The organism is Streptomyces sp. NPDC020379, from assembly GCF_044387105.1.
Lineage (GTDB): Bacteria > Actinomycetota > Actinomycetes > Streptomycetales > Streptomycetaceae > Streptomyces.
Genome location: NZ_JBIRVR010000005.1, coordinates 288091 through 344647 on the forward strand (window position 1 = coordinate 288091; position 56557 = coordinate 344647).

General features: G+C 73.3%; 48 protein-coding genes, 1 pseudogene and 2 riboswitches (2 of these 51 running past the window's edge). Of the genes and pseudogenes, 27 read left to right on the forward strand and 22 right to left on the reverse strand.

What is annotated here, in order from left to right; genetic code table 11:
• The 4 genes and pseudogenes from ACH427_RS09390 to ACH427_RS09405 all read right to left on the reverse strand — a co-directional run.
• Positions 1–1257 (reverse strand): annotated as a pseudogene (locus ACH427_RS09390) (substrate-binding domain-containing protein); it reaches 638 nt to the left of the window's first position.
• Entirely contained in the window at positions 1247–2830 is a 1584-nt protein-coding gene (locus ACH427_RS09395; RefSeq protein WP_398868831.1) for a sugar ABC transporter ATP-binding protein, read from the reverse strand. The pseudogene ACH427_RS09390 and the gene ACH427_RS09395 overlap by 11 nt, the downstream one beginning before the upstream one ends.
• Before the next feature lie 12 nt (positions 2831–2842).
• A complete protein-coding gene (locus tag ACH427_RS09400; RefSeq protein WP_398868832.1) occupies positions 2843–3850 on the reverse strand; it encodes a LacI family DNA-binding transcriptional regulator in 1008 nt (335 codons plus the stop codon).
• Between the two features lie 172 nt (positions 3851–4022).
• Positions 4023–6431, reverse strand: a complete 2409-nt coding sequence (locus tag ACH427_RS09405; protein WP_398868833.1) for a phosphoketolase — start codon at positions 6429–6431, stop codon at positions 4023–4025.
• A 257-nt stretch (positions 6432–6688) separates the two neighbouring features.
• On the opposite strand from ACH427_RS09405, the gene ACH427_RS09410 reads away from it, so the two are divergent.
• Positions 6689–7507, forward strand: coding sequence for a SigB/SigF/SigG family RNA polymerase sigma factor (locus ACH427_RS09410; RefSeq protein WP_398868834.1), 819 nt, complete (start codon positions 6689–6691; stop codon positions 7505–7507).
• A gap of 92 nt (positions 7508–7599) precedes the next feature.
• Positions 7600–7791, forward strand: a complete 192-nt coding sequence (locus tag ACH427_RS09415; RefSeq protein WP_398868835.1) for a hypothetical protein — start codon at positions 7600–7602, stop codon at positions 7789–7791.
• A 67-nt stretch (positions 7792–7858) separates the two neighbouring features.
• Here ACH427_RS09415 and ACH427_RS09420 read toward each other — a convergent pair whose 3' ends face one another.
• Complete coding sequence (locus ACH427_RS09420) at positions 7859–8161, reverse strand: chaplin (RefSeq protein ID WP_398868836.1); 303 nt, start codon at positions 8159–8161, stop codon at positions 7859–7861.
• Positions 8162–8609: 448 nt separating this feature from the next.
• Between ACH427_RS09420 and ACH427_RS09425 the strand changes: the two genes are divergently transcribed.
• Entirely contained in the window at positions 8610–10082 is a 1473-nt protein-coding gene (locus ACH427_RS09425; RefSeq protein ID WP_398868837.1) for an SDR family NAD(P)-dependent oxidoreductase, read from the forward strand.
• A gap of 65 nt (positions 10083–10147) precedes the next feature.
• On the opposite strand, the gene tsaD is transcribed toward ACH427_RS09425, so the two are convergent.
• Complete coding sequence (tsaD, locus tag ACH427_RS09430; protein WP_398868906.1) at positions 10148–11212, reverse strand: tRNA (adenosine(37)-N6)-threonylcarbamoyltransferase complex transferase subunit TsaD; 1065 nt, start codon at positions 11210–11212, stop codon at positions 10148–10150.
• Positions 11213–11343: 131 nt separating this feature from the next.
• Here tsaD and cbiE point away from each other — a divergent pair, with 131 nt between their 5' ends.
• From cbiE to ACH427_RS09445, 3 genes are all read left to right on the forward strand, one after another.
• Positions 11344–12597: a precorrin-6y C5,15-methyltransferase (decarboxylating) subunit CbiE gene (gene cbiE / locus ACH427_RS09435; RefSeq protein WP_398868838.1), complete on the forward strand. Its 1254-nt coding sequence runs from the start codon at positions 11344–11346 to the stop codon at positions 12595–12597.
• A 54-nt stretch (positions 12598–12651) separates the two neighbouring features.
• Positions 12652–13392 carry a precorrin-4 C(11)-methyltransferase gene (gene cobM / locus ACH427_RS09440; RefSeq protein ID WP_398868839.1) on the forward strand — a complete coding sequence of 247 codons (741 nt, stop codon included), beginning with the start codon at positions 12652–12654 and terminating at the stop codon, positions 13390–13392.
• Positions 13393–13484: 92 nt separating this feature from the next.
• Positions 13485–14183 (forward strand): ester cyclase, encoded by a 699-nt coding sequence (locus ACH427_RS09445; RefSeq protein ID WP_398868840.1) that lies wholly within the window; start codon positions 13485–13487, stop codon positions 14181–14183.
• Positions 14184–14200: 17 nt separating this feature from the next.
• On the opposite strand, the gene ACH427_RS09450 is transcribed toward ACH427_RS09445, so the two are convergent.
• The gene (locus ACH427_RS09450) at positions 14201–15346 is read right to left on the reverse strand and encodes a cobalt-precorrin-5B (C(1))-methyltransferase (protein WP_398868841.1); all 1146 of its coding nucleotides are present in this window, start codon (positions 15344–15346) and stop codon (positions 14201–14203) included.
• A gap of 80 nt (positions 15347–15426) precedes the next feature.
• Between ACH427_RS09450 and ACH427_RS09455 the strand changes: the two genes are divergently transcribed.
• From ACH427_RS09455 to ACH427_RS09465, 3 genes are all read left to right on the forward strand, one after another.
• Positions 15427–16179, forward strand: coding sequence for a cobalt-precorrin-6A reductase (locus tag ACH427_RS09455; protein ID WP_398868842.1), 753 nt, complete (start codon positions 15427–15429; stop codon positions 16177–16179).
• Between the two features lie 78 nt (positions 16180–16257).
• Positions 16258–16617, forward strand: coding sequence for a hypothetical protein (locus ACH427_RS09460; RefSeq protein ID WP_398868843.1), 360 nt, complete (start codon positions 16258–16260; stop codon positions 16615–16617).
• Complete coding sequence (locus tag ACH427_RS09465; protein ID WP_398868844.1) at positions 16610–16879, forward strand: hypothetical protein; 270 nt, start codon at positions 16610–16612, stop codon at positions 16877–16879. Before ACH427_RS09460 ends, ACH427_RS09465 begins: the two co-directional genes overlap by 8 nt.
• Before the next feature lie 6 nt (positions 16880–16885).
• Here ACH427_RS09465 and ACH427_RS09470 read toward each other — a convergent pair whose 3' ends face one another.
• The 3 genes from ACH427_RS09470 to cobG form a co-directional block, all read right to left on the reverse strand.
• The gene (locus ACH427_RS09470) at positions 16886–18394 is read right to left on the reverse strand and encodes a precorrin-2 C(20)-methyltransferase (protein ID WP_398868845.1); all 1509 of its coding nucleotides are present in this window, start codon (positions 18392–18394) and stop codon (positions 16886–16888) included.
• On the reverse strand, positions 18391–19017 hold the full coding sequence (locus tag ACH427_RS09475) for a precorrin-8X methylmutase (RefSeq protein ID WP_398868846.1): 627 nt from the start codon (positions 19015–19017) through the stop codon (positions 18391–18393). The genes ACH427_RS09470 and ACH427_RS09475 overlap by 4 nt, the downstream gene beginning before the upstream one ends.
• A 74-nt stretch (positions 19018–19091) precedes the next feature.
• A complete protein-coding gene (gene cobG, locus ACH427_RS09480; RefSeq protein WP_398868847.1) occupies positions 19092–20423 on the reverse strand; it encodes a precorrin-3B synthase in 1332 nt (443 codons plus the stop codon).
• 129 nt (positions 20424–20552) lie between these two features.
• Positions 20553–20627: riboswitch (cobalamin riboswitch) on the forward strand.
• Positions 20628–20738: 111 nt separating this feature from the next.
• Here cobG and cobN point away from each other — a divergent pair.
• The 3 genes from cobN to ACH427_RS09495 all read left to right on the forward strand — a co-directional run bounded on the left by cobN (position 20739) and on the right by ACH427_RS09495 (position 26535).
• Positions 20739–24365 carry a cobaltochelatase subunit CobN gene (gene cobN, locus ACH427_RS09485; RefSeq protein WP_398868848.1) on the forward strand — a complete coding sequence of 1209 codons (3627 nt, stop codon included), beginning with the start codon at positions 20739–20741 and terminating at the stop codon, positions 24363–24365.
• Positions 24366–24517: 152 nt separating this feature from the next.
• Positions 24518–25771 carry a VWA domain-containing protein gene (locus tag ACH427_RS09490; protein ID WP_398868849.1) on the forward strand — a complete coding sequence of 418 codons (1254 nt, stop codon included), beginning with the start codon at positions 24518–24520 and terminating at the stop codon, positions 25769–25771.
• Positions 25771–26535 (forward strand): hypothetical protein, encoded by a 765-nt coding sequence (locus ACH427_RS09495; RefSeq protein WP_398868850.1) that lies wholly within the window; start codon positions 25771–25773, stop codon positions 26533–26535. The genes ACH427_RS09490 and ACH427_RS09495 overlap by 1 nt, the downstream gene beginning before the upstream one ends.
• A 60-nt stretch (positions 26536–26595) precedes the next feature.
• On the opposite strand, the gene ACH427_RS09500 is transcribed toward ACH427_RS09495, so the two are convergent.
• Positions 26596–27543: a trypsin-like serine peptidase gene (locus ACH427_RS09500; protein ID WP_398868851.1), complete on the reverse strand. Its 948-nt coding sequence runs from the start codon at positions 27541–27543 to the stop codon at positions 26596–26598.
• Positions 27544–27928: 385 nt separating this feature from the next.
• Here ACH427_RS09500 and ACH427_RS09505 point away from each other — a divergent pair, with 385 nt between their 5' ends.
• The 4 genes from ACH427_RS09505 (at position 27929) to ACH427_RS09520 (ending at position 31780) form a co-directional block, all read left to right on the forward strand.
• Complete coding sequence (locus tag ACH427_RS09505) at positions 27929–28414, forward strand: helix-turn-helix domain-containing protein (protein WP_398868852.1); 486 nt, start codon at positions 27929–27931, stop codon at positions 28412–28414.
• Positions 28411–29049, forward strand: coding sequence for a hypothetical protein (locus tag ACH427_RS09510; RefSeq protein ID WP_398868853.1), 639 nt, complete (start codon positions 28411–28413; stop codon positions 29047–29049). The genes ACH427_RS09505 and ACH427_RS09510 overlap by 4 nt, the downstream gene beginning before the upstream one ends.
• A complete protein-coding gene (locus ACH427_RS09515) occupies positions 29042–30253 on the forward strand; it encodes an MAB_1171c family putative transporter (protein ID WP_398868854.1) in 1212 nt (403 codons plus the stop codon). Before ACH427_RS09510 ends, ACH427_RS09515 begins: the two co-directional genes overlap by 8 nt.
• 327 nt (positions 30254–30580) lie before the next feature.
• Complete coding sequence (locus ACH427_RS09520) at positions 30581–31780, forward strand: cytochrome P450 (RefSeq protein WP_398868855.1); 1200 nt, start codon at positions 30581–30583, stop codon at positions 31778–31780.
• Positions 31781–31935: 155 nt separating this feature from the next.
• Here ACH427_RS09520 and ACH427_RS09525 read toward each other — a convergent pair whose 3' ends face one another.
• Both ACH427_RS09525 and ACH427_RS09530 read right to left on the reverse strand, forming a co-directional pair.
• The gene (locus ACH427_RS09525) at positions 31936–32541 is read right to left on the reverse strand and encodes a YIP1 family protein (protein WP_398868856.1); all 606 of its coding nucleotides are present in this window, start codon (positions 32539–32541) and stop codon (positions 31936–31938) included.
• A gap of 74 nt (positions 32542–32615) precedes the next feature.
• Positions 32616–34184 (reverse strand): amino acid permease, encoded by a 1569-nt coding sequence (locus ACH427_RS09530; protein ID WP_398868857.1) that lies wholly within the window; start codon positions 34182–34184, stop codon positions 32616–32618.
• 177 nt (positions 34185–34361) lie between these two features.
• Positions 34362–34581: riboswitch (cobalamin riboswitch) on the forward strand.
• A 19-nt stretch (positions 34582–34600) separates the two neighbouring features.
• Here ACH427_RS09530 and ACH427_RS09535 point away from each other — a divergent pair.
• The 3 genes from ACH427_RS09535 (at position 34601) to ACH427_RS09545 (ending at position 37370) form a co-directional block, all read left to right on the forward strand.
• Entirely contained in the window at positions 34601–35743 is a 1143-nt protein-coding gene (locus tag ACH427_RS09535) for a HoxN/HupN/NixA family nickel/cobalt transporter (RefSeq protein ID WP_398868858.1), read from the forward strand.
• Between the two features lie 82 nt (positions 35744–35825).
• Positions 35826–36875, forward strand: a complete 1050-nt coding sequence (locus tag ACH427_RS09540; RefSeq protein WP_398868859.1) for an NAD-dependent epimerase/dehydratase family protein — start codon at positions 35826–35828, stop codon at positions 36873–36875.
• Positions 36876–36947: 72 nt separating this feature from the next.
• Positions 36948–37370, forward strand: coding sequence for a YidB family protein (locus tag ACH427_RS09545; protein WP_398868907.1), 423 nt, complete (start codon positions 36948–36950; stop codon positions 37368–37370).
• Positions 37371–37407: 37 nt separating this feature from the next.
• Here the strand turns inward: ACH427_RS09545 and ACH427_RS09550 are convergent, their stop codons facing one another.
• From ACH427_RS09550 to ACH427_RS09560, 3 genes are all read right to left on the reverse strand, one after another.
• On the reverse strand, positions 37408–38073 hold the full coding sequence (locus ACH427_RS09550; RefSeq protein WP_398868860.1) for a methyltransferase domain-containing protein: 666 nt from the start codon (positions 38071–38073) through the stop codon (positions 37408–37410).
• Positions 38070–38840 carry a DUF2064 domain-containing protein gene (locus ACH427_RS09555; protein ID WP_398868861.1) on the reverse strand — a complete coding sequence of 257 codons (771 nt, stop codon included), beginning with the start codon at positions 38838–38840 and terminating at the stop codon, positions 38070–38072. The genes ACH427_RS09550 and ACH427_RS09555 overlap by 4 nt, the downstream gene beginning before the upstream one ends.
• 562 nt (positions 38841–39402) lie before the next feature.
• On the reverse strand, positions 39403–40107 hold the full coding sequence (locus tag ACH427_RS09560; RefSeq protein ID WP_398868862.1) for a glycosyltransferase family 2 protein: 705 nt from the start codon (positions 40105–40107) through the stop codon (positions 39403–39405).
• A gap of 123 nt (positions 40108–40230) precedes the next feature.
• Here ACH427_RS09560 and ACH427_RS09565 point away from each other — a divergent pair, with 123 nt between their 5' ends.
• Both ACH427_RS09565 and ACH427_RS09570 read left to right on the forward strand, forming a co-directional pair.
• The gene (locus tag ACH427_RS09565) at positions 40231–40959 is read left to right on the forward strand and encodes a response regulator transcription factor (RefSeq protein ID WP_398868863.1); all 729 of its coding nucleotides are present in this window, start codon (positions 40231–40233) and stop codon (positions 40957–40959) included.
• Entirely contained in the window at positions 40952–42061 is a 1110-nt protein-coding gene (locus ACH427_RS09570) for a sensor histidine kinase (protein ID WP_398868864.1), read from the forward strand. The genes ACH427_RS09565 and ACH427_RS09570 overlap by 8 nt, the downstream gene beginning before the upstream one ends.
• Positions 42062–42491: 430 nt before the next feature.
• Here ACH427_RS09570 and ACH427_RS09575 read toward each other — a convergent pair whose 3' ends face one another.
• Positions 42492–43193 carry a hypothetical protein gene (locus ACH427_RS09575; RefSeq protein WP_398868865.1) on the reverse strand — a complete coding sequence of 234 codons (702 nt, stop codon included), beginning with the start codon at positions 43191–43193 and terminating at the stop codon, positions 42492–42494.
• 305 nt (positions 43194–43498) lie between these two features.
• On the opposite strand from ACH427_RS09575, the gene ACH427_RS09580 reads away from it, so the two are divergent.
• Positions 43499–43936 carry a glutaredoxin domain-containing protein gene (locus tag ACH427_RS09580; RefSeq protein ID WP_398868866.1) on the forward strand — a complete coding sequence of 146 codons (438 nt, stop codon included), beginning with the start codon at positions 43499–43501 and terminating at the stop codon, positions 43934–43936.
• Positions 43937–43989: 53 nt separating this feature from the next.
• On the opposite strand, the gene ACH427_RS09585 is transcribed toward ACH427_RS09580, so the two are convergent.
• Positions 43990–44433, reverse strand: coding sequence for a hypothetical protein (locus ACH427_RS09585; protein ID WP_398868867.1), 444 nt, complete (start codon positions 44431–44433; stop codon positions 43990–43992).
• Positions 44430–45554, reverse strand: coding sequence for a molybdopterin-dependent oxidoreductase (locus ACH427_RS09590; RefSeq protein WP_398868868.1), 1125 nt, complete (start codon positions 45552–45554; stop codon positions 44430–44432). Before ACH427_RS09590 ends, ACH427_RS09585 begins: the two co-directional genes overlap by 4 nt.
• 113 nt (positions 45555–45667) lie before the next feature.
• On the opposite strand from ACH427_RS09590, the gene ACH427_RS09595 reads away from it, so the two are divergent.
• The 3 genes from ACH427_RS09595 to ACH427_RS09605 are packed head-to-tail and all read left to right on the forward strand — an operon-like array spanning position 45668 to position 50493.
• Positions 45668–47128 (forward strand): glycosyltransferase 87 family protein, encoded by a 1461-nt coding sequence (locus ACH427_RS09595; protein WP_398868869.1) that lies wholly within the window; start codon positions 45668–45670, stop codon positions 47126–47128.
• Between the two features lie 45 nt (positions 47129–47173).
• Entirely contained in the window at positions 47174–49579 is a 2406-nt protein-coding gene (locus tag ACH427_RS09600) for an ABC transporter (protein WP_398868870.1), read from the forward strand.
• A 50-nt stretch (positions 49580–49629) separates the two neighbouring features.
• The gene (locus ACH427_RS09605) at positions 49630–50493 is read left to right on the forward strand and encodes an Fpg/Nei family DNA glycosylase (RefSeq protein ID WP_398868871.1); all 864 of its coding nucleotides are present in this window, start codon (positions 49630–49632) and stop codon (positions 50491–50493) included.
• A gap of 11 nt (positions 50494–50504) precedes the next feature.
• Here the strand turns inward: ACH427_RS09605 and ACH427_RS09610 are convergent, their stop codons facing one another.
• Together ACH427_RS09610 and ACH427_RS09615 are read right to left on the reverse strand one after the other, a co-directional pair.
• On the reverse strand, positions 50505–51953 hold the full coding sequence (locus tag ACH427_RS09610; protein WP_398868873.1) for an amino acid permease: 1449 nt from the start codon (positions 51951–51953) through the stop codon (positions 50505–50507).
• Between the two features lie 93 nt (positions 51954–52046).
• A complete protein-coding gene (locus tag ACH427_RS09615; RefSeq protein ID WP_398868874.1) occupies positions 52047–54392 on the reverse strand; it encodes a GH92 family glycosyl hydrolase in 2346 nt (781 codons plus the stop codon).
• Between the two features lie 196 nt (positions 54393–54588).
• Here ACH427_RS09615 and ACH427_RS09620 point away from each other — a divergent pair, with 196 nt between their 5' ends.
• Positions 54589–55308 carry a (2Fe-2S)-binding protein gene (locus tag ACH427_RS09620; RefSeq protein WP_398868875.1) on the forward strand — a complete coding sequence of 240 codons (720 nt, stop codon included), beginning with the start codon at positions 54589–54591 and terminating at the stop codon, positions 55306–55308.
• On the opposite strand, the gene ACH427_RS09625 is transcribed toward ACH427_RS09620, so the two are convergent.
• Positions 55239–55934 carry a PAS domain-containing protein gene (locus ACH427_RS09625; protein WP_398868876.1) on the reverse strand — a complete coding sequence of 232 codons (696 nt, stop codon included), beginning with the start codon at positions 55932–55934 and terminating at the stop codon, positions 55239–55241. The genes ACH427_RS09620 and ACH427_RS09625 overlap by 70 nt on opposite strands.
• A gap of 271 nt (positions 55935–56205) precedes the next feature.
• Between ACH427_RS09625 and ACH427_RS09630 the strand changes: the two genes are divergently transcribed.
• Positions 56206–56557 carry the start of a phosphatidylinositol-specific phospholipase C domain-containing protein gene (locus ACH427_RS09630; RefSeq protein WP_398868877.1) on the forward strand. 692 nt of this gene lie beyond the right edge of the window, so 352 of the gene's 1044 nt are visible here — the first part of the coding sequence; its start codon is at positions 56206–56208; its stop codon lies off the right edge, out of view.

Here is a 56557-nt window from a genome sequence, read left to right on the forward strand (position 1 = left end):
AGTCGACGGGGTTGATGACCGCCGCCTTGACGTTCTGGCTGGTGAACGTCTCCATCTGATTGATCTGTTGCGTCGGGTCGTTCTGTGCGTCCGTGATGTTGATCTTCAGGCCGCGGGCCCTCGCCTCCTCCTGGGCGCCCTTCTTGATGCCCACGAAGAACGGGTTGTTCATCGTGGACAGGGCGAGCCCCAGATCCGTATGGCCGCCGCGGTCGCAGCCGCTCAGCGCGAGGGCGCCGGCCAGCACCGCCGCCGCGGCCACTGCTCCCGCACGCCCCCTCACCGCGCGCTCCGGCGGCGCAGCGTGTCCAGCAGCACGGCCAGCGCGATGACCAGGCCCGTCGCGACCTGCTGCCAGAAGGCCGACACCGACAGCAGGTTGAGCCCGTTGCGCAGCACCGCGAGGATCAGCGCGCCGATGAGCGTGCCCGACGCCTTGCCCGAGCCGCCGGACAGGCTCGCCCCGCCGATGACCACGGCGGCGATGGCGTCCAGTTCGTAGCCCACCGCGGCCTGCGGCTGCGCCGAGGTCAGCCGGGAGGCCAGCACGATGCCCGCCACCGCGGCGAACAGCCCGGAGAGCGCGTAGACGACGAGCTTGCGGCGCCGGACGTCGATGCCCGACAGCCGGGCCGCCTCCTCGTTGCCGCCGATCGCGAACATCGTCCGCCCCGTGTACGTCCGCGCCAGCACCAGCGCCGCGATCGCCCCCATCGCGACCATCACGAGCACCGGCACCGGCAGCCAGCCGCCGAGGGTGTCGCCGAGCCGGCCGAGCGAGGAGGGGAAGGCGATCGGGGAGCCGCCCGATATGACGAGCGCGAGGCCGCGGCCGACGGACAGCATCGCCAGCGTGGCGATGAAGGCGGGGAGCCGGCCGTACGCGACGAGCGCGCCGGACACCAGCCCGGCCACCACGCCCACCGCGAGGCCCAGCGGCAGCGCCACCACCACCGGCAGCCCATGGGATGTGGCGGCCCACGCGACCACCGTCGCCGAGAGCGCGGCCACCGAGCCGACGGACAGGTCGATGCCCGCCGACACGATCACGAACGTCACCCCGAACGCGAGGATCGCCGTCACCGACGCCTGGACGCCGACGTTGAGGAGGTTCTGCCCGTTCAGGAAGTCCCGCGACAGCGCCGCCATCACCACGACCAGGGCGATCAGCCCGCCCAGCGGGCCGTTGCGGAGCACCGCCCTGGTGAACCACTGCCCGGGAGTGATCCCGGGCGCCCGAAGCACCTCAGCCGACATCGGAGTCCTCCATCGCGCTCTGCACCGTGTTCCTGTCCGTGTGCGGCACCCGGACCGCGAGTTCCATCACCGCGTCCTGCGTGGCCTCTTCGCCCGCGAGCTCACCGACGATCCGCCCCTGGGCCATCACCAGCACCCGGTCGCTCATCCCGAGCACCTCCGGCAGGTCGCTGGAGATCATCAGGACCGCGCGGCCCGCGGCCGTCAGCTCGTTGACGAGCCGGTAGATCTCGACCTTCGCGCCCACGTCGATGCCGCGCGTCGGCTCGTCGAGGATCAGCAGCCGGGTGCCCGCCAGCAGCCACTTGCCGATGACGACCTTCTGCTGGTTGCCGCCCGACAGCGTGCGCGCCGACTGCTCCAGGCCGCTCATCCGCACCTTCAGCCGCTCGGCCACCGCCGCCGCCTCGCGGCGCTGCGCCCGCCGGTCCACGAACCCGCCGCGGGTGTCGCGGTCGAGCCGGGCCAGCGTGAGGTTGTCGCTCAACGAGGCGTCCAGGAGCAGGCCCTGGCCCTTGCGGTCCTCGGGGACGAGCCCGAGCCCCGCCCGCATCGCGGCCCGTACGTCGCCGCGGGCCAGCGCCCTGCCGTCCACCTCGACCGTGCCCGCGTCGTAGCGGTCCACGCCGAACAGCGCCCGCGCGACCTCGGTGCGGCCCGCGCCCACCAGCCCGGCCACGCCCACGACCTCACCGGCCCGCACCTCGAAGGAGACGTCGGCGAAGCCCGGGGCCGGCCCGCCGCCGCGGGTCAGCCCGCGCACCCTCAGCAGGGGCGCGCCCGGCGCCTCGGGGCGGTGCCGCGGATACTGCTCGGCGATGTCGCGGCCGACCATGAGCCGGATGAGCTCGTCCTCGCCGGCCGCGGCGGGCACCTCCGCCACCGAGCGCCCGTCGCGCAGCACCGTCACCCGGTCCCCGAGCGCGGCGATCTCCTCCAGGTGGTGGGTGATGAAGATGACGCCGACGCCGCTCTCCCGCAGTTCGCGGACGATGCCGAAGAGGGTCGAGACCTCCTCGGAGGTGAGCACGGCGGTCGGCTCGTCCATGATCAGCACGCGGGCTTCCAGGCTGAGGGCCTTGGCTATCTCCACCATCTGGAGCCGGGCGACGCCCAGTTCCGAGACCGGGGTGGCGGGGGAGACATCGAGGCGTACCCGGCGCAGCAGTTCCGCGGCGCGGGCCCGCATGGCGCGTCTGTCCACGAGGCCGAGCGCGGTGCGCGGCTGCCGCCCCAAGAAGATGTTCTCCGCGACGGTGAGCTGGGGGACGAGGTTGAACTCCTGGTGGATGGTGGCGATGCCCAGGCGCTCGGCGTCCTGCGCGGAGCGGATGGCCACCTCCCGCCCGTCGACCAGGATGCGGCCCTCGTCGGGGCGGTGGGCGCCGGCGAGCATCTTGATGAGGGTGCTCTTGCCCGCGCCGTTCTCCCCGAGCAGGACGTGCACCTCACCGGCGCGCAGGCTCAGGTCCACCCCGTCCAGCGCCCGTACGCCGGGGAAGGACTTCGTGACCCCTTCCACCCGCAGCACCTCCCGGCCACCGGCCGGAACGTCGTCTTCGACGCCGGTCATGTGCTGTCCTTTCTAGTGGTCCGACCGCGGCCGTTCGCCGCAGGAGCGGCGGGGCACGAGCTGTGCCGGCAGCAGCACCGACGGGGCCTCGCGGCCCTCGATCCGTTCCAGGAGCGTGTGCACGGCGGCCCGGCCCAGATCCCGTGTCGGCTGGGCGATCGCGGTGAGCGGCGGATCCGTGTGCGCGAACCACGGCACGTCGTCGAAGGCCACCAGCGCCACGTCGCCGGGGATGCGCAGCCCCCGCGCCCGTACCTCGTCGAGCCCGCCCAGCGCCATCAGGTTGTCCGTGGCCAGCACGGCGTCCGGCGGCTCCGGCAGGTCCAGCAGGGCGCGCATCATGCGCTGCCCGCCGGCGGGGGAGAGGTCCGGAGAGGAGACGATCCGCTCGGCGGGCAGGGCGATTTGGTGCCCGGCCAGGGCCGCCCGGAAGAGTTCCAGCCGCTCGTCGCCGATGGGCGTCCCGGCGGGGGCCACGATGACGGCGGGTCTGCGCCGACCCAGCTCGGCGAGGTGCGCGGCGAGGTCGGCGAGCGCCTGGCGGCCCTCGGCCCGTACGCACGGGGCGGTGACGCCGGGCACCGGGCGGTCGAGGAGGACGAGCGGGGTGCCGGAGGCGACGGCCTCGCCGAGCATGGCGGAGCCGGTGCCCGCGGAGCTGACCATCAGGCCGTCGATGCGCCGGTCCAGCAGGGTGCGGATGTGGTCGTCCTGCTGCCGTGGGCTCTCCCCGGCGTTGCCGATGATCAGGCTGTAGCCGAGCCGGCGGGCCTCCTGCTCGACGGCGTCGGCGAGTTCGGTGAAGAAGGGGTTGCGGAGGTCGCTGATGACCAGCCCCAGCGTGCGGGTGCGGGCGGTGCGCAGCGCGCGGGCCACCACGTTGGGCCGGTAGCCGAGCTCCGCCACGGCCGCGAGGACGCGGTCGCGGGTCGCGGCGACGGGCGAGCGGCCGTTGAGCACCCGGGAGACGGTGGCGACGGACACGCCCGCCCGCTCGGCCACGTCCTTGATGTTCGCCATGGCGCTCCGTCGGATGCGGGGGATGTGATCGATTCCGTGCGGGCCTCAGGTAATCGATTACACGTGCGCGCCGTCAAGATGCCGCCGATGTGACGCGCGTCATGCCGACGCGCATCACATTCGTGGTCCTGAGGGTGGCTGGAGGGTGGCTGCGGGGGTTGTCAGGTCCGGTTCACGAGAGGGCGGCCGCGCCGGACCAGGTCCAGTCCCGCACCTCCGGCATGTCCGTGCCGTGCTCGCGGATCCACGTGTGGTGCCGCGTACGGGCGTCCGCCATCGCCTGCCGGACCGGCACCGCGCGCACGCCCAGGCCCGGCACCCGGTCGATGACGTCCATGACCAGGCGGTAGCGGTCCAGGTCGTTGCTGACGACCATGTCGAAGGGCGTGGTCGTCGTGCCCATCTCCTTGTAGCCGCGCACATGCATGCCGACGTGGCCGGTGCGGCGGTAGGTGAGCCGGTGGATGAGCCACGGATAGCCGTGGTAGGCGAAGATGACCGGCCGGTCGGAGGTGAACAGCGCGTCGTACTCCGGGTCGGACATCCCGTGCGGGTGCTCCTCCTTCGGCAGCAGGCGCGTCATGTCGACGACGTTGACGACCCGTACGGCCAGCCCGGGCAGGTGCCTGCGGAGCAGGTCGGCGGCGGCCAGCACCTCCTGGGTGGGGACGTCGCCCGCGCAGCCGAGCACCACGTCCGGCGGCCGCTCGCCGGTCTCCGTGCCCGCCCAGGTCCACACCCCGGCGCCCCGCGCGCAGTGGACGCGGGCCTCGTCCAGCGTGAGCCAGTCGAAGCAGGGCTGCTTGCCCGCGACGACCACATTGACGCGGTCGCGGCTGCGCAGCACGTGATCGGTCACGCACAGGAGCGTGTTGGCGTCCGGCGGGAGGTAGACGCGGACGGCATCGAGCGACTTGTTGAGCACGTGGTCGACGAAGCCGGGGTCCTGGTGGGAGAAGCCGTTGTGGTCCTGGCGCCAGACGTGGGAGGTGAGCAGGTAGTTGAGGGAGGGGACGGGGCGGCGCCAGGTCAGCGCTCGGGAGGTCTTGAGCCACTTGATGTGCTGGTTGACCATCGAGTCCACGATGTGCACGAAGGCTTCGTAGCAGGAGAAGAGGCCGTGCCGGCCGGTGAGGGTGTAGCCCTCCAGCCAGCCCTGGCAGAGGTGTTCGGAGAGCACCTCCATCACCCGGCCGTCGCGGGCGAGGTGTTCGTCGGTGGGCAGGGTCTCCTCCTGCCACGCCTTACCCGTCGCCGCGTAGACGGCGTCCAGCCGGTTGGACGCCGTCTCGTCAGGGCCGACGAGCCGGAAGTCCCTGCGCTCCGCGGTGTCGGCCATCACTTGCGCGAGGAGGCCGCCGAGCACCCGGGTCGGCTCGTGCAGGGCGGTGCCGGGCTTCTCCACGGGCACCGCGTAGTGCTCCAGTGGTGGCAGCGGCAGCGAGCGGGTGAGCAGGCCGCCGTTGGCGTGCGGGGTGGCGCCGAGCCGCCGGGTGCCGCGCGGTACGTACTCCAACACCCGCGGCAGCGGCCGGCCTTGCGCGTCGAAGAGCTCCTCCGGCCGGTACGAGCGCAGCCAGCTCTCCAGCATGCGCAGGTGCTCGGGGTTGTCCCGGACCCCGGAGAGGGGGACCTGGTGGGCGCGCCAGGTGTTCTCCACGGGCAGCCCGTCGACCTCGGCGGGGCCGGTCCAGCCCTTGGGCGTACGGAGCACGATCAGCGGCCAGTGCGGCCGGTCGGGCACGCCCTCCTCGCGGGCCACGCGCTGCGCGGTGGCGATGTGGTCCAGGGCGCGGTCGAGGGCGGCGGCCAGCGCCCGGTGCACGTGGGCGGGGTCGTCACCGGAGACGTACAGCGGTTCGTGGCCGTATCCGCGCAGCAGCCGGTCCAGCTCCTCCTCGGGGAGGCGGGCGAGGACGGAGGGGTTGGCGATCTTGTAGCCGTTGAGGTGGAGCACGGGCAGGACCGCGCCGTCGTGCACGGGGTCGAGGAACTTGTTCGCGTGCCAGGACGTCGCGAGCGGTCCCGTCTCCGCCTCGCCGTCCCCGATGACGCAGGCGACCAGCAGGCCGGGGTTGTCGAGGGCCGCGCCGTACGCGTGGGCGAGGGAGTAGCCGAGCTCGCCGCCCTCGTGGATCGAGCCGGGCGTCTCCGGGGCCACGTGGCTGGGCACCCCGCCGGGGAAGGAGAACTGCCGGAACAGCCGCTCCATGCCCTCCGCGTCCCGGCTCACGTCCGGATACACCTCGCAGTAGCTGCCCTCCAGCCAGGAGTTGGCGAGCACGGCCGGTCCGCCGTGCCCGGGGCCCCAAACGCAGAGCACGTCCAGGTCCCGTGCCGTGATCACGCGGTTGAGGTGGGTGTGGATCAGATTGAGACCGGGGGTGGTGCCCCAGTGCCCCAGCAGCCGCGGCTTGATGTGCTCCGGCTCCAGCGGCACGGTCAGCAGGGGGTTGCTCAGCAGATAGATCTGCCCGGCGGAGAGGTAGTTGGCCGCGCGCCAGTGCGCGTCCAGGGCCGCCACTTCGGCGTCGGTGAGCGCGCCCGTGCCCGGCTCGGTGGTGTGGGGGTGCGTGGTCATGGGGCCTCCAGTGCGGTGGCGGACGCGGCTCGCGGTCGGCGGGTACCCGACGCGCGGGCGAGAAAACGGCGGAACGGCGGTCACCCTGCGTACGTGTGGCACTGCTCCGAGTCGCGTAAACCTCCGGTGCGCGTGATGCTGGGGTGATCGTGGCCGGCGACGGTCGCCCGAGCCTCGGGGAACGGTGGCACCGGCTCCTGACCGGCGCCGCCCGCACACGGCGAAAGTGTGCGCGTGAGCGAGGGAGAAGCGTGATCATGGCCGAGACGACGACCCACCGGCGGCGCACCCGCGACGCCCCCGACACGGCCGACGCCTTCGTGCTCCTGGCGGCCCTGCCCCCCGGCCCGGAGCGCGACCGCCTCCGGCAGGAGGTGATCGCCGCCTGGCTGCCCATGGCCGAGCGCATCAGCCTGCGCTTCCGCAGCAGTGGTGAGAGCCCCGCCGACCTGCGCCAGGTGGCCGCCCTCGGGCTGGTCAACGCCGTCGACCGCTACGACCCCGGGCTCGGCCACGCCTTCGAGACCTTCGCCGTCCCCACCATCAACGGTGAGCTCAAGCGGCACATCCGCGACCACGCCTGGTCCGTGCACATACCCCGCCGCGACCAGGAGCTGCGCACCGCCGTCCGCACCGCGCAGGCGGCCCTGGCGCACCGGGACGCGCGGGCCCGGACCACCCCGGCGGAGCTGGCCGCGGAGACCGGGCTGACCGAGGAGGAGGTGCTCCGCGGCCTCGCCGCCGAGGGCGTGCACAACACGCTGTCGCTGGACCACCCGGTCCTCGGCGCCGACGACCTCCCGCTCGCCGAGACCCTGGGCTGGGCGGACCGCGCGCTGGACCTCGTCGTCGACCGGCAGGCCCTCAAACCGCTGCTGAGCGCGCTGCCCGAGCGGGAGAAATACGTTCTGTACTGGCGTTTCTTCGGAAATCTCACCCAGAAGCAGATAGGGGCCCGCCTCGGCGTCTCGCAGATGCAGATCTCCCGCATCCTCAGCCGCACCTGCGCCCGGCTGCGCCGGGAACTGCTCGGCCAGGCGACCGCCCCGCCGGGCCGCAGTCCCGCCCCGGGATGAGCGCGGGGGGCTCGTCGTACGTACTCCGGTGCGGCGGCAATTCGAACGTCCGCATTCCTCGGCAGTTCCCGCACGGCAGGAGGCGTATCACCATGACGTCCGGCCACACCCACCTGACCCCCGATCTGCCGCCGATCATCGAGATCCCCGACCTGCCCGGTGCCCCGCACTCCAGGGGGAAGCCCGCCGACCCCGGTGGTGAGGAAGCCGCACATGGCGGTGGCGCCCACCATGAAGAACATGATGGGCGCCACGAACGCGCAGGTGAGGACTCCGGCGGCTGACTGTGACCCCTCCCCGGCGCGGGGTGCGCGGATGCGGCCGGCTGGAAGCTCGCTCCGCGCGGGCGGGTTACCAGCGGTCGTGGTCGCCGTGGCCGTGACCGCCGTGGTGGCTGTGGAAGTGCTCTTCCTCGTCGACGTTGGCGCAGGTGTTGCCGAAGGTGGGGTTCAGCAGACCGACGATGTCGATCGTGTTGCCGCAGAGGTTGAGCGGGATCTGGATCGGCACCTGGATGGCGTTGCCCGAGATGATGCCGGGGGAGCCGACGGCCGCGCCCTCTGCTCCGGCGTTTGCGGAAGCGATTCCCGCGGCGCCGGAAACGGCGACGCCGGCGGCGAGGGTCAGGGCGGCGGCCTTGGCGATACGCGACATGGCTAAACCTTTCTCATGGGTGTTGAGCGGCAATTGTTGCCGGAGAATCCAAAGGGATTCGCCCAATATCGGCGCTGAACACCATAATTAACCCGGAAAGCTCAATAAGTCATATGGGATACATTCAGGGTTGGTGCGGGTTTCCGTGAAGGGTGGTGCCGGGGCTTGACGGGTAAGGGAGTTCATCGCGGAAATACTCAACTCCCTTTCCGGAAAAGTGTCTTCCGTCGGAGGTGAGGTGTGTCCGTGCGGGCACCGGCGGCCTCGTGGACGCGCCGCGGCGGGCCGGCGGTCGTGACGTACGGTGAGCGGCTCGTAACCCGTACCGGGATCCGGGCGCACCCGGATCGTGTGATGTTCCGCGCTCGGGTTTGTCGTGGCGGGCTCCGCCTACGTACAGTTCTTCGAAGCTTCAATAGATCAGAAGAACTGGGAAACGACAGCGCCGATGACGGTCACAGAAGAAAGCCGCGACGGTGCGGTCCACCAGTCGGGCATCGACCCGGAGCGCATGGCGGTCTGCCTGAGCGTGCTCGAGGAGCTCGACCGGCTGCCGGTCGACCACCCGCAGGCGATCGAGATCCGCCGCGCCACCGCCGGGATCTACCGCACGGTCAAGCAGCGCCGCCGCCAGGAGCGCCGAGCCGCCAAGACCGCCAACGACAGGGCCGTCACCGAGGCCACCGCCACCGGCGCGGCCGACCGGATCGACGACGAGACGCGCGGCATCCCCCTCGCGGCCACGTCCACCGCCCAGATCGTCGGCATCCTGGAGCGCCCGCGGTCCTGCTACATCTGCAAGACGCGGTATGTCGAGGTCGACGCCTTCTATCACCAGCTCTGCCAGTCCTGCGCCGCCGAGAACCGCGCCCGCCGGGACGCGCGCACGGACCTCACCGGCAAGCGCGCGCTGCTCACCGGCGGCCGCGCCAAGATCGGCATGTACATCGCCCTGCGGCTGCTGCGGGACGGCGCGCACACCACGATCACCACGCGGTTCCCCAACGACGCGATCCGCCGCTTCAAGGCCATGCCGGACAGCGCGGACTGGCTGCACCGGCTGAAGATCGTCGGCATCGACCTGCGCGACCCCGCCCAGGTCGTCGCCCTGGCCGACTCGGTCAGCGCCGAGGGCCCGCTCGACATCCTGATCAACAACGCGGCCCAGACGGTCCGCCGCTCCCCGGCCGCCTACCGCGAGCTCGTCGCCGCCGAGGCGGCCCCGCTGCCCGCCGGTGAGCTGCCCGCCTCGGTCGTCTTCGGCGCCTTCGGCAGCGGCGCCCAGGCCGCGCTGCCCGCGCCGGCCGGGGCCAAGCACGACGAGCTCACCCCGCAGGCGCTCACCGAGCTCGCCCTGACCACCGGCTCCGCCTCGCTCGCGCGGGTCGAGGCCGGCACCGCGATCGACGCGGGCGGCCTCGTGCCCGACCTGGACGCCACGAACACCTGGATCCAGACGGTGGAGGAGGTCGACCCCGTCGAGCTCCTCGAAGTGCAGCTGTGCAATGTGACTGCGCCGTTCGTGCTGGTCAGCCGACTGCGCCCGGCGATGGCCGCCTCCACGGCCCGCCGGAAGTACGTGGTGAACGTCTCCGCCATGGAGGGCGTCTTCAGCCGCGGCTACAAGGGCGCGGGCCACCCGCACACCAACATGGCCAAGGCCGCGCTCAACATGCTCACCCGCACCAGCGCGCAGGAGATGCTGGAGACCGACGGCATCCTCATGACCGCCGTCGACACCGGCTGGATCACCGACGAGCGCCCGCACCCCGACAAGGTGCGCCTCGCGGAGGAGGGCTTCCACGCTCCGCTCGACCTGGTCGACGGCGCGGCGCGGGTCTATGACCCGATCGTCCGCGGCGAGGCGGGCGAGGACCTCTACGGCTGCTTCCTCAAGGACTACGCCCGCGCCAACTGGTAGGCGGAAGGCCGCAGAAGAGCTCGGTGTGCCGCAGGTGGTCTGCCACCTGCGGCACATTCATGTCGTCAGGCGGCGCGCACGGCCGCCCGCGGCGTGAGCGCCGCGTACTCCAGGGGCGCCGAGGGGTCGATCGACAGATCCAGCGGCGCCGGCTCCGCGCCCGCGCGGACCAGCAGGTCGCCGACCGCGGCGACCATCGCGCCGTTGTCCGTGCACAGCCGCAGGGACGGCACGCGCAGCTCGATCCCGGCCGCCGCGCAGCGCGACTGCGCGAGGGCCCGCACGCGCGAGTTCGCCGCCACACCGCCGACCACCACCAGCGTGCCCACGCCGTGCTCGACGCACGCGGCGACCGCCTTGCGCGTCAGGACGTCCGCCACCGCCTCCTGGAGGGAGGCCGCGCCGTCCGCGACGGGCAGCGGCAGCCCCGCCGCGCGGTGCTGCTCCGCCCAGCGCGCGGCGGCCGTCTTCAGGCCGGAGAACGAGAAGGCGTAGCGGTCGTCCCGAGGCCCCGTGAGCGGCCTCGGGAACGGCACCGCCCGCGGATCCCCCGCGCGCGCCGCCCGGTCGACGGCGGGCCCGCCGGGGTAGGGGAGGCCGAAGACCCGGGCGACCTTGTCGAAGCACTCGCCCGCCGCGTCGTCGAGCGTGTCACCGAGGTGCGTGATCGGATCCCGCGCCAGGTCCCGTACGAGCAGCAGCGACGTATGGCCGCCGGAGACGATCAGCACCATGCAGGGGTCGGGCAGCGGGCCGTGCTCCAGGGTGTCCACGGCCACGTGCCCGGCGAGGTGGTGCACCCCGTACAGCGGCACGCCCAGCGCGTACGCGAAGCCCTTCGCGGCCGCGCCCCCGACCTGGAGCGCACCGGACAGCCCGGGGCCGGTGGTCACCGCCACCGCGCCGATGTCGCTCATCGACAGCCCCGCGTCGGCGAGCGCGGCCCGCACCACGGGCGCCGCCGCGTGCACGTGCGCGCGGGCGGCGATCTCCGGCACGACGCCGCCGAAGCGCGCGTGCTCGTCCATGCTGGAGGCCACCGCGTGCCCCAGCAGCCGCCCGTCCCGGACCAGACCGGCGCCGGTCTCGTCGCAGGACGACTCGATCCCCAGCACCACCGGTGAACGCACCACGTCACGCCTCCTGCCATTGATAAGTAAATGCACATCCTATGCAACAAGGTCCCGGCTGTTCCGCCGTCTCCCCAGGTCAGTAGAGTTCCGGTGCCCCTGACCACCGCAGATCCTTGAGGTGCGCCCCCGTGAGCCACACCCCCGTCACCGTCGTAGGCATCGGCGCCGACGGCTGGCCCGGCCTGGCCCCGGCCTCCCAGGAGGCGCTGCGCGACGCCGAGGTGCTGATCGGCGGCCCCCGGCAGCTGGACCTGCTGCCCGCCGAGTGCGCGGGGGAGCGCGTCGCCTGGCCCTCGCCGCTGCGCCCGGCGGTGCCGGGGCTCCTGGCCGGGCACGCCGGGCGCCGGGTCTGTGTGCTCGCCAGCGGCGACCCGATGTTCTTCGGCATCGGCCGCACACTCGTCGACGTCCTCGGCGACGCCGCCGGACTGCGGATCCTGCCGCACCCTTCCTCCGTCTCCTACGCCTGTGCCCGGCTCGGCTGGCCGCTGGACGACACCGAGGTGCTCGGCCTCGTCGGCCGCCCGCTCGCCGCGCTCGCCGCCGCCCTGCACCACGGGCGGCGGCTGCTCCTCCTCGGCTCCGGCGCGGACACCCCCGCCGAGGCCGCCGCGCTGCTGGCCGCCCGGGGCTTCGGCCCGAGCCGGATGACCGTGCTCGAACAGCTCGGCGGCGAGCGCGAGCGCCGCGTCGAGGGCACGGCGGACGGCTGGCGACAGCCCCCCGGCGACGCGCTCAACGTGATCGCCGTCGAGTGCCTGCGCGCCCCCGGCGCGCCCCGCCTGCCGCTCACCCCCGGCCTGCCGGACGAATCCTTCGAGCACGACGGACAGTTGACGAAGCGTCACATACGCGCCGTGACGCTGGCCGCCCTCGCCCCCGCCCCCGGCGAGCTGCTGTGGGACGTCGGCGGCGGCTCCGGCTCCATCGGCATCGAGTGGATGCGCGCCCACCGCTCCTGCCGGGCCGTCACCGTCGAGCGCGACGCCGTACGGGCCGGGCGCATAGCCCGCAACGCCGAGACCCTCGGCGTGCCCGCGCTGCGCGTCGTCACCGGCGCGGCCCCCGCCGCGCTCGCCGGACTGCCCGTGCCCGACGCGGTGTTCATCGGTGGCGGGCTCACCGCGCCCGGCCTGCTCACGGCCTGCTGGGACGCGCTGCCCGAGGGCGGGCGCATCGTCGCCAACACGGTCACCCTGGAGTCCGAGGCCCTGCTCGGCGAGTGGTACCGGCGCCACGGCGGAGAGCTGACGCGCCTCGCCGTCGCCCGCGCCGTCCCCGTCGGCGGCTTCACGGGCTGGCGGCAGGCGATGCCGGTGACGCAGTGGGCGGCGGTCAAGACGGCGACCGGCGCCGACGGCGCCGCACCGGCGCGCCCCTGACCGGCCCGGGTACGGAAGATAAAGCCCCACCATCCCGCTAGGAGACCCCCAGCCATGACCGTGTACTTCATCGGCGCCGGCCCCGGCGCCGCCGACCTGATCACGGTGCGCGGCGCGCGGACGCTCGCCCGCTGCGGCGTCTGCCTCTACGCGGGCAGCCTCGTCCCGCGCGAACTCCTCGCCGAGTGCCCGCCCGGTGCCCGCCTCGTCGACACGGCGCGGCTGAACCTGGACCAGATCACGGACGAGTTCGTGCGCGCGCACGAGGCCGGGCACGACGTGGCCCGGCTGCACTCCGGCGACCCCGCCGTCTTCAGTGCCGTCGCCGAGCAGATGCGCCGCCTGGACGCGGCGGGCATCGCGTACGAGATCGTGCCCGGCGTGCCCTCCTTCGCCGCGGCCGCCGCCGCCCTCGGCCGCGAGCTGACCGTGCCCACCGTGGGGCAGACCGTGATCCTCACACGCGTCGCCCAGCAGGCCACCCCCATGCCCGCGGGCGAGGACCTGGCCACGCTCGGCCGCAGCGGCGCCCTGCTCGTCCTGCACCTCGCGGCCCGCTACGCCGACCGCGTCGTCGCCGAACTCCTCCCGCACTACGGCCCCGACTGCCCCGCGGCCGTCGTCGCCATGGCCAGCCGGCCCGACGAACTCGTCCTGCGCGGCACGCTGGCCGACATCGCCGGACAGGTTCAGGCGGCGGGCGTGGTGCGGACGGCGGTCATCATCGTCGGGCGGGCGCTGGCGGCGGAGCAGTTCCCGGACAGCCACCTCTACTCCACGACCCGCGCCCGCTGAGCCGTGGCTACCCCCGCGTAGCCCCTTCTCGCGTCCCGGGTGGGTGGCTGCCAGGTCTAACCTGGACATATCACCCGGGAGGTGAGGCCGCTATGGCATTTATGCAGATAGTGGACTGCAAGACGCGTAGTTATGACGAGATGAGCCGGCTCATGGACCAGTGGGTCGAGGCGACCGAGGGCAAGCGCACCGCCACCCACGCCGTCGTCGGCCGGGACCGCTCCGACGGCGATCACTATGTGGAGATCATAGAGTTCCCTTCGTACGAAGAGGCGATGAAGAACTCCGGTCTCCCGGAGACCAACCGCATCTTCGAGGAGATGGTCGCCCTCTGCGAGGGGGAGCCCGCCTTCACGGACCTCGAAGTCGTCCGTGACGAGCAGCTCAACAAGGCCACCGCCCGCCGCTTCTTCGAGGACATCGCCGTCGGGGGCGACCTCGGCCTCATGGACGAGCTGTTCGCCGCCGATTACCGCGGCCACGACATCGGCAAGGAGACGGACACCACGATCGGCTCCGACGCCATGAAGGACGACGTCACCAACTGGCGCGCGGCGTTCGACTTCCACTTCGCGCTCCACGGCCAGCTGGCCGAAGGCGACCAGGTGGCCACGTCGTGGACGTGGCGGGGCACGCACACCGGCGCGTTCATGGGCCTGGAACCGACCGGCCGGGACGTCGAGATGACGGGCGTCACCGTCTTCGCCTTCCGCGACGGCCGGATCCAGGAAGGATGGTGGACGTACGACCTGATGCGGCTCGCCCGGCAGTTGGGCCTGGTGCGGCTGTAGCGTACAGGCCGCCGCCGTCAGCCGGTCCTCGGGCCACGGGGTTCCGCGCGCCCGACGATCGTGCCCGCGCGGTCGATGCAGATGACGTCGACCGCGACCGGCGCGCCCCGCAGCACCGCGAGCGCCTCGTCACGCGCCGTCGCCGCGACCAGGTCGCCCAGCGGCACGCCACGCGCGGCGCACCGCTGGAGCGCGTCGAGGCCCGTGTTCGCGGCGGCGACCGCCGCCACGAGACCGGTGTCCGCGCCGCCCCGCCGGGCCAGCTCCGCCAGGAACCCCTTGTCCACCTGTGAACGTGCCGAATGCAGATCCAGATGCCCCGCCGCGAGCTTGGACAGCTTGGCGAAACCGCCCGCCACCGTCAGCCGGTCCACCGGGTGCCTGCGGATGTACTTCAGCACCGCGCCCGCGAAGTCGCCCATGTCCAGCAGGGCGTCCTCCGGCAGCCCGTGCACGGCCACCGCGACCTTCTCCGACGTGGACCCCGTGCACCCCGCCACATGGGTACGGCCCGCCGCCCGTGCCACGTCCACACCGCGCCGGATGCTGTCGATCCAGGCGGAGCAGGAATACGGCACGACGACGCCCGTGGTGCCCAGGATCGACAGCCCGCCCAGGATGCCGAGGCGGGGGTTCCAGGTGGAGCGGGCGATCTCCTCGCCGTGGTCCACCGAGATCTCGATCTCGACGTCACCCGTGCCGCCGTGCCGGGCGGCGGCCTCGGCGACGTGGTCGCGCATCAGCTGCCGGGGCACGGGGTTCACGGCGGGTTCGCCCACGGGCAGGGGCAGCCCGGGGCGGGTCACGGTCCCCACTCCCGGCCCGGCGCGGAAGACCACCCCGGAACCGGGCGGCAGCACCCGCACCGTCGAGCGGATCAGCGCGCCGTGCGTCACGTCCGGGTCGTCCCCGGCGTCCTTGACGACCGCCGCCATGGCCCGGCCCCCGCCCAGCTCCTCGGCGGCCAGCGCGAAGGCGGGCGTCTGTCCCTTGGGGAGCGTGATCGTCACCGGGTCGGGGAAGTCGCCGGTGAGCAGCGCGGTGTAGGCGGCGGTCGTCGCGGCCGTCGCGCAGGCCCCCGTCGTCCAGCCGTGCCGCAGCCCGGTGTGCGCGAGCTGCGCCGTACGCCCGCCCGCCGGCGGCGCGGCCTCGGTCTCAGCCACGGTGGCCTCCGGCCGTAGAGTGGGCCCCGGACCATGAACGCCCGGCGGCAGCACGGGCACAGCGAACGGAAGGGCCCGCGGTGAGCGCCGAGCGCCATGTCCTGATCCTGGGCGGCACGACCGAGGCGCGCCGCCTCGCCGCCGAGCTGGCCGCGGACCCGGCACTGCGCGTCACCAGCTCGCTGGCGGGCCGTGTCGCCGAGCCGCGGCTGCCCGCGGGGGAGGTGCGCATCGGGGGGTTCGGGGGGCCCGGCGGCCTGGCCCGCTGGCTGCGCGAACAGCAGGTGGACGCGCTCATCGACGCCACCCATCCTTTCGCCGGCACGATCAGTTTCCACGCGGCGGAGGCGGCCGCGGATGCCCATGTTCCCCTGCTCGCCCTGCGCCGCCCGGGGTGGGTCGCGGGCCCGGGGGACCGCTGGACTTCCGTCGCGTCGCTGGACGAGGCGGCGCGGGCGCTGCCCGCGCTGGGTGAACGGGTCTTCCTGACCACGGGCCGGATGGGGCTGGCCGCCTTCGCGCACCTTGAGGATATGTGGTTCCTCATGCGCTCCGTGGACGCCCCCGAGCCGCCGGTGCCACCGCGGATGGAAGTGCTGCTGGAGCGGGGGCCGTTCACGCTGGAGGGCGAGCGGGAGCTTGTGCGCAGGCACCGGGTGGAGGTGCTGGTGACGAAGGACTCGGGCGGATCGGCGGTCGCCGCGAAGCTTGTCGCCGCGCGTGAGGCGGGGGTGCCGGTGGTGGTGGTGCGGCGGCCGCCGGTGCCGACGGGTGTACCGGAAGCCGCCGGGCCGGAGGAGGCGGTGGGGTGGGTGAGAAGCGTGCTCGGCTGACGGTGACCGGTTGGTTCCGCTCCGGCGTCAGGATCCGAACCGGTACGGTTCAAACGAGGCCGGAGAGATGGAGCACCCATGACCGCACGGCAGGCCGAAGAGCCCGCGGAGCTCATCCCGCAGCCCGAGATGACGTTTCCCGCACTACGGGCCGCGCTCGCTCGTGTCGCCCCTTCCCGTCTCGCGGAGTTTCAAGCGGACCGTGATTCGGCGTTCACCGCAGCCACTCAGCACGCCTCGTTCAACCCGATCCGGATCTTCCAGATCAAGTGGGCGGCCGAGATCGAGATCGAGCGCCGCCCCGCCCTGGCCGCCCGCTATCGCTCGGCCCTGGACAGGGCGAACACCCTCGACCGTGACGACCCCCGGTGGCGTCAGGCCATGGACGAGTGCTTGGCCGTCCACAACGAGGCCCGTGCCGCGGTGACCGGTGACTGACACATGGGCGTGGGAGTACGACCCGGATCCCGGGTACGTCATCGGCGGCATCGACGACCTTGCCTTCATCGCGAAGGTGGAGCAGCGGGCCGACGAACTGGTCCGCGCCGCTACAGCTCTCTACCTTGACGGGGCGAAGTACACAGGTACTTCGCCCCGCGTGCGGCACGAGACCATCGACGCGGCGGGCATGTTCTTGTACCAGGTCGTGCCACGTCACCAGCGGGTCTGCATCCGGCAGGTCACCTTCCTCGGACAGTGAGGGCGGTTATCCCTCCGGATAACGCCTCGGCGTCCAGACGACCTCCTCGCCGCCGCCCTCACCCCGCCGCACCGCGCGCGTCTGCGTCGAGCCCACGAGGAGGATCGTGCGCATGTCGACCTCCGCCGGATCGAGGTCGCCCAGGCGCACGATCCGTACGCTCTCCTCCGGTCCGCCCACGTCGCGGCCCAGCACCACGGGCGTGTCCGGCGTGCGGTGTTCCAGCAGCAGTTCGCGCGCCTTGCCCACCTGCCACAGGCGGCTGCGGGAGCCGGGGTTGTAGAGGGCGAGGACCAGGTCCGCCGCCGCCGCGGAGCGCAGCCGTTCCGCGATGACCTCCCACGGCTTGAGCCGGTCGGAGAGCGAGATCACCGCGTAGTCGTGGCCGAGCGGCGCGCCCGCCCGGGAGGCCGCGGCGTGGGCGGCGGTCATGCCGGGCAGCACCCGCACCGGCACCTCGCGGTAGGGGTCCTCCGAGGCGACCTCCAGCACGGCCGTCGCCATCGCGAAGACGCCCGGGTCGCCGGAGGAGACGACCGCGACCCTGCGGCCCTGCCGGGCGAGGTCGAGGGCGAACTCGGCGCGCTCGGACTCCACCTTGTTGTCGGAGGGGTGGCGGCGCTGGCCGGGCCGCACGGGCACCCGGTCGATGTAGGTGCTGTAGCCGACGAGGTCGTCCGCGGCCGCCAGTTCGCCGCGGGCCTCCGGCGTCAGCCACAGCGGGCCCGCCGGGCCGAGCCCGACCACGACGACCTCGCCCTGCCCGCCGGCCGCCGCGGGCGCGTCGACGCGGCTCGGCAGCACCGCCACGGAGAAGTACGGCACCGACTCCGGTTCCACGTCCGCCAGCGCCTCCGTGCGCTGCCCGGCCATCGTGGCGCGCTCCACGTAGCGCGCGTCCGCCAGCCGCCCCGCGCGCTCCAGCGCGCCCCGCACCGCGGGGAACGTGCGGCCCAGCTTCATCACCACGGCCGAGTCGGTCGACGCCAGACGGGCCGTCAGCTCCTCCTCGGGCAGCGTGCCCGGCAGGATCGTCAGCACCTCCTCGCCCTCCACCAGCGGGCTGCCGAGCGCGGCGGCGGCCGCGCTGACCGACGTGACGCCGGGCACCACCTCGGTGGGATAGCGGCCGGAGAGCCGCTTGTGCATGTGCATGTAGGAGCTGTAGAAGAGCGGGTCGCCCTCGGCGAGCACCGCGACGCTCCGCCCGGCGTCCAGGTGGGCGGCGAGCCGGGCCGCGGCCTCCTCGTAGAACTCCTCCATCGCGCCGCGGTAGCCGCCGGGATGGTCGGTTCCCTCCACGGTGACGGGGTAGACCAGCCGCTCCTCGATGTGGTCGGGGCGCAGGTGGCGTTCGGCGATGGAGCGCGCGATGGAACGGCCGTGCCGGGCGCTGTGATAGGCGACGACGTCGGCCGAGGCGATGACCTCGACGGCACGCACGGTCATCAGGGACGGGTCGCCGGGGCCGAGCCCGACTCCGTAGAGCCGGCCCGTGGTCTGCTGCTCGCTCACTCTTCCTCGCTCGCTATCGCGTTGATCGCGGCGGCGGCCATCGCGCTGCCGCCCCGCCTGCCCCGCACCACCAGATACTCCAGCCCCAACGGGCTGCCGGCCAGCGCGTCCTTGGACTCGGCGGCGCCGATGAAGCCCACCGGGATGCCGATGACGGCCGCCGGGCGCGGGGCGCCGTCGCGCACCATCTCCAGCAGCCGGAACAGCGCCGTCGGCGCGTTGCCGACGGCCACCACCGCACCGTCGAGCCTGTCCCGCCACAGCTCCAGCGCGGCGGCGCTGCGCGTGGTGCCCATCTCGCGGGCCAGCTCCGGCACGGCCGGGTCGGCGAGGGTGCAGAGCACCTCGTTGTCCGCGGGCAGCCGCTTGCGGGTGACGCCGCTCGCGACCATGTTCGCGTCGCACAGGATCGGCGCACCGGCGCGCAGCGCCTCGCGCGCGCGGGCCACGACCCGCGGGCTGTAGGCGATGTCCCGTACGAGATCGACCATCCCGCAGGCGTGGATCATGCGCACCGCGACCTGACTGACATCCGGCGGCAGCGCGCCGAGGTCGGCCTCGGCGCGGATGGTGGCAAAGGACTGGCGGTAGATGGACGCGCCGTCCTTCTCGTACTCGAACACTTCGCCTCGCTTGCTGGTTTCGCTCTGTGGGTCCGGGGTGTGCGGCATGGCCGTTCAGGTCAGGGTCGTTCGGGTCAAGTCGTCCCGCGTGCCGCCGTCACCGCCGCCGCCGACTCCGCCGCCGTCACCGTGCGCCTCGTGCCGTGGGCGGTGCCGCCCCGTACGGCGACTTCATACCCGTCACCGGTTGCCAGGACATCCACCCAGGCACCCGAGGGATGACCGCACCTTCGTTCGCACCCGGACCAGTACACCGGCAGGCCGCCGGCACGCTGCTCCGCGAGGCAGGCCGCGGCGTCCGCCCGTACGTCCGCGCGGGACTTCGCGCAGCCGGGGCGGCCGGCGCACGCGCCCGCACGGTGCCAGGGGGAGGCGGCGGAGGTGACGAGACCGGCGTCCGCGAGCGCGGCCAGCCGATCGGCGGCCGCACCTGACGGCAGTCCCGGCACGACGACGCCGCGCCAGGGTGTCACACGCAGCTCACCGGCCCCGTCCTCGGCGGCGGTGCGGACGAGCAGCCGCCACTGAGCGGCGGTCAGCCGGCCCAGCGGCGCCGCCACCGAGAGCGCGGTGCGCCCGTACGGGCCGGTGACCAGGCCCGGTTCCACCGGAGCGCCGTGCGGCGGCGCGAGTGTGGCGGGCGCGGAGACGATCCCGGCGGTGGCCAGCCGGTGCGCCAACGTGCCGGCGCGCGGCCGGTGTTCCGCCGCGAGGTCCTTGACGCGCCAGGCGGAGGCGCCGCTTCCGCGTGCCGCGTCCAGGAACACCTCCGCCGCGAGCACGGCCGCCCGCGGCCCGTGCGCGGCGGCCATCCGCAGTCCGGAGGCGGAAGTGCCGTAGCCGAGCAGGGCCTGGCCGTCCTCGGCTGCGATCAATGTCACATCGGGGCCGAGTGCCGCGATGTCACCCCGGCCGTCGTCCAGGCCGAAGAGGAAGCGTCCCGAAAGATCCGTCACATCCGGGTTCGCGCACAGCAGCCGGTCCAGTTCCCGCGCCCAGGACTGGACATCGCCGTGCCCGGCGCCGTCCAGTCCGCACAGCGGTGACGCCACGGTGTTGCGCACCCGCTCGTGCCGGTCGGACGGCAGCATTCCGGCCGCGCGCAGCCGCTCGCCGAGTTCGCCGCCGCAGCCGTCGGCGAGGCCGCGCAGCTGTATGTTGCCGCGCGAGGTGATGTCGAGGTGCCCGTCGCCCAGCTCCTCGGACAGCCCTGCCAGCGCCGCGGCCTGACGGTCCGTCAGGACTCCGGCGGGCAGCCGGACGCGGGCCAGCGCGCCGTCGTCCGCGGAGTGCAGGCGCAGCGCGCCCGGGCAGGCGTCACCGCCCGTGCGGACGGAGCCCTTCGGGGGTACGGCGGCGCCGCCGGAGTTATCCCGGTCCGAGGCGGATGTGGGGGTGACGGACATGGCGGCGAGCATACCGACGGCCGGGCCCCGGGCACCGGCCCCTACGGCGCCCGCCAGCGCTTACTATGCTCACGGAAGGGTCGGCCCAGGTGGTCCGGCCCGGACCGAACGCCAGCGACGGCGCCAGGGGAGGAAGCCGGTGGGACTCCGGCACGGTCCCGCCACTGTGAGCCCGGCAGCGATTGCCGGGCGAGTCAGGAACTCCCGCCGTCCTCCAACCGCCCGGGGCGCGGACCCCGAGGAAGGCTGCCGCCGCATGCGCACATTCCGGTTCAGCACGCCCCGGGCGACCCACGATGCCCTGGGGAGCGCCGCGTGATCCTTCTCCTGTCGACGTCCGACACCGACCTGCTCAGCGCCCGCGCGGCTGCCGCTCAGGGGGGCCCGGTCCCGTACCGGCTCGCCAACCCCGCCCGGCTCGCGCTCGATGAACTCCCCGGCCTGCTGGAGGGCACCGACCTCGTGGTCGTCCGCCTCCTCGGCGGGGTCCGCGCCTGGCAGGAGGGCCTCGACCGGCTCCTCGCCGGGGACCGCCCCGTCGTCGTGCTCACCGGCGAACAGGCGCCCGACGCCCAGCTGATGGAGCACTCCACCGTGCCCATCGGCATCGCCGCCGAGGCCCACGCCTACCTCGCCCACGGCGGCCCCGCCAACCTCGGGCAGCTCGCCCGCTTCCTCTCCGACACCGTGCTGCTCACCGGCCACGGCTTCGAGGCGCCCGCGCCCGCCCCCACCTGGGGCCCGCTGGAGCGCACCCCGCGCGTGGCGGACACCGGCGGTCCGCGCATCGCGGTGCTCTACTACCGCGCCCACCACATGAGCGGCAACACCGGCTTCGTGGACACCCTCTGCGGTGCCGTCGAGGACGCGGGCGGCGTCCCGGTGCCGCTCTACGTCGCTTCCCTGCGCGCCCCCGAGCCCGAGCTCGTCGACGCCCTGCGCACCGCCGACGCCGTCGTCACCACCGTGCTCGCCGCCGGCGGCACCAAGCCCGCCGCCGCCTCCGCGGGCGGCGACGACGAATCCTGGGACGCCGGCGCGCTGGCCGCCCTCGACGTGCCCGTCCTCCAGGCCCTGTGCCTGACCGGGCCGCGCAGCGCCTGGGAGGAGAACGACGAGGGCCTCTCGCCGCTCGACGCCGCGACCCAGGTCGCCGTCCCCGAGTTCGACGGCCGCCTGATCACCGTCCCCTTCTCCTTCAAGGAGGTGGACGAGGACGGCCTGCCGATGTACGTCGCCGACCCCGAGCGGGCCGCGCGCGTCGCGGGCATCGCCGTGCGCCACGCCAGGCTGCGCCACATCCCGGCCGCCGAGAAGCGCCTCGCGCTCGTGCTCTCCGCCTACCCCACCAAGCACTCCCGCATCGGCAACGCCGTCGGCCTCGACACCCCCGCCAGCGCCGTCGCCCTGCTGCGCCGACTGCGCGAGGAGGGCTACGACTTCGGCACCGAGCCGGTCCCCGGTCTCGCGTCCGGTGACGGCGACGAGCTGATCTACGCCCTCATCGAGGCAGGCGGCCACGACCAGGAGTGGCTCACCGAGGAGCAGCTCGCCCGCAATCCCGTCCGCATCCCCGCCGCCGACTACAAGCGCTGGTACGCCCGGCTGCCGCGGGAGCTGCGCGAGTCCGTCGAGGAGCACTGGGGCCCGCCGCCCGGCGAGATGTTCCTCGACCGCAGCCGCACCGCCGAGGGCGACCCGGACGGCGACATCGTGCTCGCGGCCCTGCGCCGCGGCAATCTGCTGATCCTCATTCAGCCGCCGCGCGGCTTCGGCGAGAACCCCATCGCCATCTACCACGACCCCGACCTGCCGCCCTCGCACCACTACCTCGCCGCCTACCGCTGGATCGCGGCCACGCGCGAGGACGGCGGCTTCGGCGCCGACGCCATGGTCCACCTCGGCAAGCACGGCAATCTGGAGTGGCTGCCCGGCAAGAACGCCGGCCTGTCCGCCGCCTGCGGCCCCGACGCCGCCCTCGGCGACCTGCCCCTGGTCTACCCCTTCCTCGTCAACGACCCCGGCGAGGGCACCCAGGCCAAGCGCCGCGCCCACGCCACCCTCGTCGACCACCTCGTGCCGCCGATGGCCCGCGCCGAGTCCTACGGCGACATCGCGCGCCTGGAACAGCTCCTCGACGAATACGCCTCGATCTCCGCGATGGACCCGGCCAAGCTGCCCGCCATCCGCGCCCAGATCTGGACCCTGATCCAGGCCGCCAAGCTCGACCACGACCTCGGCCTGGAGGACCGCCCCGACGACGACGGCTTCGACGACTTCCTGCTGCACGTCGACGGCTGGCTGTGCGAGGTCAAGGACGCCCAGATCCGCGACGGCCTGCACGTCCTCGGCGGCGCGCCCACCGGCCCCGAGCGCGTCAACCTCGTTCTGTCGATCCTGCGCGCCCGGCAGATCTGGGGCGGTACGGCCGCCCTGCCCGGACTGCGCGAGGCACTCGGCCTGGACGAGTCCGCCGCCACCCGCACCACCGCCGACGAGGCGGAGGAGAAGGCGCGCGCCCTCGTCCAGGCGATGGAGGACGCGGAGTGGGACCCGGCCGCCGTCTCCGGCGTCGCCCAGGGGCAGCCCCAAGGCGTCGCGGACATCCTGGACTTCGCCGCCCGCGAGGTCGTCCCGAGGCTGGCCGCCACCACCGACGAGCTCGACCACGCCGTGCACGCCCTCGCCGGCGGGTTCGTGCCCGCCGGGCCGTCCGGCTCGCCACTGCGCGGCCTGGTCAACGTCCTGCCGACAGGCCGCAACTTCTACTCCGTCGACCCCAAGGCCGTGCCCAGCCGCCTGGCCTGGGAGACCGGCCAGGCCCTCGCCGACTCGCTCCTGGAGCGCTACCGCACCGACCACGGCGACTGGCCGACGTCGGTGGGTCTGTCCCTGTGGGGCACCAGCGCGATGCGCACCGCGGGCGACGACGTCGCGGAAGCCCTCGCCCTGCTGGGCGTCCGGCCGCTGTGGGACGACGCCTCCCGCCGCGTCAACGGCCTGGAGCCGATCCCCCTGGAGGAGCTCGGCCGCCCCCGCGTCGACGTCACCCTGCGCATCAGCGGCTTCTTCCGTGACGCCTTCCCGCACGTCATCGGCCTGCTGGACGACGCCGTACGGCTGGCCGCCGCGCTGGAGGAACCGGCGGAGCGCAACTTCGTACGGGCCCACACGCAGGCCGACCTCGCCGCCCACGGCGACGAACGCCGCGCCACCACCCGCATCTTCGGCTCCCGCCCCGGCACGTACGGCGCCGGTCTGCTCCAGCTCATCGACAGCCGTGACTGGCGCACCGACGCCGACCTCGCGGAGGTCTACACCGTCTGGGGCGGCTACGCCTACGGCCGCGAGCTCGAAGGCCGCCCGGCCCGCGAGGAGATGGAGAGTGCCTACAAGCGGATCGCGGTCGCGGCCAAGAACACCGACACTCGCGAACACGACATCGCCGACTCCGACGACTACTTCCAGTACCACGGCGGCATGGTCGCGACCGTGAAGGCTCTCAAGGGCAGGGCCCCGGAGGCGTACATCGGCGACTCCACCCGCCCGGAGACGGTCCGCACCCGCACCCTGGTGGAGGAGACCTCCCGCGTCTTCCGCGCCCGCGTGGTCAACCCCCGCTGGATCGAGGCGATGCGCCGCCACGGCTACAAGGGCGCCTTCGAACTCGCCGCCACGGTGGACTACTTGTTCGGCTACGACGCCACCACCGGCGTCGTGCCCGACTGGATGTACGACAAGCTCACCCAGACATACGTCCTCGACCCGGAGAACCGCGCCTTCCTCCAGGAGGCCAACCCCTGGGCCCTGCACGGCATCGCCGAACGCCTCCTGGAGGCGGAGAGCCGGGGCATGTGGGCCAAGCCGGACGCTTCGACGCTGGACGCGTTGAAGCGTGCCTTCCTGGAAACGGAGGGCGAGCTGGAGGGCGGCGAGCAGTAATCCGTCCGCGGGTCCGTCGCGCCTGCGGCGGGCGGCCTTAAACGCCGGCCGGGCTGAATCCTCGAGCCCGTCCGGCGTTTGCGGTCCGGGGCGGAGCCGCCTGCCGCGCACGCGGTTTGGGGCGGCAGCCCGTCCCTCACTAGGATCTTCGGATGATCATCACAAGACGGCTCGCGGCGGGCGCATGCGCTCTGCTCGCCGCGCTCGCCGCAGGAACCGCCCCGGCGAGCGCCGCCGACGGACCTTCGAAGGACTCCCCGAAGGTCGAGCTCGTACTGGATGTCAGTGGCTCGATGCGGGCCCGGGACGTGGACGGCCAGTCGCGCATGGCGGCCGCTCAGCAGGCGTTCAACGAAGTGATCGACGCCGTCCCCACGGGCGTGCGGCTCGGCATCCGCACGCTCGGCGCCACCTACCCCGGTGACGACAAGGAGATCGGCTGCCGCGACAGCAAGCAGCTCTACCCCGTAGGACCCGTGGACCGCACGGAGGCCAAGGCGGCCGTCGCCACCCTGCGGCCCACCGGCTGGACACCGATCGGCTACGCGCTGCGCGGCGCCGACCAGGACCTCGGCACCGACGGCGGCACCCGCCGGGTCGTCCTCATCACCGACGGCGAGGACTCCTGCGGCCAGCCCGACCCGTGCGACGTGGCCCGCGAACTCGCCGCCAAGGGCACGCACTTGACGGTCGACACGCTCGGCCTCGCCCACGACGACAAGACGCGCGAGCAGCTCACCTGCATCGCCGAGGCCACCGGCGGCACGTTCACCTCGGTCCAGCACACCGACGAACTGTCGGGCAAGATCAAGCAGATCGTCCGCCGCGCCGACACCCCCGTCGTGACCCCGAAGCCCGTGCAGGGCGCGGCCGAGTGCGCCAAGGCGCCCGAGCTCGGCGCCGGGATCTGGACCGACCGGGAGACCTTCGCCGAGCACCGCTGGTACCGCGTGCGGGTGAAGCCCGGTCAGGAGCTGCGCACCTCGGTGAGCGTGGGCGCCGACCGCGCCGTCGACCGCGACTACGGCGTGCTCGTGCGCGCCGTCGGGGAGAACGGCCAGGAACTCGTCCGCGGCTCCGACGCGGGCAGTGGGCGTACGGACGTGATGTCGTCCGGGCTGCGCTACCCCGTCGCGAAGGACAAGAACGACAAGGAGGCCCGGACGGTCTGTCTGGAGGTCTCCAACTCCTTCTCCGCGCCCCCGTCCGTCAAGCGTGACCCGGGCCTGCCGCTGGAGCTGGCCGTCGATCTGGCGAAGGCCCCCGACAACCCCTCCGACCTGGCCGCCTTCGGTCTGGGCCGGGGCTGGGTGCTGCTGGCCGTGCTGGCCGTGACCGGACTGCTCGCCGGGCTGGTGTGGGGCTGGCTGTCCCGCTGGCGTGTCGCTGTGTGGAGGGCGAACTGATGCGTGGAACCCGTGTGATGGCCGCCGCGCTGCTGGCCGGCGCGGCCCTGTTCGGCTCGGCCTCCGGAGCCGTCGCCGACACCCCGAGCCCGAGCGCCTCCGCGAAGGACGGTGACGCCCCGACGGAGGCCGGCACCACCTTCCGTACCGCCACCGCCCTCGAGCAGGGACAGAAGGCCACGGCGACCGCCTCGACCGGTGACTACCTCTACTGGCAGTTCCCCGCCGGCGCCGGGCAGCGGGCCACCGTGAAGACCACCGTGCAGCTGCCGGAGGCGTCCCGCCGGCACGGCGCGGCCACCTGGCAGCTCGACGTCTTCGACGGCCTGCGCCGCCGCCAGGCGTGCGCCTCGGGCGAGCCCACGCGGCGGGCGGCGGGCGACGCCGGCTCGGTCACCCTGACCTGCACGCTGCGCACCGTCCGCCCGTGGTCCGAGCGCTGGGCGAACGACCCGCTCCCCGGCGCCTATTACGTCCGTCTCACCGTCTCCGACGGCCCCGACCAGGACCTCGGCCTGCCCGTGAAGGCGGAGATCCAGGCGGATGTGAAGGACATGGGCGGCGCCGACGCCGAAGGCGGCGAGATCGCCCCGCTGCACGCGGCCGGGCTGAAGGAGCCGGAGAGCGGCTGGAACGGCAGCTGGTGGTCCGACCGCTGGGCGTGGACCGTGGGCGGCGCCGTGCTCGGCGCCCTCGCGGCCATCGGCGGCTACACCCTGACCCGCCACCCCCACCGCCGCCACCGCCCGCCCGTCGGGCAGTAGCGGGCGCTCCGGCGTACGACGGCGTCCGTGGCCCTCCCGGCCACGGGCGCCGTCGGCGTCTCACCGGCCCGCGGGCGGGTCACCCTCGACCGCGTGCAGGTACAGGTCCAGCAGATCGTCGTCGAAGTACGAGCTGTACGAGATGTCGGGGGTGTCCCCGCCCGTGTGGTAGCCGCCGATGACACCGATCAGCAGATAGCCCGTCAGTTCCGGGACCAGGAAGGGGCCGCCCGACGTGCCGCCCACATAGCCCGCGCAGGCGATCTCCAGGAAGTCGCCCGGGGCCTTGGGGTCGGTGCTGGTGTAGCGGTGCGTGGACGAGGAACAGTCGATCGGCTTGGGGTACTTCGCGTCGCTGCTGCCCGGGTAGCCGATCAGGCGCACGTCGTGGTGGGTGTAGCCGGTGCCGATCGCGAAGTCGAAGCCGCCCACGGCGCTCTGCGCCTCGGTGCCGTCCGAGCGCGGGCCGAGCCGCACGACCGTGTAGTCCCAGCGCGCCCCGCCGTCCGTGCCCCGGTCGTAGTAGCGCTGGTCGATGTAGATGCTCTCGACGGGGAAGACGCCGTGCGGCTTGAGGCCGTCGTGGTACTGCGGCACGAACGACAGGTGCCGCTTGGGGTCGGGGGAGCGCAGGCAGTGGGCCGCGCTGATCACCAGGTCGTGATCGGGGCTGCGGACGACCGTGCCGCCGCAGAAGCGCCCGGTGTTCTTGCCGTCGGTCCAGAAGAACGTCCCCACCTGCGGCAGCCCGTCGAAGGGGTGGCTGGGCGGCACGCCGCCCCCCTCGGCCCGCTCCTCCGTCACCGCCGGGGGTGGCGGCGCCTGCTTGCCGGTCACCACCGGCAGCGCGGACGCCATCCGCTGCGGCGTCCAGTAGGCGTCGGCCGCGGCGGCGCCGGGCGGCGGCCCCGCGGCCGCCGCGAGGGTGCCGGGCACCACGGCGGTCGGCAGTCCGAGGAGCAGGGCGGCGGCGCCCCGAAGGGCGAGATGTCTCAGAAATCTGTTCATGAACGGATTCCTCTCGTTCGGCTCGCCTTTGTCCCGTATGAGGAGCCAGGGGTCCGAGTCGCGTGCGGGACGAGCGTGTCATCGTCCTACGGACCGCCGGAGGGAACGAGAGCCCGGCGCGCCGGGATTCACCGGTACGACCGGAACCGGCCACGTGTGTTCGGGTGTCGAGACCGCGTCCGGGGACGGGCCGGCCATGGGGAGCGGAACGCACCGGGGATTCGGGGTGAAGAACCGATATCAACTCGTGGTTAAGTCGTTCACGCAAGGAGAACACCGAGCGGACTAGTGTCAGGCGTTGTCCCGTGACAGGATGCTCCTCGTAGCCACCTCCGGCTTAACTGGCCGTGAGGTGACATGGGGACAGCTCGTGAGGACGGAGCAGATGGCAGTCGGGGGCGACAGGTCGGCAGGTGAGTTGGGCAGCCCGCTCGCGGAGCGGCTCAATTACCTGTTCGCGAACATGCATCCGCCGGGAGCGCCGTACACCAATGGTCACGTGGCCGACGAGATCAGCCGCGGGACCGAGCAGTACGGCGGGGTGCGGCTCACCGAGCAGTATCTGTCGATGCTGCGCAACGGCAGGCGTGCCAACCCCAGTCCGGACGTGCTGCGCGCTCTCGCGAAATTCTTCGCCGTGCCCGTGGGTTATCTGATGGGCGACCTCTCGGCCTCCCAGGCCGAGCGGGTGGAGGAGGAGGTCCGCTTCCTCGTCGCCATGAGGGATCAGCGCGTCCGCGCGATAGCCCTGCGCTCGGTGGGGCTGCCGCCCGAGGTCCAGGACAGCCTCAACACGATCATTGCCCAATTCCGGCAGCAGATGAATCTTCCGGCCGACCCGCCCGACGCGGGTGGTGAGGAGCGACCGTGACCGTCACGGCGGATGACCAGCTCTTCACCTACTGGCGGCGTACCGAGGACGAGGACGGTGCAGGCATGCGAGTGGGGCGCATACGACGCCGCTGCAAGCAGCTCATCCAGGAGCTCGCGCTGCCCGCGTCGACCGACCTGCACGGCCTGTGCCAGGTCGTCTCGCGCCGCGTCGGCCGGCCCATCCGCCTGATCCCGATGAGCCTGGACGGTGTCGTCTCGGGCATGACGGCCACCACCGACGACGCGTTCTGGGTCATCTACGAACAGAAGACCTCGCCCTGGCACCAGGTCCACATCGTGCTGCACGAGGTCGGCCACCTGCTGCTCGGCCACGACCAGGACCCGGCCGTCACCGAGGACGCCCTCAAGGTGTGGACGCCGTCGGTCGACGTGGCCACCGCCATGCGCCGGATGGGCCTGACCATGGGCCTCGCCCGGCACCACTGCTACGACAACCTCACCGAGCGCGAGACCGAGATCCTCGGCACCCTCCTCATGGAGAAGATCGTGCCGCCGCCGCCGGGCCAGGACGCGCCGCTGGAGGGGGAGGCCGCCGAGCTCGCGGCCTCGCTCGGCCCGGCGCTCCAGCACGTGCGCCAACAGCTCAGGGAAGGGGGCGTCACCGGTGTTTGACGTCCTCTATCTGACCTTCAGCGCCGTCGCCTGGGTCATCGTCGGCTACAAGACCCGCGCCTGGCTCCGCGACCGGGACAACGTGGACCTCGGGCTGACCGCCCTGACGATCTCGGGCGTCCCCGTCGTCTTCCTCTTCTCCGCGCCCAGCGTCTACCGCGCCTTCGACCGGCTGACCGGCGTGGCCAACCTGGCCATGGTCTTCCTCTACTCGGCCGTCGTGCTGTTCGCGTCCGGCGCCACGGTGCTGCTGCTGCGCTGGACCGGCCGGGGCGAGGAGCGGGCCCGGGCCCGGGCGGCGGCGCGCTCACGGTTCGCGGTCGCCGCCGTGTCCGTGGCGTGGGCGGCGGCCGTCGTCTGCTTCGCCGTCGGCAGGCCCGACTCCGTGGAGCACCCCCGCGACTTCAGCACGGCCTACGCCGACGCACCCGGAGTGGTCGCCTTCCTGGTGCTGTATCTGGCCATTTTCGGTGTGAGCCTCGCCGGGCTCGGCATGCTCTGCCCGCGCTACGCCACCCAACTGGGCCGGTCCTGGCTCTCCAAGGGCCTGCGCACGCTCGCCGCGGGCTGCTGGCTGGGCCTGCTGTACTGCCTGTGCAAGCTGATCGGATTCGTGCTGAGCTGGGGCGGCCACGAGGCGTACTGGCTGTCCAACGGCGTGGCCCCGATGAGCGCTTCGATCGCCGCGCTGCTCGTCCTCATCGGCTTCTCGCTGCCCGCCGCGGGCCCGCGGGTGGCCGCCTGGCGGCGGCTGCGCCGGCTCCAGCCGCTGTGGCAGGATGTCACCGCCCACGCCCCGGAGGTCACCCTCGTGGAGCGCCGCTGGGGCGGCCGCTGGCCGCTGGCGGACCTGGAGTGGCGGGCCAACCGGCAGATGGCCGAGATCCGGGACATCCAGCGCGGCATCCGGCGCCATGTCGAGGCGGCGACCTTGGACATCGCCCGGGAGAAGGCGAACGCCGCCGCCCTGGACGAGCGCGGCCTGGCCGCGGTGGTGGAGGCGGCGGCCCTGCGGCGGGGCCTGGCCAACCAGGTCACCGGCCATGTGCCGGCGCCGCACGCGGACAGTGTCGTGATCACCGTCAGCTCCGATCCGGCCGAGGAACACGAGCACCTGGCACGCGTCGCGGACGTCTACCGCGACCCGCTGGTGGAGTCCGTGCTCACCGAACTACGGGAGATTTGCGCGGCACGCCGTCCCTGACGGCGCGCGGCCCACAGACGAGGCGGCCCTGGACGGGGGTCAAGGCCGCCTGCGCCACAGGTCGGCGCCGGGTCCGTAGCGATACGGATCCGGCGTCGCCCGTGCGCGTTCCGCTGTTTGCGGGTGCTCGATGTCCCGGCTGAGGTTTCTCTGTCCCTGCGGGCCGGTTCGCCGCCTGCGGCGGGAGCGCCTGCGGGCGCGTCCTCAATCGCCGGACGGGCTTGTCGTGGCTGATGTGAGTGCTGACCGGACGGGCTGGATGTGGCCGATGTGAGTGGTGAACAGCCCGTGCCGGGCCTCGAATCCGTCCGTCTAGAGTCGTCTCTCATGCAGAACACCGCCTCCTTCGACGTCAACTCGTTGACCACCGATCCGTACGGCACCTACGCCAAGCTGCGCGAGGCCGGGCCCGTCCATAGAGTCACCGGCGCCGACGGCCGGCCCGCCTGGCTGGTGACCCGTTACGACGACGTGCGCCAGTGCCTCGCGGATCCCCGCCTGTCGCTGGACAAGCGCAACGCCAAGCCCGGCAACTACAGCGGCTTCTCGCTGCCTCCGGCGCTGGACGCGAACCTGCTGAACATGGACCCGCCCGACCACACCCGTGTGCGCCGCCTGGTGGTGAAGGCGTTCACCCCCGGCCGCGTCGACAAGCTCCGCGCCCCGGTGCGCCGGGTCGCCGACGAACTCCTCGACGCCGTCGAGGCCGACGGGCGCGCCGACCTCCTCGCCGCCTACGCCGGACCGCTGCCCATCATCGTCATCTGCGACCTGCTGGGCGTACCCAAGGAGGCCCGCCTGGACTTCCGCGCCTGGACCGACGCGATGATCGCGCCCGACCCCGAGCGGCCGCACCTGATGAAGGAGGCCGTCGGGAACCTGGTGCGCTTCTTCACCGGACTGATCGCGAGCAAGCGCGCCGAACCCGGCGACGACCTGCTCTCGGACCTGATCGCGGTCCGGGACGACGAGGACGGCGACGACCGGCTCTCCGAGGACGAACTCACCTCGCTCGCCTTCCTCATCCTCTTCGCCGGCTACGAGAACACCGTCCACCTCATCGCCAACTCCGTCCTCGCCCTCCTGGACCACCCGGCCCTGATGGAATCCTTGCGCTCGGATCCGGCCGGACTCGGCGCGGCGGTCGAGGAGTTCAACCGGTGGGACGGCCCTTCACCGCTGTCCATCCGGCGATTCCCGCTGGAGGACATCGAGATCGGCGGGGTCACGGTGCCCGCGGGCGAGACCGTGCTGCTCGCCATCGCCTCCGCCAATCGTGATCCTCGTCACTTCGCCGATCCGGAACGGCTGGATCCGAACCGTGATCGTTCCGGGCATCTGGCGCTGGGCCACGGCATCCACTACTGCCTGGGAGCGCCGCTGGCCAGGATGGAGACGGAAACGGCGCTGGCAGTGCTGCTGGAGCGGTTCCCCACTCTGGAACTCGGTGTTCCGCGTGAGGAGGTCAGGTGGCGGCCCTCGGTGCGGGCGCGTGGCTTGATTTCGCTCCCCGTGCAGTGGTCATAGAAAAAGCCGAACAGGTTTTTGATGCATGACCCATCCTTGATGAGGTAGAACTGTGCGTGAGCCCGCCCGGTGTGCATCCCCCGTCGCACCGGGCGGGCCTTCGACTTCCGCCACGGATCTCCTCCGTGCGCGACGGCCGCCACCGGGCCGGAGCCTCAGCCGCCGGCCGGGAACTTCAGCAGGGCCGTCGCCGCCAGCATCTGAATGCTCACCGCCGCCACCGCCTTGTGCGTCGGCAGGTGGTGCTGGCCCCGGATCAGCAGCGCGGAGAACGCGTAACCGAAGCCCGCGGTGATCCAGGCCGCCGCCCGCACGGGATAGGAACCGCCCGGCAGCCAGGCGTCGAGCGCCAGCCGTGGCAGGTCCGTCGCCCAGAAGATCACCACGAACAGGGTGACCGTCGGGCCGAACCTGCCGTTGCCGCCGAGCCTGCGGGCGATCGCGTGCGTGGCGACGCCCAGCAGCAGGCTGGCGAGGAGCAGAACACCGTCGGCGATGGCCACCGCCTCCAGGGCGAGTGTGGGGCTGACGCGCCACTGCGCCCGGAAGTCGCCCCTGCCCAGCGTCCCCAGCAGCCCGGCGACCAGGCACAGGAATGTCGCCGCACCCCAGACGCTGCGGTCCCGGGCCTCGTCGAGCACTTCGACCGGCCGGAACCACAGCCCGAATATGAGGCGGTGCCAGAGCAGTCTGCGCGGTGCCGCGCCCGGGGCGTGCGGTGAGGAGGCCGCGGGCGCGGAGGGTGAGGGGGTCACAGGCATGGATGCAATTTCTATCACCGAGCGGCCCGGCCACCGGTGGCCGGGCCGCCCGGCTCCGCGCCCATGAGGCGACGTCAGACCGGTTCCGGCGCCCTGGGATCGGTGTCGGCACCCGGGCCCGCGCCCGGCCCGGCGTCCGGGCCGGGGCCCGCGTCGGGGTCCGCTCCCGGGCCCGTGGAACCGTCGGGGTCGGCGCCCGCGCCTGGGTCGGGCGCGGGCAGGTACTCCTCGGAGATCTCGCGCGGGCCGAACGGCCACACCTTCTCGTGGCGCGCCCAGAGCACAAAGGCCACACAGCCCGCGGCCACCCAGGCGAGCGACCATTCGATGGGGTGCCGGCCGGGGGAGTTCTTGTCCGCGTAGCCGTAGATCACCAGCCAGCCCACGAGCGCCACCAGACTCGGCAGCGGGTAGAGCCACATGCGGTACGGGCGGAGCAGCCCCGGCTGCCGGCGGCGCAGCACCGACACCGCCACCACCTGGGCCAGTGCCTGGACGATCACCATCACGGTCGTGAGCAGCTGGATCAGCGTGGTGAGGTCCGTATGACGGCCGATCAGGAAGCCGATGCCGGTGATGACCCCCATCGACGCCAGGCTCAGCACGGGGAAGTGGTGGCGCGGGTGCAGGCGTCCGAAGGAGCGGAAGAAGACCTTGTCCCGCGCGGCGTCGTAGGGCACGCGGGAGCCGCCGAGGAGGCCGGTGAGGACGGAGGCGACGGCCGTGAGGAGGATCAGCGCCGTGACCGTCCGGGCCGCGCCCTTGCCCCAGGCCGTCTCCAGGACCGCGGAGGCCACGGAGGAGTGCGCGGTGGAGTTCTCGTCGAGCATCTGCTTCCAGTCGACGACCCCCAGCGTGCCGATCTGGAGCAGCAGATAGATCGCCATGATGCCGAGGATGGAGTAGATGATGGCGCGCGGCATCGTGCGCCCGGGGTTCTTGATCTCCGCGCCCATGTAGGCGGCGGTGTTGTAACCGAGGTAGTCGTAGATGCCGATGGTCAGGCCCGCCGCGAAGCCGATCCAGAAGTGATTGGTCGTCAGCTCGAAGGCGTGGGCCGGGTAGGTGAAGGCGCGGTGGGGGCTGAAGTGGGTGAACGCCGCGACGATGACGAGGACGACCGAGGCGATCATCACCGCCCACAGCACCACGGTGAGCCGCGCGATGTTCTCGACCCGCCGCCACAGCGCCGCGACGATGGCCACGATGACCGCGAGCCCCACGAGGTCCCCGGCGGTCTGTCCCATGCCCGGCCACAGATAGCCGAGATACTGCACGAAGCCGATGATCCCCGTCGACATGCCGAGCGGGATGAACAGCATGGCCGTCCACACGAACAGGAACGGCATCAGCTTCCCGCTGCGGTACTGGAACGCCTGCCGCAGATACACGTAACTGCCGCCCGCCCCCGGCAGCGATGCCCCCAGCTCCGCCCAGATCAGCCCGTCGGCGAGCGCCAGCAGTGCGCCCGCGACGAATCCGATCACCGCCTGCGGGCCGCCGAACGCCGTCACCATCAGGGGGATGGTGACGAAGGGTCCGATACCGCACATCTGGCTCATGTTGATGGTGGTGGCCTGGAACAGCCCGATCCGGCGTACGAATCCGACCCGGTGCTCCGGTCCCTGCCCGGTGTCCGCCATGGGTGTGCCCTCTCTCTGCCGGACGGGGTGACCCGTCAACTGCACTGGTAGCACCGGCCCGCGGGGCACGTCCAGCATCGGCGCTCCGGAACGGCGGGCGGGCCGTGAAAGCCCCGAGGAAGCTGTTGCCTGGCTATGGCAACTGCCACTTCTTTGCCACTTGTGCCGGTCAGGGCGTTAAGGTGGCCCGGCCGTGGTGCTCGGGAAGACCGGTGACGGACCCTCGTGGTCCCACCCCGGAGCGGCCCTCGCCACTGTGATCGGGGAGTTACCGTCCCGTTCCGCGCGCCTCCCACGGGCGCGTGGAGCCACTGGCCGCAGCCGGCTGCCGGGAAGGCAGGGGCGGGCGCGAGCGAACCCGTAAGCCAGGAGACCGGCCACGGCATCTCACGAGAAGATCCACGAGGTGCTGGAGCGTGACCCGCAAGATGACCCTGCCCACCCGAACCCCCGCCGGGCCCGCGGCCGGCGGCCCGCCCGCCTTCCGCTGGCGCCGCCAGGACACCGTCCGCACCGCCGGCCTCCTGGGCGTCATAGCCGCCCTGCACGTCGTCGCCTTCGGCGTGCTCTACCTGCTCGTCGTCCCCGACCACTACACCGTGGACTCCAAGGTCTACGGTGTCGGGCTCGGCGTCACCGCCTACACCCTCGGCATGCGGCACGCCTTCGACGCCGACCACATCGCCGCCATCGACAACACCACCCGCAAGCTGATGGCCGACGGCAAGCGCCCGGTCTCGGTCGGCTTCTGGTTCGCCCTCGGCCACTCCAGTGTGGTTGTCGTCATGGCGGCGCTGGTGGCGGGCGGCACTCAGCTCGCCGGGAAGCTGATGGACGAGGACTCCACCACCCACCAGACCCTCGGCGTCGTCGGCACGTCGGTCTCCGGCGGCTTCCTCTACCTCATCGCCGCCCTCAACCTCGTCGCCCTCGCGGGCATCCTGCGCATCTTCCGCGCGATGCGCGAGGGCCGTTACGACGAGGCCGAGCTGGAGCAGCACCTGGACTCGCGCGGCTTCATGAACCGCGTCCTCGGCCGCTTCACCCGCTCCATCACCCGCCCGGGCCAGATGTACCCCCTGGGCTTCCTCTTCGGCCTCGGCTTCGACACGGCCACCGAGGTCACCCTCATGGTGATGGCGGGCAGCGGCGCGGCCGCCGGGCTGCCCTGGTACGCGATCCTGTGCCTGCCGCTGCTGTTCGCCGCCGGGATGAGCCTCTTCGACACCCTCGACGGCACGTTCATGAACTTCGCCTACCAGTGGGCGTTCTCCAACCCCGTCCGCAAGGTCTACTACAACCTCACCATCACCGGCCTGTCGATCGCCGTGGCCTTCCTCATCGGCACCATCGAGCTGGTCACCGTGCTGCACGACAAGCTCGGCATGAACGACGGGGTCACCGGCTGGATCTCCGGCCTCAACCTCGACAACGTCGGCTTCGTCATCGTCGGCCTCTTCGTGGTGGTCTGGGCGGCGGCGCTCGCCTACTGGCGGTTCGGCAAGGTCGAGCAGCGCTGGGCGGCGCGCGCGGCCACGGCCACGAGCGAGACGGGCTGACGGCCGGCGCGGTTCTTACGGACCGGTGACGGGGCGGCGCCGGAACGGGCGCCCCGCGGCCCGCGCCCCTAACGTCGAGGCCATGCGCGTACTCGTCACCGGAGGCGCGGGCTTCATCGGCTCGCACATCGTCACCGCACTCACCGACCGCGGCCACCGGCCCGTCGTCCTCGACGCCCTGCTGCCCGCGGCCCACCCCGAGGCACCGCCCCGGCCCGCCGGCGTCGAGTGGACCGGCGCCGACCTCCGCGACCGCGCGGCCGTGGCCGGTGCGCTGCCCGGCATCGACGCCGTCTGCCACCAGGCCGCGATGGTCGGCCTCGGCAAGGACTTCGCCGACGCGCCCGCCTACGTGGGCTGCAACGACCTCGGCACGGCCGTGCTCCTCGCGGAGATGGCCGCCGCGGGCGTACGCCGCCTGGTCCTCGCCGGCTCCATGGTCGTCTACGGCGAGGGCCACTACGTGTGCCCCCGGCACGGCGTGGTGCGCCCCGGCCCGAGGGCGGCCGCGGACCTCGACGCCGGGCACTACGAACCCCACTGCCCGCGCTGCGGCCGGGAACTGACGCCGGGCCTCGTCGACGAGGACGCGCCCGCCGACCCCCGCAACGTCTACGCGACGACCAAGCTGGCCCAGGAACACCTGGCCGCCGCCTGGGCCCGCGCCACCGGCGGCACGGCGGTGTCCCTGCGCTACCACAACGTCTACGGCCCCGGCATGCCCCGCGACACCCCGTACGCGGGCGTCGCCTCCTTCTTCCGCTCCTCGCTCGCCCGCGGCGAGGGCCCCCGCGTCTTCGAGGACGGCCGCCAGCGGCGCGACTTCGTGCACGTACGGGACGTGGCCGCGGCGAACGCCCTAGCCCTGGAACACCTCGACAGCCGCCCCGCGGGCACCCTGCGCGCATACAACTGCGGCAGCGACACCCCGCACACCATCGGCGAGATGGCCGCCACCCTGGCCGCCGCGCACGGCGGACCGGCGCCCGTCGTCACGGGCGAGTACCGGCTCGGCGACGTCCGCCACATCACCGCGTCGTCGCGGCGCCTGCGCGAGGAGCTGGGCTGGCGCGCCGAGGTCGGTTTCACGGAAGGAATGGCCGAGTTCGCGCGGGCGCCGCAGCGCGCCTGACCATGGCTGCGTACGAGTGAACATCCCGTCATCCCGGGCCGGATCCGCCGTCCCGGGATAGATGGATGGCATATCGGTGCGCTTCCGGGAAAGGCGGCAGACATGGCGGACAACGATCTGGGGACCCTGCTCGGCGGGCTGCTCGGCGGCAGCAAGGAAGGCTCTCTGCTGGGCTCGCTGCTCGGCGCGCTCGGCAGCGGGGGAGGGGAGTCGCTCTCCGGCCTGTTGCAGCAGCTCCAGGAGGGCGGTCTCGGCGGCAAGACCGATTCCTGGGTGGGCACCGGGCCCAACGCGGAGCTCAGCGGCCCGGAAGTGGCGCAGGCCCTGCCCTATCAGGCGCTCGACCACGTCGCCCAGAAGGCGGGCGTCACCCCGGAGGAAGCGGCGGACCAGCTGGCCCGGGTGATTCCGCGGGCGGTCGACAAACTGACCCCCGGGGGTGAGGTCCCCCAGGGGTCCCTGGAGGAAGTGATCGCCCACCACCAGGGCGGCTGACCCGGGGGCCCGCTCGCCGCGGCCGCGGCCCGCCGCGTCAGAGCCGCAGCGCCGCGAACGAACGGTCCGCCGACTCCCAGCGGTCCGCCATCCGCCACCCCACCGCGTCCGCGTGCCGCAGCAGCGCGGTCATCCCCACCCGCGCCCAGGGGAACGCCGGCCCCAGCCGGCCCCGGCCGTCGTCCACCCGCACCCGTACCCGCTCGTCGACGTCCGCCGCCGCGGCCTCGACGAGGAGGAGCCCGCGCGGCGCGGTGATGGCGGCGACGCGGGCCAGGAGGGCGCGGGGGTCACCGCCGATCCCGATGTTCCCGTCGAGGAGCAGCGCCGTGCCCCAACGCCCCTCGCCCGGAAGGGGGTTGAACACCGACCGGCACAGCGCCGAGCCTCCCGTGCGGCGGGTGCGGGCGACGGCCGCCGGGCTCACGTCGACGCCGAGCGCCGGGCGGCCGAGCGCGGCCAGGGCGGCGACGAGACGGCCGGGGCCGCAGCCGATATCGATGACCTCGCCCTCGCAGCGGTCGAGCACGGTCATGTCGGCGGCGTCCGCGTCGGCGCACCAGCGCTCCACTTCCAGGGGCAGCAGCCAGCCGTCCGCGCGGCGCAGGAAGAGCGGGCCGCGGCCGACATGGACGGCGTCGGCGTACGGGTCGGAGCTCCAGGCGCCGGTGGACCGGCCCACGGTGAGTTCGCCGAGGGTCACCGGGCGGCCCCGGCCGCGACGGCCGCCGCGAAGAGTCCGTGCGGTGCCGCGGCCGCGACCTGGGCCACGTCCTCGGCGGTGTCCACGTCGCGGAGTTCGGGCAGGTCGCGCACGACGAGCCCGGCCTCGGTGAGACGGCGCCGCTGGACGGCCCCGGTGCGGGCCGTGGACATGGGGACGCCACGCAGCAGACCGGGCCGGGGCTCCGCCAGGCCGAGCGCCCAGAACCCGCCGTCGGCGGCCGGGCCGAACCACGCGTCGCACCCGCGCCACGCGTCGTCCGCCAGCGCCGGGGCCAGCAGCGCGGGGGTGACCTGCGGGGTGTCCATGCCGATGAGCAGCGCGGGCCCCGCGCACCCGGCGAAGGCGGCCGCGAGCCGCTCGTCGAGCCCGCCCGCGCACTGCGGCACGACGTCGAACCCGGGAGGCAGCCACCGCCCGGCCCGCCCGTCGAGGACGAGGACGCGCCGCCGCGCGGGCATGGCGAGCACGGCCCGCAAGGTGTCGGCGAGCGCCGCCTCGGCGATCCGCGCCGCCAGCTCCGGGCTGTACGGCGGCGTGAGCCGCGTCTTCACCCGCCCGGGCAGCGGCTCCTTGGCGATGACGAGAAGGGTGGTGGGCCCGACGGGAGACTGCCGGACGGCACGGGGGCCGGGCCGGGCGGGCGCGTGATGCCGCCAGGGGGCGCCCGGGGTGGTGGGCTGATACGGGGCGTGGGGCCGGGCCGAGGTGCCTGGAGCCGTCGGTTGTCCAGGGGTTGGGTTCATGGAGTCGTGACCGCCTTACTGGTGAGAGCCGTCCGCGGGACGCTTCGCGTGCTGTCCGCCTTCGACGGGGTGCCCCGCCGCCGGAGGCCGAGGGGCGTGTTCGTGGGGCTGCCGGCGGGACGCCCCGCGGGGTGCGGGCCGCGTGCCGGGTGCTCTTCGACGGGGCGGTCCGGTGTCGTCCGTTCGGGGGGTGTGCCGAGGGGGCCGCGGGCGCCGTCCCCGGGGTGCCTCGTGTGCCGCGGGCCGGGGGCCGGGTGGTGGCTGCTGGCGACGGGGCGGTCCGGTGCCCGGTGCCCGGGGAGCGTGCCGAGGGGACCGTGGTCTCGGTCCCCGTGGGCGCCGTCCGCAGGGCGCTTCGTGCGTTGTGGGCCGGGGGCCGGGTGGTGGCTGCTGGCGACGGGGCGGTCCGGCGCAGTCCGTTCAGCGGGTGCGCCCATGGCGCCGCGAGCTCCGCCCCCGTGGCAGCCGTCCGCGGGAGACCAGGCGCGTCGTACGCCGTAGGCCAGGTGCGGGCCGCTCCCGCCGGCGGGGCGGTCCGGTGTCAGCCGTTCGAGGGGAGCGTTCACGTGGCCTCCGTACCCGTGGGCGCCGTCCGCAGGACACCCCGCATGTCGTGGACCGCGCGCCACGTGCCGCGCCAGGTGCCGGTCACCTTCGACGCGCCCGTGCGGGGGCGGTACGGGACGTCCGTCTCGGTCACCCGCCAGCCCGCGTCGCAGGCGCGGACGACCATCTCCAGCGGATAGCCGCTGCGGCGGTCCGTCAGACCGAGGCCGAGCAGGGCCTCACGGCGCGCGACGCGCAGAGGGCCGAGGTCGCGCAGGCGCAGGCCCGTACGCCGGTGGAGCAGGCGGGCCAGGGCGGCGTTGCCGAGGCGGGCGTGCAGCGGCCAGGCGCCACGGCCCTCGGGGCGGCGGCGGCCCAGCACGAGGTCGGCGGCGCCGGAGCGGACGGCCGCCGCCATGGCGGGCAGCAGTCCGGGGTCGAGGGAGGCGTCGCAGTCGCAGAAGGCCACGAGTTCCGCGTCGGCGGCCCGCAGCCCGGCGTGGCACGCGGCGCCGAAGCCGCGCCTGGGCTCGTGGACGACGGTGGCCCCGAGCGAGCGGGCCACGTCCGCCGACCCGTCGGTGGAGCCGTTGTCGACGACGACGGCCCGCCACCCGGCGGGGATGCGGGCCAGGACCCAGGGGAGCGCGGCGGCTTCGTCGAGGCAGGGGAGGACGACATCCACGCGGTCGGCGCGCGAGGTCGCGGTCTGGTCTGTCACGCTGTTCACCCTACGGAGAGAATTCCGGCATTTCGGGCCTCGTGTCCTTACGAAACGCGGACATCGCCCGGCCCGCGACCGGAGCCGTCCGGCGCTCCCCGCCCGGCGTGCGACGCTTGCGGCATGCACACCGCACCCCCCGCCCGCGTGCTCGTCGTGGACGACGACCCGACCGTCGCCGAGGTTGTGGCCGGCTACCTCGACCGGGCCGGCCTCGCCGTGGACCGGGCCGCCGACGGCCCCGGCGCGCTGGAGAAGGCCGCCGCCTTCCGTCCCGACCTGGTCGTGCTCGACCTGATGCTGCCCGGCATGGACGGCCTGGAGGTGTGCCGCCGGCTGCGCGCCGCAGGACCGGTCGCGGTGATCATGCTGACGGCGCGCGGTGACGAGGACGACCGCATCCTCGGCCTCGAACTCGGCGCGGACGACTATGTGACCAAGCCCTTCAGCCCCCGCGAGCTGGTGCTGCGCGTCGAGTCCGTCCTGCGCCGCGCCCAGGTGCGCGCCGCAGCGGGGCCCGCCTTGGCGCCCCCGCTGCGGGCGGCCGGGCTCACCCTCGACCCGGTGGCCCGCAGGGCGACGAAGGACGGCGTCGAACTCGCCCTCACCGTAAGGGAATTCGATCTCCTCGCGTTCCTGCTGCGCCACCCGGGCCGGGCCTGCGGGCGCGAGGAGCTGATGCGCGAGGTGTGGGGCTGGGAATTCGGCGACCTGTCGACGGTGACCGTGCACGTACGGCGGCTGCGCAGCAAGGTCGAGGACGACCCCGCCCGGCCCCGCCTCATCCAGACCGTCTGGGGCGTCGGCTACCGCTTCGAGGTCCCCGCGGAAGGCGGGCCCGGCCATGCGTGACGTCCTGCTCATGGCCCTCTTCGCCTTCCTCGGCGCCGCGGCCGCCGGGCTGCTGGGCGCGGTCGCGCTCCGCGCGCTGCGCCACCGCTCCGTCGCGGTCTCGCTGACGGTGGTGGCGGCCGTGTCGGTGACGGCCATGCTGGCCGGGACGCTCGCCGTGGCCTGGGCGATGTTCCTGTCGTCGCACGACCTGACCGTCGTCACGACCGTCTGCGCCATGGCCGCCGTCGTCTCGCTCGCGACGGCGCTGCTGCTGGGCCGCTGGGTGGTGGCCCGCAGCAACGCCCTGACCCGCGCGGCCCGTTCCTTCGGCGACGACGGCAGCTTCGCCGCCCCCGGGGGCGGCGCCACCGCGGAACTCGCCGAACTCGGCCGCGAACTGGCCGCCACCAGCGAGCGCCTGGCCCGCTCCCGGGAACGCGAGAAAGCGCTGGAGACCTCGCGCCGGGAACTCGTCGCCTGGATCTCGCACGATCTGCGGACCCCGCTCGCCGGGCTGCGCGCCATGTCCGAGGCGCTGGAGGACGGGATGGCCGAGGACCCCCAGCGCTACTTCCGCCAGATCCGGCACGAGGTGGACCGGCTCAACTCCATGGTCGGCGACCTCTTCGAGCTCTCCCGCATCCACGCGGGCGCCCTGCCGCTGTGCCCGAGCCGGATGTCGGTGTACGACCTGGTCGGCGACGCGCTCGCCGGGGCGGGACCGCTCGCCCGCGAACACGGCGTGCGCCTCGTCGGCGACCGGGTCGACGCGGTCCCCGTCGAGGTCGACGGCAAGGAGATGACACGCGTCCTCGGCAACCTCCTCGTCAACGCGATCCACCGCACCCCCGAGGACGGGACGGTCGCGGTGGCCGCGCGGCGGGAGGCGGACACGGTGGTGCTGTCCGTGACGGACGGCTGCGGCGGCATCCCGGAGGACGACCTCCCCCGGGTCTTCGACACGGGCTGGCGGGGCTCGGCCGCGCGTACGCCTCCGGCGGGGGCGGGGCTGGGCCTCGCGATCGTCCGGGGGATCGTGGAGGCACACGCGGGGCGGGCGACGGTGCGCAACGTCCCTGGGGGCTGCCGGTTCGAGGTGGTCCTGCCGGCGGCTGTCTGAACCGAGCTCTCGCCTGCGGCGGGCCTTTTCCCCGGCCCCGCCCCTTCCCGTGGGGTTACGGGGGCGCGGGCGCCCGGCTGAACGGGAAGGAGCCCCGTTCACGCGCCTCGGGGAGGAACGCACAGGCGCGGCAGTCAGGGGCCTAGGCTTCGGCGCCATGGCGGAGGCTTACGTCACCGGCGACGAGCACCCGGCATGCGGGATCTGCCCGTCGCGCCGCTTCCCTCTTGGAGCCTTCGACGTATTCGAGCGCCCCTCGCGCGATTGCCCGTTCCATCCCGTTGACGGACACAGATACACGGCTGACGGTGTGCCCGTGTGCGTGCACCCGGAGAAGGTGGGCATCCCAGCGGGCAGGTACAAGACCGATGACTTGCCCCTGGCCATGAACCTCGCCTTGCCGAGGGACGCTGCCGAACTGGACTCGTACCTACGCGACGTCATGCGCAGCGCAGCGCCGGAAGTGCTCGAATCGGTGATCGAGCAAGCCGCCATCGAGATTCCCCGTACCTTCCCGGAAGTAGACGTCATCACGGCGCTGCGCCGCGCACTCGGCTAGCTCGCCGTGGCGAAGCCCAGGGGCGAACCTGCGTCCGCCTTCGAAGATTCCCAACGGCTCGTACGTCTTGATGGCGGCAGCGCGCCGCTTCTCGGTCTCGTCCTTGCCGATCCGGAAGCGCTCGTTCACCGGTCCCCACGCGGCCCGGTAGACCTGGTGTGTGTAGTCGCCGTGGTCCCAGCCGCCGATATCCTCGCGGTCCGTGGCATGGACGAACGTGATCCCGGTCCGCTCCTGGACACGGCTCAGCACGGTGAACTGAGCGGCAAGGGCGTGAATCATCTCATCCACGGGGACAGGGACTGGAATCTCTGCCGCGTACTCGTCGCCGTCCGTCCCGACGTCGAAGCCGTCGACGAGCGCATAGCCCGTGAAGCTCCGCCAGTCCTTGTCGTACTTGGCGCACCCGGTGCGCAGACGCTCGAACTCCGGATCGGCCTCAAGTGCCGAGAGGATCTCTCGTGCCCGCGCGGACACCACTTGACCGTCGGCGGCCTGCGGCATGGGCAGACCGGCCGGCACCTGCCGCAGCCGGGGCACGTCGACGTTCCCGCGATTCAATGCGTCGTACATCGCGCCGTGTCCCACCGGCGCTCGGCCACCAGCGTCAGGGCCCCGGCGCCGTCACCCGCGGGCGGGCCAACCATACGTAAGGGCTCACCACGTCCCGCAGAACAACGTAGGGAAGCGCGACGGCTTCGCGAACACTTCCCCAGGACCGGCACCGGACAGCGGACTCACCTGCACGGTCTTCGTCTTGATCGGTGCACCTTGGCCGGAGCACGTGATCGGACGAAGGTCGTCCCAGCGTCCTGCTAACACCCACGTGAGCAGCCTGGTCCGAGGGCCATTTCGGCCTCTCGGTAGCCTTTGTCGTCATGACACGCGCCTGGATCTTGCCGATACTGCTGGTGCTCTGCGGCTCAGTCCTCGCGGCCGGGCTGGTCTTCAGCGGGACTGCCGGCACAGCCGCTGCGGTCCTGCTGGTGTCTGTGCTGCTCGCAGGCGTGAACTCGCCTCTGGTCTTCCCGAGGTCGATCGGTGCGCTGGAGGCACAGAGCCGCAGCGCGGCCGACAGTCGGCCGGTCGTGTTCTGGCGGCCCGGCTGCAAGTACTGCTTCCGGCTGCGCATCCGGCTGGGCCGCAGCGCTCGCCAGCTGCACTGGGTCGACATCTGGCGCGACCCCGCTGGAGCCGCAGCGGTGAGGGCAGCCAACGACGGCAACGAGACCGTGCCGACCGTTATCGTGGCGGGCCAGCCGCACACCAACCCCGACCCTGCATGGGTGCGTGAACAACTCTCCCGTCCCGAATGATCGGAAGCGACGCCTCCTCAACCTTCGTCTGCACAAGCTGAGAACACCACGCGTCAGCGCGGTCCGGAGTCCGGGGGCTCGTCCCCGGTTTCGGGGAGGGGCAGGGTGGGGGAAGAACGCCACCACCTCACCGCCCCCGCCAAAGCCCCCACCCCCACCGTCACGGACACACAAACAGCCCAGTCGAGCGGATAGTTCAGCGGCAGCACCGACGCGTTCTGCACCGGCCCCGGCCGGAAGAGGACCGGGAGCGAGACCGCCGTCAGAGCCGCGCCCACCAGCAGCGTCCCCCGTACGACGCCCCGCACCGGACCGCGGGCCAGAGCGAAGCCCACCGCCAGGGTGACCGGCACCACCACGCCGTCGTGCACGAGAAGCACGCCCAGCAGCCACTTCGCCACCTCCACCGGATCTTGCGGCTGTGTGCCGAAGAGCAGGGCCCACACTCCCGTGGCCATCAGGGCGAGACCCAGCGCGCCCGCGAGGATCCGTGTCACAGCGCCTCCATCCGGGCGACCCACTTCGTCTGGAGCACGCCCGGACGGTTCGGGGCGATGACGCGGGCGGGGTAGCCGTGGTCGAGGGAGAGCACCCGGCCGTCCAGGCGCAGGGCGAGGAGGGTGAGCGGGTCGCGGGCGTACGTGTGCGGCATCATCATCACGCGGTAGCCGCCATGGGCCTCCAGCGACGTCACCCGGATCAGGGCGCCGGGCGGCGCGCCCGCCCGGTCCAGGAGGTCGCGGACCCGTACGCCCGTCCAGCGCGCCGACTTGCTCCACCCCTCCACGCACGCGATGGGCAGGGTCACCTCCCGCTGCGGCAGGGCGCGCAGCTCGTCCAGCGTCAGCTCGTACGGGCGCGGGCCGTCGACCCGCAGCCGCCAGTCCCGCACGGTCGCGGTGGTCACCCTGGCCAGCGCGGCGGTCCGGTTGACGGGCAGGCCCTGCGCGCCGTGGTCGGGGTGGCGGGGCGCCAGCAGGTCCAGCGCGCCCAGCGGGGTGAACGACTGCCCCACCGTCGTCACCGTCACCGCGCCGGCCGCCACGCCCACGGCCGTCAGCAGCGACCGCCGGTCGACGGCGTCCCCGGCGGGCAGCGCCAGGGTGCCCGCCGACCGGCGCCGCCAATGCGCCTTGATCTCCGGGGCTTTGACGGTGACGTGCAGCACGACGGAGCCCATCAGCACCCAGCCCACCGCGAAGTGCACGGGCACGAAGGAGAACGCGTACGGATACCACTGCGCCGTGTTGAGCAGCCCCGACATCAGCTCGAACAGGGCCGTCGCCACCAGCACCGCCACCGACACCCGCTCCAGCGCGTGCCGCACCGACCGCACCACCGGCCGGGCGAACAGCCGCGGGTAGACCGTCCACAGCTTCGCCAGCAGCAGGGGCACCGCGGCGATGCCGCTCGCCACGTGCAGCCCCTGGCTCACCCGGTATCCCCACCGGGGGCGGCTGGGCAGGATGCCGGCCAGCGCGCCCGGCTGCTGGAGGACGTGACTGATCAGCCCGGTCACGAAGCACACGGCCACCGCCACCCCCAGCCAGCGGCCGAGCGCGGTCGCGGTGCGGGCGTCGTGAAGCCGGCCGCGGAAGGACGGCAGGAGGAGTCTCATGGCTCCATCAGACCGCGTGCGACCCCCTCCAGGGCGTGATTCACACCTTACGAAACGCGGACGCCCGCGCAGGTCCCAGGGCCGCGGCGGGTTCCCGGTGCCAGGGTGGGAGCGTGCAGAACCGTACCGCCGTCGCCGTCACCTCCGCCCTGCTCGCCGCCCTCGTCGCGGTCCTCGCCACCGCCGTCCGCGGTGACGCCTACTTCACGGACCCGGCCGCCCTCACCGGCTTGTACGCGGCCGCCTGGGCGCTCTTCGCCGCGGCCGCCTGGTCCCTGCGCTCGGTGTCCGCCCGGCACGTCGTGCCCCTGGTGCTGGCCGGTTCGGTCGCTGTCGCCGCCACCGGACTGCTCGCCGAACCCCGCACCAGCTCGGACGCCTTCCGCTACGTCTGGGACGGGCGGGTGCAGGCCGCGGGCATCTCCCCGTACGACCACGCACCGGCCGACCCCGCGCTCGCGCACCTGCGCGACCCCTGGCTCTTCCCTCAAGGCGCCCAGTGCGAACGGCCGGAGCGCTTCCGTATCGCCCCGGACACCGGGCAGGGGACGTGCACGCGCATCAACCGGCCCTACGTGCACACCATTTACCCGCCCGTCGCCGAGGGCTATTTCCTCCTCGTCCACGCACTGTCCCCGCCCGGCACCCGCCACAAGCCCTTCCAGGTGGGCGGCGCGCTGCTCGCCGTGGCGACCTCGGGGCTGCTGCTGTACGCGCTGCGCAGGCGCGGCGCCGGCCGGGCCGCCGCCTACTGGGCGTGGTGCCCGGCGGTCGCCGTCGAAGCGGTCAACAACGCCCACGCCGACGCGCTGAGCGTGCTGTTCACCGTCGCCGCCTTCACCGTCGTCGCCGACCGCCGCAGGCTCGGCGGCGCCCTGCTCGGCGCGGGCATCGCCACCAAACTGCTGCCCGCCGTCACCCTGCCGGGGGCGCTGAGCGGCCTCGCCGCACGAGGTTCCGGGCGTGGCCGCCCGCGGGAGGCGCTCGCCGTGCTGCTGCCCGCCACGGCCGTCGTCGCCCTCGGCTATCTGCCCTACATCCTCGTCTCGGACAGCTCCGTCCTCGGCTACCTGAGCGGCTACACCCAGGAGGAGGGCTACGACGACGCCACCGTGAAGAACCGCTACGCCCTCCTGCGCCTGCTGCTCCCCGACTCCTGGGCCCTGCCCGCCACGCTCGTCGTGCTGGCCGCGGTCGTGGCATACGTGCTCCGGCGCGGCGATCCCGGGCGGCCGTGGCGCGGCGCGCTGCTGGTCACGGGGACGGCGTTCCTGCTGCTGACACCGGGCTACTCCTGGTACGCCCTGCTCCTCGTCGGCCTGGTGGCTCTCGACGGGCGGTGGGAGTGGCTGGGCGTCGCGGTGGCCGGGGCCGCCAAATACATCGGCGGCCGGGCCGCGGCGGACCCCAACCTGCTCGGGACGACCGCCTACGCGGTGGCCGCCCTGATGGTGGCCGGAGGCTGGGCGCTGCGCCGCCGCGCGGCCGCCGCCACCGGCCGGGCCGCGCCCGGGGCCACCGACCCGGCCCGGCTGACCGCCCCCCACCGCGAACCGGAACCCCCACGCCCATAAAATCGGGGCGAAACGTACGGCGCCGACCCGCGGAGAGCACCCCCGATGACGACCCCTGAAGGCGGCGCGCACGACCCCTACGTCCGGGTCCGCGGCGCGCGCGAGCACAATCTGCGGGCCGTCGACGTCGACATCCCGCGCGACGCCCTCGTCGTCTTCACCGGCGTCTCCGGCTCCGGGAAGTCCTCACTGGCCTTCGGCACCGTCTACGCCGAGGCCCAGCGGCGCTACTTCGAGTCCGTGGCCCCGTACGCCCGCCGGCTCATCCACCAGGTGGGCGCGCCCAAGGTCGAGGAGATCAGCGGGCTGCCGCCCGCCGTCGCCCTCGAACAGCGCAGGTCCGCGCCCACCTCCCGGTCCTCCGTCGGCACCGTCACCACCCTCTCCAACTCCCTGCGCATGCTCCTCTCCCGCGCGGGCACCTACCCCGAGGGCGCCGAGCGGCTGGACTCCGACGCCTTCTCGCCCAACACGGCCGCCGGGGCGTGCCCGGAGTGCCACGGCCTCGGCCAGGTCCACCGGGTCACCGAGGAATCGCTGGTCCCCGACCCCTCGCTGTCCATCCGCGACGGCGCGATCGCCGCCTGGCCGGGTGCCTGGCAGGGCAAGAACCTCCGCGACATCCTCGGCGCCCTCGGCCACGACCTCGACCGGCCCTGGCGCGAACTGCCGCGGGCCGACCGCGACTGGATCCTCTTCACCGACGAACAGCCCGTCGTCACCGTCCACCCCGTGCGCGACGCCGACCGCATCCAACGCCCCTACCAGGGCACCTATATGAGCGCCAAGCGCTACGTCCTGCACACCGTCGCCGACTCCAAGAGCGCCTCCCTGCGCGCCCGCGCCGAGCGGCACCTCGTCAGCGGCCCCTGCCCGGTGTGCGCCGGCCGGCGGCTGCGGCCCGAGGCGCTGGCCGTCACCTTCGCCGGGCGCGACATCGCCACGCTCGCCGCCCTCCCGCTCGCGGACCTCGCGCGGACCCTGCGCCCGGCGTGCGAGGGCGACGGCGTGGCCGCCGCCCTCGCCACCGACCTCGTCGCCCGCATCGAGGTGCTCACCGAACTCGGCCTGGGCTACCTCGCCACGGACCGGCCCACCCCCACTCTCTCCGCGGGCGAGCTCCAGCGGCTGCGGCTCGCCACCCAGCTGCGCTCGGGCCTCTTCGGTGTCGTCTACGTCCTGGACGAGCCCTCGGCGGGGCTCCACCCCGCCGACAGCGCCGCGCTGCTCACCGTCCTTGACCGGCTGAAGGCCGCCGGGAACTCGCTGTTCGTCGTCGAGCACCACCTGGACGTCGTACGCCGCGCCGACTGGATCGTCGACGTCGGACCGCGGGCCGGCGAACACGGCGGCGAGGTCCTCTACAGCGGGCCCGTCGCCGGGCTGGCCGGCGTGCCCGGCTCCGCGACCCGCCGCTTCGTCTTCCCCGACGGCGCGGCGCCCCGGGGCCGTACGCCCCGCGAACCCGCCGGCACGCTGCGGCTGCGTGGCGTCACCCGGCACAACCTCCAGGGCCTCGACGTCGACTTCCCCCTCGGCGTCTTCACCGCCGTCACCGGCGTCTCCGGCTCGGGCAAGTCGACCCTGGTCGGACAGGCCCTCGCGGAGAGCGTGACCGCCCACCTGGCGGGCGAGGCGGTCACCGGCGCCGAGGGGCTGGAGGCCGTCCACCGCCTCGTCACCGTCGACCAGAAGCCGATCGGCCGCACGCCGCGCTCCAACCTCGCCACGTACACGGGCCTGTTCGACGCCGTGCGCAAGGTCTTCGCCGCCACCGACGAGGCCCGCGCCCGCGGCTACACCGTGGGCCGCTTCTCCTTCAACGTCACCGCCGGGCGGTGCGAGGTCTGCCAGGGCGAGGGCTTCGTCGCCGTCGAGCTGCTCTTCCTGCCCGGCACATACGCCCCGTGCGCCGCGTGCCGGGGCGCGCGCTACAACCCCGAGACGCTGGAGATCACCTATCGCGGCGCGAACATCGCCGTGGTCCTCGACCTGACCGTCGACGCCGCGGCGGACTTCCTCGCCGACGTGCCCGCCGCGGCCCGTGGCCTGCGCACGCTCCAGGAGGTCGGCCTCGGCTACCTGCGCCTGGGCCAGCCCGCCACCGAACTCTCCGGCGGCGAGGCCCAGCGCATCAAACTCGCCACGGAACTCCAGCGCACCCGGCGCGGCCACACGCTCTACGTCCTCGACGAGCCCACCACCGGCCTCCACCCGGCCGACACCGAACTGCTGCTGCGGCAGCTGCACGGGCTGGTCGACGCGGGCAACTCCGTGGTGGTCGTGGAGCACGACATGACGGTGGCCGCGGGCGCGGACCACGTCATCGACCTGGGGCCCGGCGGCGGCGACGCGGGCGGCCGCGTGGTGGCGGCGGGTCCGCCGCCCGAGGTGGCCGGGACACCGGACAGCGCGACCGCGCCCTACCTCAGGGCGGCGCTGCGGCGGTGACCCGGGCCCGGCCGGGTTGCCGCGCCCCGGGGCTGCGGCAGACTGGACCCATGCCGGAGCTGCCCGAGGTCGAAGCCCTGGCCGGGTTCCTCGCCGAGCACCTCGCCGGACGGACGGTCGAGCGGGTGCTTCCGGTGGCCGTGTCCGTCCTCAAGACGTACGACCCGCCGCTGAGCGAGGCCGAGGGGCGGGAGGTCACCGCCGTGCGGCGGTACGGCAAGTTCCTGGACCTGACCACCGACGGCGGCCCGCACCTGGCCTTCCACCTCGCCCGCGCGGGCTGGCTGCGCTGGCACGACCGCCTCCCCGAGGCCCCGCCGCGCCCCGGCAAGGGCCCGCTCGCGCTGCGGGTCCGCCTCACCGACGGCGCGGGCTTCGACCTCACCGAGGCGGGCACCCAGAAGCGGCTCGCCGTCCACTGCGTCCGCGAGGCCGGCGACGTACCCGGCATCGCCCGGCTCGGACCCGACCCCCTCGCGCCGGACTTCACCCGCGACGCCTTCGCCGCGCTGCTCCGCGACGAGCGGCGGCGGCTCAAGGGCGTCCTGCGGGACCAGAGCGTGATCGCGGGCATCGGCAACGCCTACTCCGACGAGATCCTGCACGCCGCCCGGATGTCCCCGTTCAAGCTGGCCGCGAGCCTGACGGAGGAGGAGACCACCGCCCTCTACGAGGCGCTCGGCAGCACCCTGCGCGCCGCCGTCGAGCGGGCGCGCGGCCACGCGGCGGCCGACCTCAAGGCGGAGAAGAAGAGCGGGCTGCGGGTGCACGGGCGCACCGGGCAGCCCTGCCCGGTCTGCGGCGACACGATCCGCGAGGTGTCGTATCGCGACTCCTCGCTCCAGTACTGCCCCACCTGCCAGACGGGCGGCAAACCGCTCGCCGACCGGCGGCTGTCCCGCCTGCTGAAGTAGCCCGCCCGCGATCAGTCCTGGGGAATGCCCCGCGCGTCCGCGTGGGCCAGTTCGGAGTGCTTGTAGGAGTACGTGAAATAGACGACCATCCCCACCGCGAACCAGACCGCGAACCGCACCCACGTCTGCCACGCCAGATAGGTGATCAGCCAGATCGACGCCGCGACCCCGATCGCCGGCACCACCGGCACCCAGGGGCAGCGGAAGGAGCGCGGCAGGTCCGGGCGCTTGTGGCGGAGCACGATCACCGCCGTGCACACCACCGCGAACGCCAGCAGGATGCCGATGTTGGTCAGCTCGGCCGCCTCGCCGATCGGCACGAGCCCGGCGATGGCCGCGGAGGCCACGCCCACGATCCACGTCACGCGCGTCGGCACGTGCCGCGTCGGGTGCGTCTTGGCGAACCACTTGGGCAGCAGCCCGTCCCGGCTCATCGCGAACCACACACGGGTGACGCCCAGCATGAACGTGAACATGACGGTGAGGATGCCGATGATCGCGCCGACCGCGATGACGTCCGCGATCCCGTCCAGCCCCACCGACTTGAAGGCCGTGGAGAAACCGCTCTTCTTGTCGATGTCCTGGTAGCTCTGCATGCCCGTCAGCACCAGGCAGGCCAGCACGTACAGCACCATCGAGATGCCCAGCGAGTAGAGGATCGCCCTGGGCATGTGGCGCTGCGCGTCCTTGGACTCCTCGGCGGCCGTGGACATGGCGTCGTAGCCGAAGACGGCGAAGAAGACCGTGGCCGCGCCCGTGAAGGCGCCGCTGATCCCGAATGGGAAGAAGGGTGTGTAGTGGGACGACTTCACATGGAAGAAGCCCACGACGACCACCAGCAGGACCACCATGACCTTCAGGCCCACCACGATCGTCTCGAAGCGCGCCGCGTTCCTCATCCCCATGGTGAGCAGCCAGGCGATCAGCAGGCACAGCGCCGCGGCGAACAGGTCGATCCGGTGCCCGGTCCCGGTGCCCGGCGCGCCCAGCATCCAGGTGGGCAGCTTCGCGTTCGTCTCCCCGAGCAGGAAGTTGATGTAGCCGGAGATGCCGATGGCCACCACCGCGACGATCGCCGTGTATTCGAGCAGCAGGTCCCAGCCGATGAACCAGCCGCCGATCTCCCCGAGCACGGCGTAGCCGTACGTATAGGCCGAGCCGGCCCGGGGGATCAGGCCCGCGAACTCCGCGTAGGAGAAGGCCGCCGCCGCGCTCGCCAGGCCCGCGATGAGGAAGGACACCAGCACCGCGGGGCCTGCCACGCCATTGGCGATGGTCCCCGCGAGGCTGAAGATGCCCGCGCCGATGATGCCGCCGACGCCGATGGCCGTGAGCTGCCACACCCCGAGCGACCGGGTCAGCCGCTGGGCCGGGCCGCCGCCCTCGACGGTCTCCGCCTCTTCGATGGTCTCGATCGGTTTGCGGCGCAGTACGCCCTGACCCGCGCGGAGCCTGGCCATGTGTCATGTCCTCTCGTCGACCCTGACGGGGTCGGACATCATCGCCGAGCGGGGGCGGCTTCGGAAGTCGCCGCCCCGCGCCGGTCCCCGGGTTCAGCCGATGGCGGGCGCCACGGCCGATGGCGCCGTGCCCCAGCGCGAGGGCGTACCGCCGACGGTGAAGTCGAGCCGGGAGGCGTCCTTGAGCTGCGCGGTCGTCAGATAGGTGCGGTCGTGGGGCGAGCCGTCGAGACGGACGGACCGGATGTAGCGGTCGGTGTCCGAGGTGCCCGGCGCGGTCACGGTCAGCCGCCCGCGCGGGTACCAGCGCGGGTCCAGCCGCAGGTCCACCCGGTCGAACACCGGAGTGCTCAGGCCCCAGGTGTCCGCGCCCGGCTGCACCGGATAGACGCCGATGGCGGAGAGGACCATCCACGCGGACATGGTGCCCAGGTCGTCGTTGCCCGTCATGCCGGCCGGGGTGTCGGTGAAGAGAGTGAGCGCGGCGTGCACCACGTCCGTGGTCTGCCACGGCCGGCCGGTGGAGAGGTAGGTGTACGGCGCGATGAGGTCGGGCTCGTTCTGCGGGTTGTACTTGTCGGCGTTGTAGTAGTCGTACGGTCCGTTGACCCACACCTCGCGGGCGGTGCGCGCCGGGTCCTTCAGCAGCCGGTCGTAGGCGAAGAAGGAGTCGAGCCGGGCGTTCGCCTTCTCCGCGCCGCCGATCAGCCGCACCATGCCCGGCAGGTCCTGCGGGACCAGCCACTGGTACTGCCAGGCCGTGCCCTCGTGGAAGCCGACGCTCTTCGCCGGGTCCGCCGGGCCGGTGAAGGCGCCCTTGCCGTCGCGGGCGCGGAAGAAGCCGGTCGACGGGTCGTGGACGTTGCGGTAGTTCCGGGCGCGCTCGGCATAGCGCTCGGCGTCCGCGCGGTGGCCCAGGCCGCGGGCCATCTTCGCGAGGGCAGCGTCGGCGAGCGCGTACTCCAGGGTCGCCGACGCGCCCTGCTGGTAGTCGGAGTCGCCGGGCTTCTCCTTGGGGCGGTCCGGCAGATAGGGCACGTAGCCGTTCTTGATGTACTCGGCGTTGCCGTCCCGGCCGGCGTAGGGGGAGGCGGCGGGCGGCACCCCGTCCGCGTTCTTCTTCAGCGCGCGGTACGCCTCCTCCTCGTGGCCCGCGAGCAGCCCGGCCTGATAGGCGTTGGTGAGGTACGGGGTCACCGGGTCGCCGGTCATGATGTTCGTCTCGACCGTGCCGTAGCCCCACTTGGGCAGCCAGCCGCCGTCGCGGTCGACGCGCAGCACCGACAGTGCCATGTCCCGCGCCTCACGCGGCGCGAGCAGCGCGAGCAGCTGCGCCTGGGTGCGGTAGGTGTCCCACAGCGACCAGTTCTGGTAGTAGGTGAACCCCTCGGCGCGGTGCGGCTGCTGGTCCCAGCCGGTGTAGCGGCCGTCGGCGTCGCTGCCGATGTTGGGGGAGAGGAAGGCGCGGTAGAGCGAGGAGTAGAAGGTGCGCCGCAGCGCCCGGCCGCCGCCCCGGGCCCGGACGTCGGACAGCCGCCGCTCCCAGGCCGCGCGCGCCTGGCGCGCGGTGCGGTCGAAACCGCCGCTCTCCGCGCGGAGGTTGCCCTCCGCGCCCGCGGCGTCGACGTAGCTGATGGCGGTCGTGGCCTCGACGGTCCGGTCGTGGGTGGTGTCGAAGCGCACCCACGCGCCGTTGCGCCCGGTGGAGGTGGAGAGCCTGGAGCCCGGGGTGATCCGGTCGCCGTTCCAGGTGCCGAAGCCGGTGAAGGGGCGGTCGAAGCGGGTGACGGTGTGCAGGGTGTAGGGGCGGGTGTCCTGGCAGAAGCCCCGGCCGGTGATGGTGGAGCGGACCGTACGGGAGTCCACGACCTCGACGGTGGTGGACACCGTCCGGTGCAGCGACTGGCCCGTGTTGAGCAGGACGTTGGCCTTGTCGGTCGAGGGGAAGGTGTAGCGCTGGACGCCGGTCCGCTCGCTCGCCGTCAGCTCCGCGGTGATGCCGCCGTACGAGGAGAGCCCGACCTTGTAGTAGCCGGGCCGGGACCGCTCGTCGCTGTGGCTGAACGCCGCCGCGTAGCGGGCGTTGTCCGTGCGGGTCACCTCGCCGGTGGTGGGCAGCACGGGCAGGTCGCCGCCGATGCGGCAGCCGACGCCGGACAGGTGCACGGCGCTGAAGCCCCGGATGTGGCCGTCCTTGTAGTCGTAGCCGGTGCTGTGCCCGGTGTCGGGGGACAGCTGCACCATCCCGAACGGCACGGCGGCGCCGGGGAAGGTGTTGCCCTCGTTCTGGGTGCCGATGAACGGGTTCACCAGGCCGGTGAGGTCGTCGTCGGCCGCCACGGCCCGCTGCGGGGGTACGAGCGCCGCCCCGGCCAGCGTCGCCGCGAAGGCGAGCGCGGCGGCGCCGGCGCGCAGCCGCAGGTGTGCGGTCCATCTCATCGTCCACGCCCCTCGTCTGACGCGTCATATGACCTGACATCGTTGTCAACGCCGAGGGTATCGAGAGGTTGACGTGCTGTCATGATGTCCGGCGCGCCTGGTGTGGCGATCCCCGGCCCACCAGACGCGTGCGGCGGCGGGCCGTGAAAGGCTGGCGGTGCCCCTGCCCGCCCGCAGAACGGAGCCGCCTCCGCCCATGAACCTCCGCGAACTCGCTTCCGTGGGGCCCTTCTTCGCCCTGCGCACCGACGACGACCCCGGCGGCGCGGGGGAGGAATACCTGCCCCTGGCGGCCCGGACCGAGGAGGCCGTGCGGCGCAGGGTGGCGACCGTGGCGGACCGGCTGGGGACGGCGGACCGGCGGGTGGCCGCGTCCGTCGCCTACCAGGGCATCGCCGGCCGGCTGCTGTCCGTGGCCCTCGGCTCAGCCGTGCTCACCGGCCGCGTGCCCGACCTCGCCGACGGCCGGCTCCGCTGGCATCCCGCGCGCCCGGCCCCCGACGACCTGTGGCTGCCCGCGCCCGCCGCCCTGCCGCCCGCCGCCGACCTGGCGGACCAGGTGCGCGACCATGTCCTGGCCGGCCCGCTGACCACCCTGCACGCCACGACGCGCGCCGTCGTCCCCGTCTCTAGCCGGCTGCTGTGGGGCAACGCCGCCTCGTCGCTCGCCGGATCGCTGCGGGTGCTGCACGCGTGGTGCCGCGAACGGCACCGGCCCGAGGAGGCGGCCCGCGCGCTCGCCCTGACGCGCGCGCTGCTCGACGCGCCGCCCCTGAGCGGCACCGGCACCCTGACCGCCCCCGCGCCGGGCGGCCCGGCCTTCGCCCGCACCACCTGCTGTCTGTACTACCGCGTCCTGCCCGGCGGGATGTGCGGCGACTGCGTGCTGCGGCACGCGCCCCGCGCCGCCCGCTGAGGCGCCGGGGCGGGCGGCCACTCCCGCGTGGACAGCACCCCGAGGACGTACGCCTTCGCCACCAGCGCCGTGCGGTTGGGCACCCGCCAGCGCCGGGTGAGCCTGGTCAGGTGGTAGTTGACGCCGTCCACGGTCAGGCCGACGGCCTTGCCGATGGCGGCGGTCGTGGCCCCGGCGGCGGCCAGCGCGAGGATGTTCCCCTCCACCACGCTGACCTCCGCCATCGGCTCCACCGGCCGGTGGGAAGGATCCGTCCGTACGCGCAGGATCGCCAGCAGCATCGAGCTGGCGGGGAAGGCGTCGCCCACCGGGTCCACCAGCAGCTCGCCCTCCCGCTCGATCCCCTCCGCGCCGGTCACCCAGCGCACCTCGATCGGGTGACGGGGCCGGCGGCCCAGCCGCAGCGCCTCGATGTGCCGGTCGAGCCGGCCGATGGCACGCGGCCGGAACAGCTCCTGGAGGTTGCGGCCGCGCAGTCTGCCGGGCGCCGTGCCCCACTCGGCGGCCATGGCGGGGTTGGCGACCGTCACCTCGCCGTCCGCCCGGCAGACCGCGATCGGCGTCGGGATCCGGTCGAGCAGCAGCAGAAAATGGTTGCGCCAGCTGGTGTATTCCTCGCCGCCCATGTCCGCACCGGCCCCTCGCTCGTTCCACGCCCGTCCAAGGGCCCGTCCAGTGCTTGCCCGGCGGGGCCCTTGTGGGAGCGTCGAGCTTCCCACCACTGCAGGATCGTGCAGTTCTGTATACGAGTGGGTGAGCTCATTTGCGTGCCGCGCACGAGGTCCCGGGGCAGGCGTCCGCCCTGTCCCGCACACCGGCCCCCCTGAACCCCGCACGTGATCCAGTAACCTGCTGGTCGCTCGCGCGCTGCGCGGGACCGACGAAAGCGGTGGGGACATGCGAACGGGCATACGTGCGGGAACGATTGCGGTCGTCGCGGCGGCCACGGCGGCCGTCACGGCCGCACCGGCCGGGGCGGGGACGACGGCGGGGCGGGCGGCCTACTCCGCCACCACCTCGGTCGGGGTGCACAACGCCTACGAGACGGCGAAGTACCCCTATTTCGCCGACGCCCTCGACTCGGGCGCCTCCCTCCTCGAACTCGACGTCTGGACCAACGGCCTCGGCGGCCGCTCCTTCCGCGTCTCGCACGCCAACCCGCTCGCGAACAACAACAATTGCGAGGGCGCCGCCGCCCCCGCCGAGCTGCGTACGAAGGCCCGCAACCAGCCCCTCTCCGGCTGCCTCG

What these genes read in the sequence shown, in the direction of transcription:
- ACH427_RS09425 (WP_398868837.1), top strand. Translation starts at nt 8,610, where the DNA reads ATGACGGTCACAGAAGAAAGCCGCGACGGTGCGGTCCACCAGTCGGGC.
- ACH427_RS09445 (WP_398868840.1), top strand. Translation starts at nt 13,485, where the DNA reads ATGGCATTTATGCAGATAGTGGACTGCAAGACGCGTAGTTATGACGAG.
- ACH427_RS09615 (WP_398868874.1), bottom strand. Translation starts at nt 54,392, where the DNA reads ATGAGATGGACCGCACACCTGCGGCTGCGCGCCGGCGCCGCCGCGCTC.
- cobM (WP_398868839.1), top strand. Translation starts at nt 12,652, where the DNA reads ATGACCGTGTACTTCATCGGCGCCGGCCCCGGCGCCGCCGACCTGATC.
- ACH427_RS09605 (WP_398868871.1), top strand. Translation starts at nt 49,630, where the DNA reads ATGCCGGAGCTGCCCGAGGTCGAAGCCCTGGCCGGGTTCCTCGCCGAG.
- ACH427_RS09490 (WP_398868849.1), top strand. Translation starts at nt 24,518, where the DNA reads ATGATCATCACAAGACGGCTCGCGGCGGGCGCATGCGCTCTGCTCGCC.
- ACH427_RS09505 (WP_398868852.1), top strand. Translation starts at nt 27,929, where the DNA reads ATGGCAGTCGGGGGCGACAGGTCGGCAGGTGAGTTGGGCAGCCCGCTC.
- ACH427_RS09625 (WP_398868876.1), bottom strand. Translation starts at nt 55,934, where the DNA reads ATGGGCGGCGAGGAATACACCAGCTGGCGCAACCATTTTCTGCTGCTG.
- ACH427_RS09460 (WP_398868843.1), top strand. Translation starts at nt 16,258, where the DNA reads ATGACCGCACGGCAGGCCGAAGAGCCCGCGGAGCTCATCCCGCAGCCC.
- ACH427_RS09555 (WP_398868861.1), bottom strand. Translation starts at nt 38,840, where the DNA reads ATGAACCCAACCCCTGGACAACCGACGGCTCCAGGCACCTCGGCCCGG.
- ACH427_RS09420 (WP_398868836.1), bottom strand. Translation starts at nt 8,161, where the DNA reads ATGTCGCGTATCGCCAAGGCCGCCGCCCTGACCCTCGCCGCCGGCGTC.
- ACH427_RS09570 (WP_398868864.1), top strand. Translation starts at nt 40,952, where the DNA reads ATGCGTGACGTCCTGCTCATGGCCCTCTTCGCCTTCCTCGGCGCCGCG.
- ACH427_RS09500 (WP_398868851.1), bottom strand. Translation starts at nt 27,543, where the DNA reads ATGAACAGATTTCTGAGACATCTCGCCCTTCGGGGCGCCGCCGCCCTG.
- ACH427_RS09415 (WP_398868835.1), top strand. Translation starts at nt 7,600, where the DNA reads ATGACGTCCGGCCACACCCACCTGACCCCCGATCTGCCGCCGATCATC.
- ACH427_RS09405 (WP_398868833.1), bottom strand. Translation starts at nt 6,431, where the DNA reads ATGACCACGCACCCCCACACCACCGAGCCGGGCACGGGCGCGCTCACC.
- ACH427_RS09520 (WP_398868855.1), top strand. Translation starts at nt 30,581, where the DNA reads ATGCAGAACACCGCCTCCTTCGACGTCAACTCGTTGACCACCGATCCG.
- ACH427_RS09530 (WP_398868857.1), bottom strand. Translation starts at nt 34,184, where the DNA reads ATGGCGGACACCGGGCAGGGACCGGAGCACCGGGTCGGATTCGTACGC.
- ACH427_RS09580 (WP_398868866.1), top strand. Translation starts at nt 43,499, where the DNA reads ATGACACGCGCCTGGATCTTGCCGATACTGCTGGTGCTCTGCGGCTCA.
- ACH427_RS09395 (WP_398868831.1), bottom strand. Translation starts at nt 2,830, where the DNA reads ATGACCGGCGTCGAAGACGACGTTCCGGCCGGTGGCCGGGAGGTGCTG.
- cobG (WP_398868847.1), bottom strand. Translation starts at nt 20,423, where the DNA reads ATGTCCGTCACCCCCACATCCGCCTCGGACCGGGATAACTCCGGCGGC.
- ACH427_RS09565 (WP_398868863.1), top strand. Translation starts at nt 40,231, where the DNA reads ATGCACACCGCACCCCCCGCCCGCGTGCTCGTCGTGGACGACGACCCG.
- ACH427_RS09620 (WP_398868875.1), top strand. Translation starts at nt 54,589, where the DNA reads ATGAACCTCCGCGAACTCGCTTCCGTGGGGCCCTTCTTCGCCCTGCGC.
- ACH427_RS09590 (WP_398868868.1), bottom strand. Translation starts at nt 45,554, where the DNA reads ATGAGACTCCTCCTGCCGTCCTTCCGCGGCCGGCTTCACGACGCCCGC.
- ACH427_RS09410 (WP_398868834.1), top strand. Translation starts at nt 6,689, where the DNA reads ATGGCCGAGACGACGACCCACCGGCGGCGCACCCGCGACGCCCCCGAC.
- ACH427_RS09495 (WP_398868850.1), top strand. Translation starts at nt 25,771, where the DNA reads ATGCGTGGAACCCGTGTGATGGCCGCCGCGCTGCTGGCCGGCGCGGCC.
- ACH427_RS09575 (WP_398868865.1), bottom strand. Translation starts at nt 43,193, where the DNA reads ATGTACGACGCATTGAATCGCGGGAACGTCGACGTGCCCCGGCTGCGG.
- ACH427_RS09400 (WP_398868832.1), bottom strand. Translation starts at nt 3,850, where the DNA reads ATGGCGAACATCAAGGACGTGGCCGAGCGGGCGGGCGTGTCCGTCGCC.
- ACH427_RS09600 (WP_398868870.1), top strand. Translation starts at nt 47,174, where the DNA reads ATGACGACCCCTGAAGGCGGCGCGCACGACCCCTACGTCCGGGTCCGC.
- ACH427_RS09610 (WP_398868873.1), bottom strand. Translation starts at nt 51,953, where the DNA reads ATGGCCAGGCTCCGCGCGGGTCAGGGCGTACTGCGCCGCAAACCGATC.
- ACH427_RS09525 (WP_398868856.1), bottom strand. Translation starts at nt 32,541, where the DNA reads ATGCCTGTGACCCCCTCACCCTCCGCGCCCGCGGCCTCCTCACCGCAC.
- ACH427_RS09540 (WP_398868859.1), top strand. Translation starts at nt 35,826, where the DNA reads ATGCGCGTACTCGTCACCGGAGGCGCGGGCTTCATCGGCTCGCACATC.